Source organism: Bartonella sp. OT172YNZD, from assembly GCF_042193725.1.
In the GTDB taxonomy this organism is placed as follows: Bacteria; Pseudomonadota; Alphaproteobacteria; order Rhizobiales; family Rhizobiaceae; genus Bartonella; species Bartonella grahamii_A.
Genome location: NZ_JBHILZ010000011.1, coordinates 1 through 57,671, shown reverse-complemented (window position 1 = coordinate 57,671; position 57,671 = coordinate 1). Strand labels below are relative to the sequence as shown.

Here is a 57,671-nt window from a genome sequence, read left to right as displayed (position 1 = left end):
AAAGGGTTGGACACCAGATATGCTGGAAAAAGCAGAGTATGAGACGAAGTCTCGCTATTTGGATATGCTAAGAGAGCAAAAACTTTCCTATGATGAAAATTATAATCAAGCAGCCATGATTGCTTTTTCTCAACGTAATGGATGGAAAGATGTGCCCCCTGAAATTTGGGCGCAACTTATGCCGCAAGACAGAACAAAACTCCAACTTGGTTCTGCAACAATAGACGATCCAGAGACGGTGTCACGGTTGGTGAGCAATCCTGATTTGATGAAAAATAATGGTATCTACCTCTTTGGAGATAAATTAACACGCGCCACCATGAATAAGCTTATGGAACGCTATGGGGGTGGAAATGGTATAGGAAGTGTAAAAATTGATCAGAAAGCGCTTACCGTTGCTCTGGTAGACAATGGGTTTAAGAACCTTGTCAAGCTGGAGAATGAAAAAGATAAGAGAGATAGGGCGAATCTTGAATTAATCTTGCAAGACGCACTTTATAAGAAACAGGCTTCGCAAAATATGCCACTCAGCCCTGAAGCCATTAAGTCTGTCACACAGCAAGTTCTCAACGATACCATAAAAGTGGACGACGGATATTTTGGAGCTACACAATATCATAGATATCAATTGAAGGATAATGATGAGAAGTTAAGAGAGGCATATGTAGAAATAGACCCTGCACAGGAGAAGCGCAATCAGGCTTCAAAACAGTATGCACAAGATTTGAGAGCCTCTTTGGATAATGCGGCACTCTTTGGGGGTGATGTGATTTTGTATCCTTCAAAACTCTTACCCGAGTGGACCTCTTCAGTCCATGAGACACCCCCATTCGTATCATCTAAAACGAAGTTTTATTTTAGAGATATTCCCTTAGAAAAACGCCTTGAATATGCAAAAACTTTAGAAGATTTAGGGCTTGTGGCTTCAGAGAAGGCAATCGTTATCATGTCAATATTGGGGAATAAGAAGAAAATAAAAGATTACGGTCGGCAGGAATTATATGATCAATTGACCGAATATTTAGTGGAAGCGAGGCTTATTCATAATGGAAAATGAGAATGAAGCTCAAAGCATTTTGACTGTTCCCCAACAAGATGAGACACTACAGGCTAGCACTTACAGTTCAAAACCACAGACTTTATCTCTTTCTCTTTCACATGAGACTTCATTAGACGATGATTGGTTAAGTGGGAAAGAGATTCTTGCAAACTATGAGCAATATAGAAGTGAGCAAGAAAAGATTGTTGCGGCACAAGCTTGCAAGATTGAGCCCAATAAAGCGGGAAGAATATGCGATTTGAGCGCAAAGACGGGGCTAGAAACAAGAGCGATTGCCAACAATCTTGATTATTATTTAGAACATTTTAAGCAGCGTGAATATTTTTTAGAGAATTTTTCATCCTATAGTGCTTTTACACGACGAATGATAAAGGACCCGTGGTTTGCCGCGACAATCCAGGATGATCTTCGCAATCTTCATCATACAGAAAGCACTTTGGAGGGTTGGGCTCGGGCGTGGAATATCGGTTCTATTGTGTTTGACTTAAATGCAATCCATTACAAAGAGGGAATAGGAACGGCGACAGATGAAGATTTAAAACGCCGTGAAAGATTAGAAGCAGAATTGCAAAAGCTTGGTACACCATATGGCTTTTTGCAGAATGTCTCTTTGTTTGTTGCGCAATTATGGAAACCCGTTCCAGAAGCTTTTACTTTTGGGACAATAGCGATGGCAGCAGGTGCAGGAATAGGGAGTGCCCCTGGCGCGACAATGGGTTTTGGAGCAGGATTTGCTGCGTCATACATTGAACAAATGTACAGACAAATCTATGGAAGTTCTTACCATGAAATGACACAGGCAGGCGTTCCAAAAGAAAAGGCAATGTATTTTGCTGCGGGGATAGGCTTGCTTGGAACAGCGGTCGGTGCAGGAGGCTTAAAGGTTATTTCTAAGCCTCTTACGCCTTTGCTTTCAAAATTGGTAGCGCAAACAGTTAAGAACAACCTCACACAATTGACAACACGCCAAGCTGCAGTTAATTTTGTTAAGAATGCAGCGACAATGGTTGGCGTTGAAACCGGTGTTAATGTTGCCCAGGAAGCAACCCAAATTTTAGGTGTGGAGACTGCTAAGGCAAGCTCAAACATTGAAAGTTTGTTTGCAACAGCGGAAGGACGCTTAGAAATCGCGCAAAGACTGCTTGATACAGCAGGGCAGACAGCTTCTACTATGATTGTTCTTGCACCATTTCCAGCGGCTGCCCGATTTGTTTATGATGCGGGAAGAGCCAATATGGCTCAGCGTCAAAAGCGTTTTATAAATGATTTGTCAAAGCTAACCTTGCAAAGCAAGGTTAGGAATCGAAGTCTTTATGCCTATGAAACTGTTTTGGCTGATCAAGCGAAAGATATGGGTGCTGAAAATATTTATATTGACGCGGCTCACTTCAACACCGTTTTGAACCAAAAGGGCATAAGTCGTGAGGAACTGAAACGGACTTTGTCTGAAGTAGAAGAACAATTAGAATTAGCGCTTGATACAGGCGGCGATATTGTCATTCCCACAGAAAAATATGCTTCTCAAATAGCGACGACTGATTTGGGGGCAGGGCTTATTGATCATGTACGCCTTGATCCAGAAGCCATGAGTACTGCAGAGGCAAAAAGCTTTCTTGATGAGCAACAAGGGCATTTTGACAAGGCTGTAGAAGATCTTGCTCAAAACATGCTACAAGAGGAAAAATTTTCTCGTGATGCCCAAGAAGTGGAAAAGCGCTTCTTAAAGAAGATAAAGGACACCCGCATTTATTCCCATGAGGCTTCAAAGGCTTTTGCCAGCCTCGTGAAGAGCTTTATCACAACACAAGCCAAAGAACTCAATATGATGCCAAGCGCGTTTTATGAGCGTTATCTGTATGGCTTTCAATCCCCTTTTGGCAAAAAAGATTTGAAAGGTGCTGCAAGCCATGGGCTTTCTCAAGGGAATCGTGGGGGCTTTGACCCAAGCACCTTCACTACGCTTTTAACAAAAGACGCGGATTATTCTACATTTTTGCATGAGACGGGGCATTTTTTCCTGACGGTTTATTCTGATTTGGCAGCCATGAAAGATGTTCCACACCGCTTTAAAGAGGATATGCAGACGCTTCTTGAGTGGTTTGGTGTGAAAGATCTTAAAACATGGAAAGCTCTGTCGCTTGAACAGCAACGACCATACCATGAACAATTTGCCTATAATTTTGAGCTTTATTTGTCTGAAAACAAAGCGCCAAACGCGGGTCTTCAGAAATTGTTTCATAAATTTGCTACATGGTTGCGCACTGTTTACCGCTCTATCCGTGATGATTTAAACACCTCTTACCGCCAAGAAGTAGGTAAAGATTTACCTCTCCTGACCGGTGAAGTTGGTCGTGTTATGGATAGAATGCTTGCGGGTGAAGATCAAGTAACCCAGGCGAGTGCTTTTTTTGATATTCCCCTTTATGAAAGCCAAAAAATCTCAGGAATGAGCACAGAGCAGTGGCAAGATTATTTGGCATTACACAAGGAAACAAAGGAAGCCGCCGCAACAAAATTAGCCCAAAGAAGTGTCAATATTATGCGGTGGGAAAGCAAGGCTAAAAGTAAGCACCTCAAGAAAATTCAAGCCCATGTTGATAAAACCAGAAAGATGATAGAGGCAGAAGTCACACAAGAAATGATGAAACGCCCCGTTTACCGGGCAATCAATTTTTTGAGATATGGCAAGGAGCTTAATGAGAAGGGAAAGCTTGTTGAGGTTGCTTTCCCTGCTAAACTCTCCATTGACAGCGTTGAGGCGCTCTATCCAAACAAAGAAACCAGAACTTTTGTGAAGAAAGCTCTTGGCTATGGACACTATGGCATGCTTGCCCGTGAGGGCATATCAGCTGAAGTGATTGCTGAAATGTTTGGATATAAAACCGCTAAAGAGATGATTACCGATATCCAAAAGGCGCCGAGCTTTAAAGAAGCCGTTCACCTTGAAACTGACCGACAAATGATTGAAAAGCACAGCGACTTTTTTGACGAAAAAGCCCATGCTGATGCCATTAACAATGCTCTACACAATGATTTACGCGCGCAATTGATAGCCGCAGAGTTGCGTCATGCGGAGCAATCTACAGTGCCTCTTCGTGTCTTTACACAAGGAACAAAGCGGTTTGCCAGAAGAGTACTTAGCAATCATAAGATTAAAGATTTAAAACCCTATCACTTTGCCCTAGCAGAAAGAAGAGCGGCGAAGGAGGCTCTTGAGGCTATGCGTAAAGGAAATGCTGAAGTTGTTGTGACAGCTAAGCGCCAGCAGATTTTGCTTAATCAGTTAGCCCGTGAAGCAGAGGAAATAAAACAAGAAATTGATAAGGGGCTGAAGAACTTCGAAAAGATCTTTGCTCCGGATAAGAAGCTTGCTAAGACCCGTGATATGGGGTACGTCAATGCCGCACGCTCTGTTCTTAGCTTTTTTGGTTTGGCTCAAGGAAAACAGACGCTGGAAGATTTCCTTGCCCATATCAAGGAATATAATTCTGCTCTCTATGAAGAGATTTTGCCAAAAGTTCTCACTGCAACGCTTGAGAAAACAAAATATCCTTCCATGACGGTGGAAGATTTTAGAATCATGCGCGAGGCTGTTAATGCTCTGTGGCACCAATCACGGCGCGATAAGATTGTTCAAATTGAGGGCAAATCGGAATTTGTGAGTGATGTGGTTGATCATCTGGTTGAGCAGATGAATGATCTTGGGATTAAAGACGAAGAAATTGGCTCTACGCGTGCAGTTACGGAATTTGAGAAGAAGAAACGTCTTTTTGGTGGTTTACGTGCCGCCCTAGTCCGCGTTGAGCATTGGGCTGATTTGATGGATGGGGCCAATAAAGTGGGGCAACGGTTCTTTACAGAAAAGCTTGTACGCCCCGTTATACAAGCTGTTGATCGCTATACTTCTGTACGAAATGAAAAGGTTAAGCACTATATTGAAAGTTTAAAAAATCTTGATTTGCCGAAGGGAAAGATTGAAGCGTACGAGCTTGGTTATACTTTTAAGAATAAAGCAGAGCTTTTAGGGGCGCTTCTCCATACGGGGAATGAGAGCAATCTACGCAAGCTTTTACTTGGGCGTGAATGGGGGGAGATTAATTTAGATAAAGCACTCAATAGTGAGAGGTGGCAGACGTTTCAGTCCCGTATGATTCATGAGGGGTATCTCACCAAAGCAGACTTTGATTTTGCGCAAACAGTTTGGGATTTAAATGAAACCATGAAACATGATGCTCAAAAGGTGCATTATGATATTTTTGGCTATTATTTTAAAGAAGTAGAGGCGACACCCATTATCACTCCATGGGGTGAATATAAGGGGGGCTATGTACCGGCGAAGACTGATCCCTTTATGGTTCGAAAAGAGGCAAAGGGAACGTTGGAGAGCCTGCAAGATGATTTTAGATATGCACTTCCTTCAACAGGACTTGGTTTCACAAAAACCCGTGTAGAGTATAATAAGCCACTCTCCTTAGATTTACGTCTCATGGCACGGCATATTGATGATGTGGTGCGTTTTATTTATGTACAGCCAGCCATTCAAGATGCCTTGAAAATTATCAATAACAGAAAATTTAAGGATACAATGAACCGCTATGACCCTTCAGTGCTTGAGGGGGTGTTAATGCCATGGTTAGAGCGGGTTGCTACGCAACAAGCTGTCAAAAATGGCGCTCTTCCTTTGATAGATAGCGTGATGAAAGGCGTGAGATCAAGAACTGGGGCTGCTTTAATGTTTGGAAATTTTGTTAATGTTGCTCAGCAAGTTTTAGGGATTTTTCCAGCAGCCATTAAAGTCCGCCCCAAATATCTTGTTGAGGGTTTTAGGACCGTTTTTGCAAACCCAAGAGAGACAGCCCAAACGATTTGTCAACTGTCTCATTTTATGGATAATCGTCTAAAACAGCAAATTTACACGCTGTATGAAGCAGGCAATGATATTCTGCTCAATCCCAATATCTTCCAAAAGATGGATCATTTTTTAAAGCGAAACGCTTATTTTATGCAAACGGCCGTGCAGAATAAAATGGATTTAGTGGTTTGGCATGGTGTCTATACACAAGCGCTTGAAAGAATGGGCAAGGGGCTTGATGAGACAGCAGCACAGAAGGAGGCTATTGCCCAAGCAGATGCGGCTGTGCGCATGACACAAGACAGTTTTGCCCCGCAAGATATGGCAGCTTATCAAGTCTCAACACCGTTTGCAAACGCTTTTACCCAGTTCACAAGTTACTTCAATATGCTGTACAATTTACAAGGCAGTGAAATGAGGAAAGCCGTGAGAGAAGCAGGACTTGTTCACGCCACACCACAACTCTTTCATATTGCTTTAATGGGTTCAGTTATTCCTGCAATAGCTTCTGGTATTATTATGAGAACCTTCAATAATTCTTGGAAAGAGCGTGATGTGGATGAACAGCTCTTTACTTATTTCGCGGGCTACTTTTTTGCCGATATATTTGAGCAAGAATTAGCCAAACTTCCCTTTGCAGGTTCAATCATCAATACGACGTGGGATAGTTTAACGGGGGGAGGTTATCAGGGGCGTTTTGCTTCCAACCCTTCCTTTGGTGCCATGGAAAATTCAACGGTGGGTTTGGCACGTGGATTGCGCAACTTAATTGACGTTGAACGAGAAGTCACAGGCAAGAATGTGCGCGATTTCTTCACCGCGATACAGACATGGGGTGGTTTTCCACTAGCGCCTTTCGGCAAGCCCTTTGCCTATATGAGAGAAGTTGAACGTGGCAGAAAAGAATCTGAAAATATTTTTGATTTTGGACGTGGGCTTATTACAGGTCGATAATTAATCTTGAGGTGATCAAATGACTATTTCTTCCACGGGTCGTAAGGCCGGTTTGTTTATGGGTAATGGTTTAAGCAACAGCTTTCCTTTTTTGTTCAAGGTTTTTGATGAGAAAGAATTACAGGTGTTTCAGCTTGATGTCGCTAAAAATCAGCAGACAGTCTTAAAGCTTGGCGTTGATTATAAAGCAGAGCTCAACCCCAATCAGAATAGTACTGCAGGTGGACATATTACTTTGCTTAAGGGAGCTTTAGCTAATGGGCATACACTTGTTATTACATCGAATATTCCCAATTTGCAGCCGATTGAGCTCACAAACCAAGGCGGTTTTTATCCTGATGTTATCAATACCGGGCTTGATAGATTAACCATTCAAATTCAACAATTAGCAGAACAAATAAGCCGTGCACCCAAAGTGCCAATTACGAGTAATATAAATCCAGATGATATTGTAGCGGATGTGCACGTGATGGCAAATAATCTAGGAGCGCTCAATATCGTCGCCGAGGCAATAAAACAAGTCAAAACAGATGCTGATCATATTGAAGAAATTAAGACCGTTTCTGGACATATTGATCATGTGGATACCGTCTCTCAAAACATAGCGGGTGTAAATACCGTAGCCGCAGATATTGAAAAGGTTGTGATCACTGCCGAAAACATTGATCATGTGAAAACTATCTTAGAACATGCAGAAAAAGTGGACGATGTTCTTCATGTAGCAAGTGAGGCAAAGGATATTGCGCGGGTTGCATTAACCACAGCAAACGGTGCAAAATCTTATGCTATAGATGCGAAAATAATTGCTGAATCTGCGCAAAAAATAGGAAATGGAGCATACGCTGCGGCAAGTGTTGCACAAGAAACAGCCGATAACGCACAAGCTTCAGTTCAAGCTTGTATGAGTGTTTCTGATAAAGCAAAAGAGGTATCAGAGAGTGCATTAAGTGCTGCTCAAGTTGCACAAACGAATGCTACGGATGCGAAAACGATTGCGACCACAGCACAAACGACAGCTAATAAAGCGCAAGATACAGCACATAGTGTACAGAAAAAAGTTGATCTCATTCAATCTCTTGAAAAACAAGACTGGATTGATGGCACAAAAACAATAGATGCGCTTATTTCACCAGCCAATCTGATGGCTTCAATCAAAGCCAATAGCAGCAATAGCAGTGGCAACAATGGTGGTGGGGTTAGCAAACCTATTGAAATTCTCATGACAGAAAGTGGAGACATTCCTTGGCCAGAAGGAACGACTGATGAGACAGAACTTGAGATATGGGCTTGGGGTGGCGGCGATGCTGGGAGAGATAGTATTTATGGTGGCACTGGCGGTGACGGTGGTTTTGGTGGTTGTTGTACGTACGTAAGAACAAGGAAAAAATTTCTTGGAAAGAATTCGGTCAGTATTGGAAAAGGCGGAAAAAATCCTAATAATCCTAGAGGCGATCGCACAGTAGTTGGTCAATTTATTATAGCTTTTGGTGGAAATGGCTCAATTAAACCTTATCAAAAAGGCGTGTTTAAAGGTGAGGATGCTACAGGCAAAGATGGCGATTATAATGGTAAAGATGGCTTTCTTGGCGGTAGAGGTGGCGATGGTGGCTATGGTGATTATGGCAACGGTCTTGGCAATGGTGGCATTGGCGGTCGTGGTGGTGATAATTTTTTATCCGATGGTGGTTGGGGCGGTTATGGCGGCGGCGGCGCTGGTGGCACTGGCGGTAAAGGCGGTAGAGGCGGTGATGGTGGAAGTAGTGTTTATGGTTTAGGCGGTAAAGGCGGTAGAGGTGGCGATGGTGGCACTGGCGGTAAAGGCGGTAGAGGCGGCATTGACAAACCTGTCGGCATGAGCGGTAAAGGCGGTGATGGTGGAAGTAGTGTTTATGGCGGCGGTGGCGGTGGTGGCGGTAGTTATTCTAATGGTCAAGTCGGTCATGGTGGTCATAGCATGTGGGGCGGTCATGGTGGTAAAGGCGCTTTAAGCCCTAAAGAGAGTAAGGTACTTTATGGCGGCGGCGGCGGTGGTTATTTTCCTGGTAAAGATGCAACAGACTCATCAAGTGGGGATGGCGGTGACGGAGCAGTACTCATAAAGGTATATTTATAGGATGGAATAAAGCAATGACACGGAAAATAAATAAAGACTGTTTACACTGTTTAAAACAGTGGGAAGGTTTGCGATTACGGGCTTATCAAGATGTCTCTGGTGTTTGGACGATTGGCTATGGACATACGGGGAAAGCTGGTAAACCAATCGTTGTTGAGGGCATGGTAATTACAGAAAAAAAAGCTGAAACCATGCTTTTATCAGATTTGCGGCAATATGAACAAGCTGTAGAAAAAGCGGTTTGTGTGATTTTAAGTGACGAGCAGTTTGGTGCACTTGTTTCCTTTTGTTATAATGTAGGTATTCCAGCTTTTCAGAATTCTACGTTACTTAAAAAACTCAACAAAGGTGATTATGAAGCAATACCTGCGGAATTACAAAAATGGACCAAAGCAGGTGGAAAGCGTTTACAAGGTCTTGTCCACCGACGTGCAGCAGAAGCAGGATTATGGGCAAAGGGTGCTTTTGTTTCCTCGAACTATCAAACGGTAGAAACAAAGGATTCAACAGGTCTTTTTAAAGCAGAAGCATTGGCACCTATTATTGGGTCGTTCTCGGGTCTTGGTGGTTTTTTAGCTGGCAATGGTCCTATTCAATGGGCTTTCGCTTTCATTATGGTTTTAGCAGCATGTGCTGGCATTTTCTTTGTTTCTAAGCGCTTTAAGGAGCACTGTTTATGATCTTATGGATGAAAAAAAATCTGCTGTTAACAGGTGCGGCTCTAGCCGCTTTTTTTATGGCTTTAGCCAAAGCTTTTACTCTTGGAAAAAAAGCAGAACAGCAAAAGCAAACAGAAAAGGCTTTAAAGGCAGCAATAGCACGACTTGAGGTGGAAAATGAAGTTAATCAGAAAAGTGATACTGATGTGCGTGTTGCTCTTTCTCGTTGGTTGCGGGACAAATAAGTATGTCTCTTGTGTTGGTTGGTTGCCCATTTATTTAGACAGGCAAGATGTCAACGTCATCAGTTCCAATTTAGCAAGAGAGATCTTAAAGCATAACAAGCAGGGCGAACGCTTGTGTGGGTGGAAACATGGTAAGAAAAAAAGCTGAAAAACACACAGAGCTTACAGAAGCGGAGAAAGAGATGCTTCAAGAAATCATTATTACCTACCAAAGTGTGAAAGTAATGTCACGTCTCATGAAGTGGATAGCCTTTTTTCTTTTTTTGCTTATCCTCGATTTTGCCCGCTTCATAGACGCGATAGATAATGTCATTACACATTTAAAACAGTGGTTTTCAAAAAATTAGATGCATCAAATTTCTCCTTGAAAAAGTCACCAAAAACGCCTCGAAAAGAAGTTCTTATTCGCAATAATTGAAGCAAGTTTCGAAAAAATTTGTTAGAATCAGAAGAAATATTTCTTCTCTAATAGGATTTTTTAGATGATCACACCTTTTGGCAAAACCTTACGCAAACTTCGTATTGATCATTCAGAACGCCTTTTAGATATGGCTAAAAAATTAGATATATCTTTAGCGTTTTTGTCTGCTGTTGAAATTGGCAAAAAATCTGTTCCTGTAGGAATGGAGGAAAAGATCATTGAACTCTATGCTTTAGATCAAGAAGCAGCAGAACGTTTGAGAAGAGAATCGGATGCTTGTCGTACGAGTTTTACAATAAAGCCTTCTGATTCATTTGAGCGTGAAGCTGTTGGTATGTTTTCTAGAATAATCAACACTGTTTCACAAGCAGACTTAGAATTACTCAAACAATTTTTAGAGAAAGTTGGCAAAAAAAAACGCTCTTTGCAAAGGCAAGTTTGAAAATCCTATTCCCGAACCTTTATTTAATTATCCCGAACCTTGAAAAAAGCTATGTAGAATCAATAAGTTACACACTAGTAAAATTTGGATGGCAGAGCTGTCGGGATCGCCAAGTTTAAATAAAATCAATAGGTTATAAAAAGGTGTTATATGTACCGCCAAAATAAGATCCAGATAAGATATTGTTTTTTCAATGAGAGACATTTGCGGACAATTTGATTTAACGTGATTGTCACTGTTTCTCAGGTAGGGCTATAGATTTTCATCAATGTTTAGGTTTTCTTAGTCTTATACGTTTAAGAATGTATACTGTGTATTTATAGGCTATCTTGCACATATTCTGTTTGAATTATGAATGAAGATAGATTGTATCTCAGAGTTAAGTTTTTAGATTTCACATTTACATTTTCAAATGTTTTTTTATTTCTTTGTAGTTTGTACATCATATTAGAGGTATTTTATTATTGGATAACAATTACATTAAACTGTTATGCAAATGAAATCTGAAGATCTAAACTCATACGGTTCAAGATGATCATTATTTCAATAGGGATACAGTGTGAGGAGAATGCCATTTTACGCGCTTTTTTTAAGAGATATCTCTTAAAGCTCACAAAAACTCACTTCACGCTGGCACTTGTGAATGGTACAATGGCAAATCCATTGAGCTCCATCATCTTTACACTTATGAAGAAATAAACCAACACTATCATATACTTTGCCTATTTGCCAGTCCCTGATGTTGCGATAGATCTTAGCACTTGAGGCAGTTATCGGCATTTTAGTTCTTTTTTATATAATTTTTACCTAATACCAATTCCTTTTATGACATGTAAGAGAGATAGTTTTAATTGATTCAATATAAATAGGTTTAAAATGAGAAAACATTACGATATTCGGATTTCTCATTCAATATGAGAAACAATAAAACATGATTATAAATTAATGTATTGTCAGAATAAAAAAATTCTTTTATTGTGTTTTTTATTCTTTTAAAGATTTTATTATAATATGTAATTGGTAAACTTAAAATACAGCTCTAAGACTAAGTGTTTTATATTTATCGAAGTGGCTGTTGTTATATCTAACTGTTTGGATGACAAGTATATACCAACAGACATGAAGGAATTAAGAAAAACAGGGGATATATCAGGAAATAAACACTATTTTTCAGAACAGAAGCCTATGCTTATCGAAAGAATTTTAAAATCAAACTTCTAATCTGTGGCAAAATGAAACTGGTGTTACGTTTGTGATACTTTTAGATGGACTCCCCCCAAGAGGCGCCATCAGAACGCAAAAAAATATTAGAAACACTCCGTAAAGCATGCTCTGTGTAGAGGCATGTTGGGAAATCTTGTTCGCGAACCTTTATTTACATATTTCGTATCTTGGAAGAATAGGATAACGCAATAATTTATTTATACTATAAAGTTGAATGGTGGGCGTGACAGGGATTGAACCTGTGACCCCTACGATGTCAACGTAGTGCTCTCCCGCTGAGCTACACGCCCATTCATTGATGTTGCATACACCATATAGAATGACAAACGTCAATGCCTAATTTCGTTTTCTCTTTACAACAGATGCAAATAACTTAAAAAAATATTTTTTAAGCAGCGATAAGGATCTTTTCAACCTCATTGACGAGTTCACGTAAGTGAAATGGCTTAGAAAGAACCTTTGCATCAGGAGGAGTATCACTATTTGAATTGAGTGCTACCGCTGCAAAACCTGTAATGAACATTACTCGTAAATCAGGGTCAATCTCAGTAGCACGTCGCGCGAGTTCGATTCCGTCCATCTCTGGCATCACAATATCAGTTAGGAGAAGAGAAAATGGCTCTTCTTGTAAACGTTCATACGCGCTAATACCATTATCGAAATCGGCGACTTCGTAGCCTGCACGTTCTAAGGCTTTTACGAGAAAGCGACGCATATCGTTATCATCTTCTGCGAGCAGGATTCGTTTCATGATTATGTTCCAATGGCTCCATTTGTCAGAGTTTTGCCGCATCAATTATACAATATAGAGTATTTATAAAAAAGATGGTAAAATGCTCATAATTGAAATGAATGGCAAAATGGTTAATTCTTACATTCTTATTCAGAATACAGCATATTCGTTGTGAGTTGGTTAAATTCGAAATCTATGTGATTTTGCAAAAAGAAGGAGAGCTATAAAACTTTTAAGATGATTTATTGCTATCTTTTCTTTTAAATTTGCTGATTATTATCAGAATTCCATTAAAAAACTTGTGAAAAACGTTACTATAGGGACTTCCTATATCAAGAAATTAGAAGAATATCATGTTAATTTATTGTTTTTAAAAAGTTTTCCTAAGAAATAGAAATTTTATATTTATTTTTTATAGAGATTTGTAATAAATATTATAGATGCGCTTTATTTTCAGTTTTTTTAATAGATGAAAACTATTATTATTTCTAGATCTAATATTAAATTAGAAATTAATAATATGTTGAAAACAGTATTTTGATGTTTTATTTATAAATTATGTATCATGTAATATTAAGATAGATATATTATCTTTATTTTTATTAATTATACAAAATATTTTTATTTATATAAATAGTTTTTTATTAAGTTATTTTTTATGATATAAAATAATTTTGTTTAATGTAATGATATACTTTGTATATTAGTTTTTTATTAGAATGCGTGGTGAATATTTAGGTCATAGCTTGCCTGTAGAGGCTAGAAAACGAATCATATGAATAGTTGGAAAGTAAAATCTATTATATAAAAAGTGTTTGTAGATCCAACGCTTGTAGAAAATTTCTTTTTTGATAGGGCGGAGAGGAAATTAAGGTTTAATGTTATTTTACAGATACATTATCGGGAATAAATGCATCAAATGCTGCCAAAAATTGCTTTTTATAATCTTCGTTAACCATAATTGTATCCAGTTCAGCGCCTGTAATAGTAATACTTTCTGTCAGACGTGTGTATTGGCATAATTGCCGCACTTCAATGTTGTTTGCAATATTGTTTTGATTGGCAAGAATAAAGAGTGTTGGGATTCGTAAATCTCCGTGAAGTGCATTTCTCTTCACAGAATCAATCGCATTAAATACCGATGCCATCCATTGGGATGTGGGCTTAATTGAAGGGAACGGCATTTTATGCGTGTGTCCCAATTGTATATTTTTTTGTTTTGTTTTGTTTAATTTTTTCCCATCTTTCGCTGGTATAAAGCCAAGACCTACATCAGAAAGAAATTGTGTTAATTTATGTTGAAAACCATTCGTTTTATTGCCGAATGGAGCAAAAAGGGGAGAAACACAAAGCAATCTATTAAACTGATGATGAATGAGATCTAATCCGCTAAGTGCTATCAATCCCCCTATGCCATAGGCGAGCATAAAGTAAGGAGGCGGACAATTAGGATAAACAATATTTTTAAGAAATTTATATAAGTCATTAATATCATTATTTATATCAAAATAATTATGTCGGCTTTTTTTTCTTATCTTGAAGGATGTTTTTTCTTGATCAAACCAGTCAAATATTACTGTATGAAAATCGCGTTTAGAAATTTCATTTATTAATAAAAAATATTTTTCTAAAGTATTTTCGTAGCTTTTGAGAATAACAATTGTTCCCTTAGATTTTTCCACTTCAGGATATGTTATAGCAAAACGAATTTCGTGATCTATTGCTATTTTAAGAGTACCATGATGGATATTAGGAAGAGTGGAGCCCCAGTCTATGGGATAAAGAGGTGTTTCCAATTGAAATCCTTTACAGTGTATTTGCTGCTTAATGCTTTGACATTTATGTAATGAAGAAAAAAGATTTAAAAAGGGGTATATTATTTTTTAGATAGTTTTTATCAATTTAGGTCCCAAAGAGTTGAAATAAAGAAAAACGATTACCAGATAATATAGTACCGGTTGCCATGATGGGACCGCAGATTCACAAGTAAGTTTGCCATTTGGGAACTTTGTGAATTAATTATAAATTATAGTCGCTCTAGAGGAGGGCAATATTATGCGTCAAGTAGATTTTTCACCATTTTATCGTTCCACAGTAGGTTTTGATCATCTTTTTAACTGGTTTGATTCTAGAACACAACCAGATGAAGTTTCTTCTTATCCCCCTTATAATATCGAGCGTTTAACTGAAGATTCTTATAGAATTTCTATGGCTGTTGCTGGTTTTTCTCAAGATGAAATTGATATTGAAACGCATTGTAATCAGCTGATCGTTAAGGGAGATAGAAAGTCTGAAAATGATGATGAAGAGCGAGAATTCCTTTATCAAGGTATTGCTTCGCGTGCTTTTGAACGGCGTTTTCATTTGGCTGATCATGTTAAGGTTATTGGAGCAGAACTTGGAGATGGGCTTCTTCATATTCAGCTTAAAAGAGAAATGCCAGCTGAATTAAAACCCAAAAAGATACCCGTACAGATATCACCATCCATTACAAAAAATGATAACAGCGACGTTATCGTGTAAAGAAAATTTAGAAAATATGAGACCGAATAATTATAAATTTTTCTGAAGAATAAAAAACGCGAGGCAAAAGGTCTCGCGTTTCGTGCGTGTTCTCTTAAGAACCAAGCTTATTTTTTATTTTATAGTATTTTAAAAGTGGTCGGAGCGGCGGGATTTGAACCCACGACCCCTTGACCCCCAGTCAAGTGCGCTACCAAGCTGCGCTACGCTCCGAGTTCGTGTAGAACGATTAAATGACTGTTTCTTTAAAGGCAAGAGAAAAAATAAACAGAATAAAATCTAAAATGCTCTTGCACTGAGAGCTTTTAAAAGTAAAAATTTTGGACATCAATATTTTGTTGTTAATTCAAGATACGTAACGAATCTGTAAAATTCTTTGTGATCATTAAATTTTTAGCTCTATAGTTAATAGATGTATGCATTTAATTACTTTTGCAGATTGTGAAGGGGTATGAATTGAAGAAGGAGGGGAGCAAATGAGTGCGGGAGGTATATTTTTTCCTTATCTAATCGTTACTTTTCTAAAAAGATAAAGATTTTCAAAAGGAGAGGAGTGAATGTATGATATTGAAACGTTTTCCTTTGTCTAGAGTTTTTATAAACGAGGTATTTTGCATTTATGTGGACAAAAAATTGTAAGTTCTGGATTCTATAATCACAAATCTCATTTTATGGGTATGCGTTTTTATCCAGATAAACAAGGACAGAATGCTTTAATTTATGTTTTGTTGTTTTTTTCTAAAATACCAGACAGAATATTATAGAGGAAAAACTTTCAAAGTATCTATTGAACTAAGAAAAGAGTAAACGATGAGCCGTTTTTCGGTAATAAATTTGACGGAAGCAGCAGTGAATCGTGTTAAAGCGATTATGGATGCAAAAGATGCACAGGGTATTCTTGTTGGTATCAAAAAAGGTGGTTGTGCAGGGATGGAATATACAATTACTCTTGTCAAAGAAATGGGGATAGATGCGGATGTTGTTGAAGTGAATGGTGCCCGTGTTTTTGTAGCACATGATGCGGTATTATTTTTATTAGGGACGCAGATGGATTATGAAGTGACAACGCTTCGTGCTGGTTTTGTCTTTAAAAATCCTAATCAAGTTTTAGCATGTGGGTGTGGCGAATCGGTGGAACTTCGTCCTGCTACGCAGGATCAATATAAAACAAATTGAGCTGAGCTAAATTATAATTTAGTAATTTTAGGGGAGCTTGTTCTTTGAGGTAGGAGAAATCTAATATTTTTTATCGTTCATTTTTAGCTTGCTGTCAAAGTGCTTCCATTTCATTCAAGGATGCGTCAGTGAGTTTTTTAGATTGAGTGGATAGCTTTTCTTCAATATAGGCGAAACGATTTCGAAATTTTATATTCGTTTTTTTAATGCTTTTTGTGAATCAATCGTTAAATGGCGTGCGAGATTAAGGAGAACAAAGTAGAGATCTCCAAACTCTTCTTCGATCTCTAATTTTTTTTATTTTTGATGGCTTCTTTGAGCTCTTCGAGTTCTTCTTCTATTTTTTCAAAAACTTTATCACTTTTTTGCCAATCAAAACCTATTTTAGCTGCTGATTCTTGTAAAGAAAGTGCCTCTTGGTTTGTTGGCTGGATTTGTTTTACTTTTGCGAGTATGTTTGTGGAGGAATTGTTGTTTTTTTCTTTGCGCAATTTTTTTCTCAGCATTTCCAAAAACGTGAGGATGGCGTCGAATCATTTTTGCCGTGATCGCATAAACAATATCTTCAAAAGTAAAGCTGCCTTCTTCTTGTGCAATGGTAGCATGATAGATAACTTGTAAAAGAAGACCCCCAAGTTCTTCACAGAGATTCTTTCGGTTTTTTTGTTCAATGGCATCGATGACTTCGTAAACTTTTTCGAGCATATAGGGTATGAGGGATTCAAAAATTTGTTTTTTTATGCTAGATACAATCACTATCAGAATTTCGTAATGCAGTGATAATTGCAGTGAGATTTTTTTATATCTTTGGAAGCTAATATTTGCACTTCCTTTTTATGTTAGATGTCCCAACGTCTATGTAACCACATCCATTGTCCAGGATATTCACGGACCCAAGATTCAACAATATCATTTAATTTTTGCGTAGAAGCAGCTATATCGATATCATTTTTTCCATCACGTGGAAGTTCTACATGTTCATATAACTCTAAACGATGACGTCCATTAGGCAAACGAATACAACGTGCTGGATAAATATCACAGTCATATTGTCGAGCAAGTTTTATAATTAAGGGATTTGTTTTAAGAGGTCTGTTAAAAAACGTTCCCATGATACCGCGGCGAAATTTTTGATCAACGAGCATACCAACATTTTCACCTTCTTCTAATTTGGCTGCTAATGCCCATGCTGCACCGGCCTTGGAGGGAACAAGATGTCCCATAGAAGTTTGTCGTGCTTTAAGGACTCGTTTGGCAACATAGGGATTATTGGGTGGTCTAAATAATACTGTAACATTAAGATCAAAACTTTGTGCGCAAATAGGCAGAAGTTCAAAATTTCCAGTATGCGCAGTGAAAAAAATATGTGGTTTTTTTTCATTTTTTAATCGCTCAAATATTTCAACGCCTTGAACCTCAATGAAACCTGGCTCGTCCGCATGAGGATCAAAATCAAAAATTTTATCAAGAAAAATATATTCGGCTAAGAAACGTCCTATATTTTCCCACATTTCTATTGCAATCGCATGGAGTTCTTGCTCTGTTTTTTCTGGATATGCACTCCTAAGATTTGCAAGTGTGATTTGATGACGATGTAAAAGAGGACCAATTTTTTTTGCCAACCAAGAAAAAAAAGAGATTCCCATTTTGGCAGGAAAGCATTTTAGAATAAATAAAGAACCAAAGAGCAGATAAGCCCATAACAAGTAGGATATTTTTTTAGCTATAATTTTAATAAGATATATGAGATTTTTAAGAGAAAGCTTCATCATGATTTAATCGATTGTAAGGATAATTTTACCAAAAATATCACGGCTCTCCATTCGTTTTAAAGCTGTATCAATTTCATCAAGCCCAACAATTGTATCAATGACAGGGTGTACAGTTTTTTGTGCCATTTTTTGCATGGCATTTTTCATATTTTCCATACGGCAGCCAAATGAACCGAATATCTTAAGTTGTTGTTGGAATAATTGCATGAGATTTATTGGTGCTGAAACACCAGAGGTTGAACCGCAAGTCACTAAGCGTGCTCCTTTTTTCATACATAACAGAGAACCGTTCCATGTATCTACACCAACATGCTCAAAAACAACGTCAACACCTTTTTTTTGGGTTAATTTACGCACTACACCTTCAAAACGATCTTTACGATAATTAATCACATGATCTGCTCCAAGAGAGTGTGCTTTTGCAATTTTTTCATCTGAACCTACAGTTGTGATAACTGTACAGCCCATGTGTTTTGCAAGTTGAATGGCTGCAGAGCCAATACCTGAACCACCAGCCTGTATCAGGATTGTTTCTCCTGCTTGTAGTTTTGCGTTATCGAAAAGCATATGTTCTACGGTACCAAAAGTAATTGGAGCAACCGCTGCCTGCAATTCATCACATTGGGGAGGTGATGGAACTAATAAACGTGCTGGCAAATTGACAAGCTCACACGCAAATCCATCAAGGTGAAAACCATAGACTCCCTTTACATGACTGCAAAGATTATCCCGTCCTTCATGACAAGCTTGGCATACTCCGCAGGTTTGTGCACCATAAATTGAGACAATTTGTCCAAGTTGGAGATGTTCAACGCCATCTCCTATTTGTATAACCTCACCAGAGGCTTCTGCACCAATGATGAGTGGCATTTTTCTTTTCGCAAAAGCCATGCCACGCCATCCCCATACATCAATATGATTAAGAGCAACGGCTTTTATTCGCACAGTTACTTCACCTAGACTAGGTGAAGATGGCGGGGAAATATTGGTGATTTCAAGCCGACGATCATCGAAGAGTTTCAGTGCACGCATTACCATCCCCTTAAATATGTTATTAGGTTAGCGTTATAAAATTTTATTATTAAAGGATTATCCTTTATATGCAGTGATGACAAGACTCATATTTTGACCACCAAATCCAAATGAGTTGGATAAAACCGCATTGACACAGGCTTTACGGCTATGATGAGGAACAACATCTAAAGGGATAGCAGGGTCAGGATTATCATAATTTATTGTAGGTGGAAGTATCCCCGATTGAATGGTTAAAAGCGAAAAAACCGCTTCTATTGCACCAGCAGCAGTTAATGTATGCCCAATCATTGATTTATTAGAAGAGACTGGAATATGCTCTAAAAGATCACCAAATACTGTTGATAATGCAAGATATTCCATTTTCTCATTTTCAGGTGTTGAAGTTCCATGTGCATTAATATAATCAATTTCATTGATGGTTATTTGTGCATCGTTTAAAGCTTTGCGAACGGATTCAATTGCTGGTGATGCATCGGGTTTTGAACGTGTGCGGTGAAAATCATCGGCTGTTTCTCCACAGCCAGCTAAAATTCCTAAAACTGTAGCATTACGGTTTAATGCGCTTTGAAGAGATTCAAGAACAAAAGCACCTGAGCCTTCTGCCATAACAAATCCATCCCGATCACGGCTAAAGGGTTTTGCTGCTTTTTCAGCAGGATCATTTTGGGTTGAAAGAGCAGATAGTAACGAAAAACGGATGAGAGATTCTGCTGAAACTGATCCATCTGTCGCAATTATGAGAGCTCGATTTGTCTCTCCCCGTCTAATAGACTCAACTCCTAATTGAATTGCTGTTGCACCAGATGCACAAGCAGTGGAAAGTGTAACAGGAAGTCCTTTTGTGCCAAATGTTTTTTGAAGTTTTTCTGCAATTGCACCAAATTGTGTGGATTCAAAAAGCGTTTCATGGAGTTTATCCTTACAGACTTTAAGAAGATGTGTATAAGAAGGTTCATTATTGAATTCTTCCTCTTGATCAAGACTAAAACGTGCGGTCCATTCAAGTTCAACAGGAGGAGCAGCTAGAAAGAGTGGTCCATTAAAATTTTTTTTATCAACAGCAGCTTGTTCCAAAGCTTCTTCAGCAGAAAGATGTGCAAGCTTCTCAGAGAGAGCTGAAGCACCAAGTGTACTTTCTTTGAGAAAATCAATTGTTCCAGCGATATATGTATTTAATCCCTCAATGGGAAAACGCGTTATTTTGTGGATACCGCTTACACCGCTTGTTAATTTTTGCCAATTTTCACGTTTCCCTTGTCCCAGGGATGTGACAATACCTGCCCCAGTTATTGCTACAAGCGGACGCCCAAAATGATCATGATATTTCACTATAGAAATTCCCCTTCAAACAGCTGTAAGACGTACGACACCTTCAGCTCTTTTTATACCAATAATTGTAACAAATATTTCACGTACTTCTTTAGAAAAAGGTTTTTCATGAGGACTTAATGCTGGAAAACAGTGTTTTTTTTCAATTGAAAGTGCTGCAAGAGCTAGAGCTAGAGGAAATTGTGCTTCCCGCATATACCCAAATAATGTTGTAATGCCACGGTAAGATAGATCAGCATTATCAAGAGCATTTTGTTCTGCTTTTGTTACTTCGTGAGCTCCTGAGGCCGCTGAAATGGCTAGGGCAGATTTAGCGCCTGCAGTTTTTAACATTGTTGCGATTGACTCTCTAAGTGGAACTTTGGTTCTATCTGTTTGGTCTGTAATAATTTGGCTAATTTCAGCGTAAACACGGGCATTGCGTTTTTTTGCATGTTCTTCACTTTCAAGAACTAGGAAGATACCACCAGAACCGGCTATGACACCGCCTCCAGGGTGGATTTCACGATCCCACACTGGGCTCCATCCACTATGGGTTAAAAGACCACCAAGCTCATGCGCCAATAACATATCATAACTTTGTGCATTATAGGAACTTCCTACAAGAGCATGGGTACTTTGACCTGATTTAATACGAGCTACAGCAATTTGAAGTGCAGAAAGCCCACTGCCTTCTTCTCCCATAAATGTACGAGATGATCCAGTGACTTTGTGAACAATTGAAATGTTTCCTGCCAAAAGGTTTGAAAGTTGTGCCAAAAATAATGTTGGACGAAGTTCGGTTGAAAGAGCAACATTTAACATAGAGGCATGATCGGCAACTGTGCGCGCTTTAGAAAGAATCTGTGTATCAACAGTAATATCACGCTCTCCTCCACTTGCTGCTACGATCATATCCATTGTTGAAGTGAATTGTTCATTATTTTTCATGCCGGCATCATCAAGAGCAAGACCAGCTGCATAGGTACCAAGACGCTGCCATGTTCCCATTTGCCGTTGATCACTTTTTTTAGGAATTTGTAAACTCCAATCAATTTCAGGCAATTTATGAACCGTGTAGGGTGAAAAAGTTGTACAATCTAGGTTTGGTGTATGGATTGGATCATTTAAGAGATTCCAATGCTGATCAGTTCCTTCCCCCAGAGAGCTTATGAGTCCTATACCAGTGATGAATACAGATTGATTATGCATGATGAAAATTAATCTGCCTGTTTTAAGGCAACGAGATCATCAATTTTTGCACAAAGGTTTTTAAGAACAAAGTATTCTTCTGTTGCAACGGCACCTTCGTTGACTTCTTGTGTCCATTGTTCTAGAGGGACTTTTATTCCGAAAGCTTTATCAATAGCGAAAACAATATCAAGAAAATCAAGACTGTCGATTCCTAGATCGTCAATTGTATGACTTTCAGGTGTAATTGTATTGCGATCAATTTCACTGATTTCTGCAATGATATCAGCAACTTTATCAAACGTGGAAGGCAATGTACGGGTTCCTTATTATAGAGTTAGTAAATTCAAAATACATTTAATATTATTCTTCTAGCCTTTTTTTTCTTAAAAAAAAAGGCTTAATCCAGAATATAGCTGTCTTTTCTATAGAGAAAAGAGGTTTACAGTACATGAAATACTATATCTCAATATTTAAAAAACTTCGAAATTTTATTGCGCATTTATTTTACGAGTATATTTTTTCTATTGGCCGCAAGGACAGCAAGGGCTGTTATATTAACAACTCCCCGCGAAGTTACTGAAGGTGTTAAGATATGGGCGGGACGTGCTGCCCCGATTAAAATAGGACCCACATGGAGTGCATTTGTGAGGCTTTTAACAGTGTTGAGTGTGATATTGGCTGAATCAAGTGTTGGAAAGACAAGCAAATTAGCTTCACTTTTAAGACGAGAATCAGGAAAAACACGATCACGAAAAATTTTGGAAAGGGCAGCATCACCATGCATTTCACCATCCGCTTCTAAATTAGGGTGTAATTTGGCAAGAATTTCTGTTGCACGTCGCATTTTACGTGCACTTTCTGTGTTTTTAGAACCAAAGTTTGAGTGTGATAATAAGGCTGCTTTTGGTGTTATTCCAAATGCTTCAACTTCTTGAGCTGCCAATACAGTCATTTCAGCGATTTCTTCTGCAGAAGGATTTTCATTGACGTAAGTATCTGTGAGGAAAAGAGTACGTTGTTGAGAGATAAGCAAACTCATAGCAGAAAAACGGTGAACATTAGGATCAAGACCGATAATTTGTTCAATCAATTCAAGTTGACGTTCAAAACGTCCTTCTAAGCCGCAAATCATTGCATCTGCTTCTTCACGCATGACGGCAAGGGCAGCAATAGCCGTTGTTGAGGTTCTCACGACTGTTTTTGCCATTTCAGGCGTAACACCACGCCTTCCTGTATAATGAAAAAATAAATTAACATAATCACGAAAACGTGGATCATTTTCAGGGTTTATTAATTCAAAATCTATACCAGGACGAATTCTTAAACCAAAGCGTTTTAATCGTGCTTCTATGACATGTGGACGGCCGATAAGGATGGGTGTTGCTGTTTGTTCTTCAATGACAACTTGTGCTGCACGAAGGACGCGTTCATCTTCACCATTGGCGTAGATGACACGTTTACGTTTTGCTGTTTTTGCTGCAGCAAAAACAGGTTTCATTGTTAAACCAGAAAGAAAGACAAATCGATTGAGGATATCATAGTAGGCTTCCATATCTTTAATGGGTCGAATGGCGACACCAGTTGCCATTGCGGCTTTAGCAACAGCGGGAGCAATTCGCAGTATTAAACGCGGATCAAAAGGAGAGGGGATCAGATAGTCTGGTCCAAAATTGGGTGGTTCTTTTGAGTATGCACGTGCTACAACATCTGAAGTTTCTTCACGTGCAAGGGCAGCAATCGCATGAACAGCGGCCATTTTCATTTCTTCATTAATTGCACTAGCACCTACATCTAATGCACCACGGAAGATATAGGGAAAACAAAGGACATTATTAACTTGATTAGGATAATCAGAGCGTCCTGTGCAGATCATTGCATCTGGTCGTATAGAGCGTGCTTCTTCAGGCATAATTTCTGGTACTGGATTAGCCAGCGCTAAAATGAGTGGATTTTGAGCCATTCTTTTAAGATATTCAGGCTTTAAAACACCACCTGCAGATAGGCCTAGAAAAATATCCGCATCATCAATGATATCAGATAAAGTTCGTGCATCCGTTTTTTGTGCGTAATTGATTTTCCAACGATCCATAAGGGTCTTGCGACCTTCATAAACAACCCCCTCTAAGTCACTAAGCCAAATATTTTCAACTTTCGCTCCAAGACGAACTAAAAGATTAAGACAAGCTAAGGCAGCAGCACCTGCACCTGAGGTAACTATTTTTGCATTTTCAATTTTTTTTCCTGAAAGATTTAAGGCATTTAATACAGCCGCAGAAACAATAATGGCAGTTCCATGTTGGTCATCATGAAAAACTGGAATATTCATTTTAGCACGAAGTTTTTCTTCGATGTCAAAACATTCAGGGGCCTTAATGTCTTCAAGATTAATACCACCAAATGTAGGTTCTAAGGTCGATATTGTTTGTACCATTTGTTCTATATCGGATGCATCAATTTCAATATCAAAAACATCAATATTCGCAAATTTTTTGAATAAAACTGCTTTGCCTTCCATAACTGGCTTTGAAGCGAGTGGACCAATGTTTCCTAAACCAAGAACAGCAGTTCCATTGGATATAACAGCGACTAAATTAGCACGGGAGGTATATTGAGCAGCAAGATTGGGATCTTCATGAATCGCAAGACATGGTGCTGCAACGCCTGGAGAATAAGCAAGAGCTAAATCACGTTGATTATCAAGAGGTTTTGTTGCTTGTATTTCCAATTTTCCAGGTTTTGGGTGTTGGTGATAAAAAAGTGCGGCACTGTCAAGTTCAGCTTTTGGTGAACTGAAATCACTATTTCGTTCTCTAGACATTTTTATGATATCCAAGTTAGCTTATGTGTATATGAGATGTTTCATCTACGATAAGGTTTTGTCCACTAATAGATCCTCATTTCTCTGAATATCAAAATGCATGAGTATGAGCAAATTCTTCTGGATCGTAAAACCAGTTTGATGATTCTTTTTTGTTTGTATGCATGAATAATTTCATTGATAGCAGCACATTTTTTTCTCTCCTTAATAAAACTCGTAAAAATTGATCAGTTTACAAAAAAATAAAATATTTTCTAACGATTACATTATCAAGCCACTATTTTTGCAATGTTTACAAAACAAGGAAAGAACAGAAGAGCGTTTTCGATTAATTTCATCCGTTTTTTATAAAGTATATATTTTATTTAAAGTTTTATACGGAGGTAGAGGAAATTTTAAATAACAATTTGTAATTTATAAATTGTTTATTCAGCTCTTTTAAAGGAGACTGGAACGTTGAGACTGGAAGTTGTGTTGTTTATCATTCTTAGAATGATATGTTGTTTGATAAGTCATTACGCTTCTTTAGGTTATTGCTTAGGATATCAAAGAAAACCGGATGCCAATTATCCTAGCCTTTGAAGTACAAAGCTACAGTTTAAAGAAAAGTACTCTATGATGAGCCATTAAAACAACTGGAGAGAGAAAAAGTGGAAAAAATATCTTTTTCCACTTTTCTTATTTTTTTATTGGATTCGACTACTTGCATGAGCAAGCATAGTATAAACTTTTCCGGTATCTGATATCAGATATTTGCGAACTGAGTTGGAAGAACCAGAATTGCGCGATATATCACGTAAGAGCTTTTCGAAATCTGTAACATATTGATTCACTGAACGTTTAAACTCAAAATCGCTCATATATTTTCTCTTAATCATTTCAAATATTTTTTTCCCATTTAAGGTATAAAGGCGTTCTGTTACAATGTTTTTCTGTCCACGTTGATAATGATCCCATAGCTCAACAATGGCATTGTGATTAATAGCTTGCACTATACCAGAAGCTAATGAGTTAAGAGAGCTGTCTGCAGGAGATGGTTTTGTTTGCACTGATATTAAAACATCATCACTAGGGGGAGCATCATAAAATGTTTCTTCACGTGAAGCTCTTTCTAAGAGATTTGATACCCATTTATTTGGTCTTTTTTTGCTTTGATCTTGTTGCAAAATAGGCTTAGGTGGTACGATCTTTTTAACGGACTCAGTGGAATTGTCACCTCTTTGATTAAACATTGATGATGTAGGAAATGCCGATATCAGCTGTTCTTTTGCTCCCTTTTGCTCATTTTGTATAACACTGACTAGATCTTGTAACGCTGTAATCTGTTCATTCAAAGCTGTGCGAATTGTTTGTGTTGTTTCTTTTGTCTTTTCTGGAAGTTTCTTAACATTTTCATTGATATCATTATTAATCTTTGAAAGCTCTAAACGAACTTCATCAGCGGAGCGACGTATGTCTTCCGCTGCTTCTGAAAAACGCGTTGATGCTTCACTAACAAGCCTATTAAGTGATTGTTGGAATGAATTTGTGGAGTTACGCGCATTTTTATCAGAGCGTTCAAGTGCTAAGTTGAAGATTTTTTCATAATGCCCAATCATTTGATTAATTTCATGAGACTTTGAGACAAGAGCATCGCTTAATACAGAAAGCGTGTTATGTTTTTCTTCAAGTGTTGTACTAAGTGAATTTTCAGACTGTTCAAGAACATGAATAGTTTGGGAAAGTGTTTTTGCATGTTCACCAAAATTGCTCGTTATATGATTAATTTGTTCAAAGGTACTCTTTGAAAGTCCTTGCAGAATTTCAACATTATTATTGAGCGCTTGATTTGAGGCTGACAAATGCTCTACTACTTGGTCCGTGTTGCGGAAAAAATTATTCGTACTCTCATTAAACTGACCATCAATATTTTGAACAGCCGATAATAAAACATTACTATTTTCATGAAAATTGTAAATTGATTGATTCAACTGTGTTAAGATGGATGAGACATTATTAACAAGGTCTTCTTTCATAACCGTTATTGTTTGAAGTGTTTCAGAGTTAGCTTTGGTTAAGCTATTCACTAAAAATTCATTATGTGTATAAATTCTTTGTTCAGCTTCTTGTGTGGAGAGAGAGAGTTGTTTACCGATATGCTGTGTTAAAGAATCTATTGATTCCGTCGTATTTTGCGCTGCTTGATTTAAGTGATTTGTCAGCTCTGTTATTTTTCCAACATGTTTTGAAATTTGTGTTGCTGTTTGATTTTCTGCATCTTCCAGACGGCTCGTTACATCAGAGAGCTGATATCCTAAATTATTTTTTAAATTTTGCATAGAATGATGAAGAACATTACAGCGTTCATTAAGAACTTGCTCTATTGCTGTTGTTGATGTGTGAATAGTTTCATTCAATAATGCTTGTGCATTATGACTGGCTGTTGCGAAAGCTTCGACAGTATGCGCTGTTTGTTCAGACAGAACAGACAGAACTTTTTCACTGGTATCATAAACAGTTTTTTTGACATTTGATACAATACGATTGCCTGATTCTGAGAGAATATTTTCTGCTTGTGCAGTAACATTTGTAACAGATGAAAGAATTTGTTCACTCGTAGAAGAAAGAATATCAGAAGCTTTTATAATCTTATTATGCAGGTTATCTGTAACTGTATTAACAGAGTCTTCTAAGGTGACACGCATATTGTCAACACTGCTTTCCAGTGCTTGTTGAATTATCTGACTTTGCTCATTATTAATCATGAGAGACGTTTTTAACGTGTCAGAACGTTCTTCAATAACAGATGTTTGCATATCAATGGCTTCACAGATTTGGCTAAACTTTTCAGATAATGTTTCCTCTAGTGCTGTTGTCCGTTCAAAAATTTTGTGTGCACGATCGTCTAGATCTGTATCGAATGATTCCATACGCGTTTCAAGGGTTTCAAAGAAAACACCACTCGATTGAGAGAGAGTATTCTTTAAAATTTCGGCATGGCTTTCAAGGTTTTTGATATGATCTTGAACCGTTTCAGTAATGTTCTTATTATTGGCGACAATTGCACTCTCAACTAAATCTATTTGTTGTTTCAATGCAACATCGACACGTATATCACTTTTTGCAATGAGGTTATGGATTGTTTCCATCCGTTGCTCAAGTGTGCGTGCTTGATCGGCAAGAACTTCATTGAGGGAAAAACTATTAATCGCTAAAGAGTCACGCAGAGCATCGGCACGGATATCAATATTTCTCGCTTGTGCTTCTAAAGCATCTTGGGTTGTATTGCAGCTTTGTACAATGACATTTTGTAGTTTTTCAGTGCATTGAATGATGTTTGTAATATGATTCTCAGCTTGTTTATCAACGACTTGAACATTGTCAGCCAAAACTTTTTCAATGTGAGAAGTATTTTGGAACAAGACATCAATTTGATTTTTTAATGTATCCGCAATTTTATTCTTCTCGTTATCGAGCATATCTGCCATAAGAGCTCGTTGATCAGAAAGTTGTACTTTAAAATCTTGTGAACGTTCTTGTATGATATTAACAATGGCATTGTCGACATATTGAATTTCTTCTTTCAAACTTTCTTTACTTTTATCAATTGCAGAAAGAATAGCTTCACGTCCATTTGTAAATGCATGGGTAATGTCTGCTGTTTTTTCTTGGAGGTTTTCATTTATTTTCAAGACATGAGATTCCAAGAAGTTACCAAGTTTTTCAGCATTATCCTCTAAAGCCTGACTGCGTTCTATAAAGGAATCAATGATGGAATCACTATGTTCTTTAAGAGAAAGATCAACAGTTGCTAAACGTTGTTCAAAGGCTCCAATTGCTTGCGAGGTTACGTTATCAAATTTAGAAGAGAGTTTATGTGCTTGGTCGTCGAGCTTTAAGATTTTCTCATCAAAATTCTGTAGAGATTGATTATTACGATCAATAAGAGCTTTATCCAAAGCTTTAAACTTTTCATCGACAGCGTGCAAAGTTTGATCTGTTACTGCTTGTATATGTGTTGCAATTTTAGCAACATGTACTTCCGCTTTTTCAGCTGTTTCATTAAAGGTTTTTTCTATTTGTTTTTCATTATGATCAAATCGTTTTGCAAAACCATCGAAGTTTTTTCCTAACTCATGAAAAAATTCTGTGTTTTTTTGCTGAATTTGTGTTGTTGTTTCATTAAATTTTTCAACAAGCTGATTTGTTACGCCATCACCGGCATAGGAAAGTTTTTCAACAAGGTCTTCACCTTGTTTTTGTAAAGTTTGAGAAAGGGTTTGTGCAAGCTTTTCAACATTGGTTACAATTTTAGAGGTAACCAAACCAAATTCATCACTCAGTTGTTCTTGGGTTCCTTTAATTGTTGATTGTACGCGATCTGCGTGATTCAAAATGGCTATGCGTTCATTACTCAATTCTTTGATTAATGTGTGAATGCGTAATTCATTTTCAGCATAGGCTTGTTCTAGGTTGTGAACTTCACCTTGTATGATTGCTTCAAGTTCGACAGCACGTCCGAGGGTACGTTCAATACCTTCATTCATTGCCGCTACTTCTTCACGAATGGTTTGCCCTATAGCAATAGCTTGTTTTTCAGATAAATGTTGTGGTTCACTAAGGCGTTGTGCAGCATTTGTCATAAGAAGAGCAATATTATGCAAGTCGTTTGAACGCTTTGCTAATTGAGCAACGCCCCAAGATATAAGGATAGGAATTGCTGTTCCGGCTGCTACAGCGAGTCCTGTTGGGGATGTAACAAAAGTGCTGATATTGGATAAGGAGCTGAGTCCGGTAGGTGCGAGCTTATGCGCAATAAAAGCTCCTCCCGTTGCCCATAAAGCACTAAGCGCTGTTGTATACCAGTAGACTCGAGAGGAAGAACGCTGCTTTAATAGTTCAAAATTTACAGGGGTTGTTATATCATCATTTGCAGGAAGAAGTTTTGTAGACAACAGTGTATTATGAACGGTTCCACCTGAAATATCAGGTGAAGGTTTTGGAGCAAAAAGCTGTTCAACAACGGATTTATCAATAACAGCTTCATCATGAATATTAGAAACAAAAGTTGAAGTACCGTTTTCAGCAAAAAATTCTTCTTCTGCCTTTGCAATTTTTTGAATCAGATCATCGACATTAACAATATTTTCAGAATTATTGGATGATATCGTTTCAAATCCTGTGTCATTGAAATCAAAGTTCATAGCTTTTGTGAGGGCTTCTTCAACTTCAACTTCAAATGTTTGCAATTTGGTTCTGCGTGCCATACTCGCCTCGTACTCTTACAGACGGAAAAGGGATGCGTCCTTTTCCACATAACTTCTACATACTAGCTGTTAATTATTTAGAAAGGAATATGCTTAGGGAAAAATTTTAAAAACTTATCAAGATAAAGTTAATGCAGTTTCTTATGCCCTGTTTAAAAATGTTATAAAATATAGTAAAAACAATTTATTATTTGAATCTAACAAAAACAAAAATACTGTTTACAACTTGTGTTTATAAAAAACTTTATAAGCTGGTAGTCTTTGAAATAAGGCTAATTTAATAGCGGTTATATATACAGTAAGGTATGAATGCCTCTCTTTAATACCGATGATCGTGAATAAATATTGTTGTCCGCTTACTTTTATTGATTCTAAACGAAGCAGATTCATCATCACGTATAGTCTGTAGTAGCTTAGAATGTATAAAAGTATGCCTGTGATATTGTAAGCTCATAAAAAAGTAAACGTGGAAAAATTTTTAATTTAATATCGCTTTTCGTAAATTGCGCTTTATTCTTGCCTTAAAGAGCCGTTTTTTCTCTAATTTCAGTTGTTTGTTGCTAAATTTTGAAGCTTCTACGTTGACAATTGGATATTTTTCAGTCGATATGCATGCACGAATATTTTATGCAATTGAGATGAAGGTGTAAGAATAATGGTAGAGCGATCACAACACCTACAAGATGTGTTTTTAAATACGGTGCGTAAGCAAAAAATTTCCCTTACAATTTTTCTTGTCAATGGCGTTAAACTCACGGGTATTGTAACTTCATTTGATAACTTTTGTGTTCTTTTGCGCCGAGATGGACATGCGCAATTGGTTTATAAGCATGCTATTTCTACGATTATGCCTGGGCAGCCTGTACAGATGTTTGAGGGTGAAAGTCCTGAGTAAACATATCATTTAAGATAGACCTCTTATCCCATTTTAAAAGTACTTAAATTGCTATGATAAATGAAAATGAGAGATTAGGAGGGGTATTTTCGCAGAATAAAGGACAGGTGCGCGCACTTGTTTTGATACCGATTTTTCAAGAAAATAGAAGTGAAAGCTCTTTGAGAGAGTGTTCTATATCTTCTCGTGTTAAAGAGTCATTGGGGTTAGCGCGTGCTATAAGGTTAGAAGTTGTTAATTATGAAACGATTAATATTGCAACGCCTCGCTCTGCGACCCTCTTTGGAAAAGGTAAAGTAGATGCGTTAACCTGTTATATAGATGAATATTCTATTGAGCTTGCGATTGTAGATCACTTTTTAACACCAGTACAGCAGCGTAATTTAGAAAAATTATGGAATTGCAAAGTTATCGATAAAACGGCTTTGATTCTTGAAATTTTTGGGGATCGTGCACGAACAAAAGAAGGAGTTTTACAAGTAGAGTTAGCGCATTTGTCCTATCAAAAAGGACGACTTGTGCGTAGTTGGACGCACTTGGAAAGACAACGGGGGGGGCGTGGCTTCCTAGGTGGACCTGGTGAAACGCAAATTGAAGCAGACAGGCGTCTTTTACAAGAGAAAATTATTCGTATTCGTCGCGAATTGGAAACGGTTATTAAAACACGTACACTTCATAGAGCAAAAAGGAAAAAAGCATCTTATCCTGTTGTTGCTTTGGTAGGATATACGAATACAGGAAAATCAACTCTCTTTAACCGTTTAAGCGGTGCAGATGTTTTAGCAAAGAATATGTTATTTGCAACGCTTGATCCGACTTTGCGTAAAGTTGTTCTTCCCCATGGAAAAACTATTCTTTTGTCTGATACTGTAGGGTTTATTTCTAACTTGCCAACAAATTTGATTGCAGCTTTTAGAGCAACCCTTGAAGAAGTGGTTGAAGCGGATCTCATTCTTCATGTAAGAGATATGTCAGATCTTGATCATCGTGCACATGCCCAAGATGTTTTAGAAGTGCTTTCAAGTCTTGATATCGATATTGATGATATGGAGCATATCATGGAAGTTTGGAATAAGATTGATATGTTCGATGAGCAGGCATTGAATGTTTTACAAACAAGCGCAAAAACACGATTAAATCCTGCTCTCATGGTATCAGCACTTAAGGGGGATGGACTTGATCAATTATTAAGAGCCATTGAAAAGCGAATTTTTGGAGAGGTGCAAAGCATTGAATATCTTTTACAACCTCATGAAATGTCGCTTATCGATTGGTTTTATGAAAACTCTGCGGAAATAGTGCAAGAAGGACATGATGATGGGTCTGTTACCATTAGAGCCGTTATTACTTCTGAAGCAAAAAAACAATTAGAGAACATCAAAAAAATATGAATCAAATTTTTTAAAGCTACTGCTGAACATTTGTGCTTAAATTTTATGTTTTTCTTATCTCAAAATAATATGACAGTAAGTTAAGAGGATAGTTACTACTTTCTCTTAATAAAACAATATGAAAAAGTATTTTGCTGGTTAAGATAAAGATGAGTCTTAAGTGTAATAAAAGACTATTCATACGTACCGTAAGGCGAAGCATTTTGATTGTTTTGCTATTACAAATGCTATGTGTATCTTTGATTTGGTTGTATTATTATGTCCAGCCCCGTGGTTACCAAGCAACTTTAATATTTTCATTATCTGATTCTGTAGGAAAACCGTTACCAATTAAAAAGCAAGACAATGTTATCGCCTTTTTGTTTTCACAGCCTATGTTCTTCAATGATTCGCATTTTTCTTTAAGTGCTTTTTATAAGAAAAAAAATCATGAAAATATCCGTTTATCGCGTCATGGTGATTTTATCGATCTTACTTTTGAAGCTGAGACACTTGAAGCAGCTCAACGTGGATTAGAAACTTGGTTTTCCGCATTTTCACAAGCGATCATAAAACAGAAACAATTCTTGTTAAATGATAAATTAGAAGACAAACAATATGATAATACTGCAATCGTTAATATCGTACAGGGATTTCGGACATCTGTTGATTCTTTTATTCAACATGGTGTAAAACAAACAGAGCTTCATGATCTCTCTATGCAATTAACGGAAGCAACTTTAAAGCGTCTTCATTTAACAAGTTTAAATTCAACGATTAACATGATGCGTGAAAAGGGACAGTCTTTATTGTCTTTATCGTTTATTGCAGGTAATTCAGCAATTATTGCTCTGGAATCTAAACGTGATCTTTTGGAAACGCAAAGAGCACATATGGCGGCGCAATTGGGGTGGACACATCCTCAAATTAAAGCAATGACTGCAGAATTAGAGACAGTTTCTGATCAATTAAAAAATAAAATTTTACAAATTGTTTATCAAATTCATTCAGATGAGGCTATTGCAACGGAATTAGAAAAACAACTCAAAAAAAGAATAAACTTTTTTGTAAAAGATCAATCCCAATCTTTGAATAAAATATTTAATGAGTTTGAAAATAAAATAAAAGCAGCAGTCGATGCACAAAATAAAGCGATGAGCAAGTCTGCTCAACGAAGAGAAAAAATTATTGGTTCATATCCGAGATTGAGTGATGATTCTCTTCTCTTACAAGATACAAATATCCACGTGGTTATGCCAACAACGTTAGCACCAATTTCTTTTATAGCTCTTTATGGAAAAAATATTTTTGTGAGTGCATTGGCCAGCTTCCTTACTCTTTTGCTAGGAATATTGTTATTTTATCCGTGCTTTAAAAGCAAAAAAGACCAACTCTCAGAAGAGGATTTGAGATCAAAAGAAAATGCTCTTAAGAAGAACGAGAGTATTTTAGTCTCTCAAGAAATGAAAAATCTTGAAGCTTTTATTACGATAGAGGGATTATCTGATATTTTGAAATGGCGTGCTTCAACCATTATTTCAATCATTGGACCAGAGGCTGCACGGACAGCGGCAAAGCTTTCACTTCATCTCACAAAAGAGAACAAAACAATTTTGTTAGTCGATATTTCTGGTCAACAAATAGAGAAAGTCATTGGTCCACATCGCGGACTGAGTGATATTTTAACGGGCAATGCCCAGTTGCATGATGTTATTTACCGTGATTATGATACGGGGGTCGATATTCTCCCTCAGGGGTTAACAAGTACTATTTCTGCACAAGATTTTTCAAATGACATTTCTTATATATTACAAGAATTTAAAAAAGAATATGACTTTATCATCCTAGAGATGACAAGCGAACCAAAATATGGATTTGAGCAATTTGCAGAGCTAACAGACTATTATATTTGTAATACTGTTCTTAATGAACAAGAATGGATGATGCGGATGGTAAGCACCTTTCCAAAGACTGTTTATCGCGTTGTTGCATCATAAACTTCGTAAAAAAGAAATATGTATCGCATGTTATAGTGGTACGTTTGTTTTTTGTTAAAGTTATAGTACATACTAAAATACACAAAGATTTAATGTTTAAATTTTAAAATACATTGTAGTTGGAGAGAAGCGTGGGGCAATCAGAGATGGCAGTAAAGAGATTAAACAATAGTATTTTAACGCCCGTGCAAAAGAAAAATAGAAAACAAATACAGATGTGGCTTTATTCTATTTTATTGCTTTGTTTAGCAATTGTCTTAGTGGGTGGCGCTACTCGTTTGACGGGATCAGGATTATCTATAACCGAATGGAAGCCAATACACGGCGTTATTCCACCGATTGGTGTGGATCAATGGCAAGAGGAATTTTTAAAATATCAACAGATAGCACAATATAAGCTGTTTAATTCTGATATGACCTTAAGTGCTTTTAAGGTCATTTTTTGGTGGGAATGGGCGCATCGTGTTCTTGGGCGTCTTGTTGGTCTTGTCGCTTTATTGGGGCTCATTTGGTTTTGGGCGACTAAGCGTGTTGAAAAAAATATCTTACTCCCGCTTATTGTCGTGCCTATTCTTATCGCCTTTCAAGGTTTTATTGGTTGGTGGATGGTTTCTTCAGGGATTGGGGAAAGTGATTTAACAAGTGTGAGCCAATATCGTTTGGCATTTCATCTTATAACGGCATGTTTTGTTATTGTTTTTGTTACTTATTTATCTCGAGGACTTGCAGAATACTCAGAAAAACCAGCAAATCAAAAGGTGCAATATTTTGCGGCTTGGCTTGTTATTCTCGTCTTGATAGAGATTTATTTTGGAGCTTTGGTTGCAGGGCTTCATGCTGGAAAAGTTTATAATACATGGCCTCTTATGGATGGGCAGATTATTCCTGATGGATTGTTGCAGCATCGTCCTGTTTGGCTCAATTTATTCGAAAATTCCTTAATGGTTCAATTTATTCATCGGTTTTTTGCTTATTTTTTATTTATTGTCGCAGTTATTCATGCTTTCTATGTACAAAAAAATGTTCCACATTCAACCCATTCTCGTCGTGCATTTTTTATCTGTGTTATGATTATTATTCAAGCACTCTTGGGTATCTTAACACTGTTACACGAGGTTCCGATAAGTTTAGCGCTTATTCATCAAAGTATGGCACTAGCAGTGTTATGTTTTGCGGTTGCGCACTGGCGAGCAACGAAAGGGGCATATCGCGTTGTTGAATAAAAGTATGTGTTTAGGGAGGTTTAGTTGCTTGAAAGCATTAAATCGAGGTTTTGGATAGCCGCAGCTGATGCGCCTTTTCCTAAATTATCGAATATGGCGCTAAGATTAAAAATACCTTCACGATCATTTCCAAATACGAACAGTTTCATATCATCTTTATTGCCTAAACACTCTGGATTAAGTCTTTGAAGTGAAACAGTTTCTTCTTGTGATGCAACTAAAATGGTATTTTGTCCATCATAATGGTTTGCGAGAATTTCGCGCAAATCAGAACAGTTTGCTGATTTTGTGAATAAATGGCGATGCAGAGGAAGATTCACAATCATTCCCTGGGGAAAACGACCAACACTTGGTATAAAAAGTGGGGTTTGATTGATTTGTCCATAGATTTTGATTTCTGGCACATGTTTGTGTTCAAGATTAAGACCATAGATAAAATAATTTTCCTGAATATTTTGTTGAGATTGATTTTCCATTTGTAAAATCAACTGTTTTCCACCACCGGTATAGCCGGAGATTGCATTAATCGAGATGGGATAATAGGCGTCTAGCAGTCCTGCTTCACGGAGTGGGCGAATCAAACTAATAGCACCGGTAGGGTAGCATCCGGGATTGGTTACATAATGTGCTGCTTGGATGCGCTTTCTTTGTCCTGCTGTCATTTCAGGAAAACCGTAAACCCAGTTTGGTGCAACACGGTGGGCTGTCGAGCTATCAATAATCCTAATGTTTTTATTTTTTTTAAGCCAATGAACTGTTTCGCGTGCAGCATCATCTGGAAGACACAAAATAGCAATATCGGCTTGATTAAGATAGTCTTGTCGCAGATGAACATTATGGCGATCTTTATGAGCAAGAGAGAGTAGTTTTAAATCTGTACGCCTCTCTAAGCGTTTTTGTATTTGTAGTCCGGTTGTGCCATGTTCACCATCAATAAAAACTTTGGTTAGCATTCTTATTTGCCTTGTATTAACTTTGCCTATTATATTCAGCTTTTCACATTATAAATTATTTTTAATCATTAAATTATAGATACCTTTTGTAAAAGGTGTAAACAAATAAGAGTGTAAAAGAAGAAATGTAATCTCATTTTTACCATTCTTGAGAAGGAGGTTTTTAGCTGTTTTTATAACAAAGAATAAGATAAATATTTGCATCATTATTTTTGAGTGTAAGTGGTTTAAAATGTTTGGTTTGCATGGTTTGCTGTGTTATCGTTCAGTGACTTTATTTTTTTATGTTAGGAACGTGTTTTATGACTCAGCAAGAAAATGACGCACAAAAGCGCTTTTTTAATGATAATTTGCAAACTGTTGATGGTGCAATCTTTGATGCAATTAGAGGGGAGTTTGAGCGTCAACAACATGAAATTGAGCTGATTGCTTCAGAGAATATTGTTTCAAGAGCGGTTCTTGAAGCGCAGGGTTCTGTTTTAACTAATAAGTATGCAGAAGGTTATCCAAGAAAGCGCTACTATGGCGGGTGTCAATTTGTTGATGTCGTTGAAGATTTAGCCATTGAAAGGGCAAAACAGCTTTTTGGTGCTGCTTTTGCAAATGTACAGCCTAATTCTGGTAGCCAAATGAATCAAGCTGTCTTTTTAGCTTTGCTTCAGCCTGGTGACACATTTATGGGATTAGATTTAAATGCTGGTGGTCACCTTACGCATGGTTCATCTGTTAATATGTCAGGAAAATGGTTTGATGTTGTTTCCTATGGTGTGCGTCAAGAAGATCAGATTATTGATATGGATGAGGTGGAGCAGCTTGCAAAAGAACGTAAGCCCAAACTTATTATAGCGGGTGGCTCATCTTATCCACGGCTATGGGATTGGAAACGATTTCGTGAAATTGCAAATGAGATTGGTGCTCATCTACTCGTGGATATGTCTCATATTGCCGGTCTTGTTGCTGGTGGCGTGCATCCTTCACCTGTTCCGCATGCGCATATTGTAACAACAACAACGCATAAGTCGCTTCGAGGTCCTCGTGGTGGTTTAATATTGACAAATGATGAGGCTTTATCTAGAAAAATTAATTCTGCAATTTTCCCTGGTCTTCAAGGTGGTCCTTTAATGCATGTGATTGCCGCAAAGGCTGTTGCGTTTGAGGAGGCTTTGCGTCCTTCTTTTAAGAGTTACAGTGCCAATGTTGTCGCTAATGCGAAAACTTTAGCAAAAATATTACAGAGTAATGGTTTTAATATTGTTTCTGGTGGTACAGATAATCATTTGTTGTTGGTTGATTTACGTTCCAAAAATCTAACAGGTAAACGTGCTGAATTGGCTTTGGGACGCGCTCATATTACCTGCAATAAAAATGGTATTCCTTTTGATTCTGAAACGCCATCTATAACATCGGGAATTCGCTTGGGATCACCTGCTGCCACAACGCGTGGTTTTTTAGAAAAAGAGTTTATTCAAGTTGGTCATCTGATTTCAGAAGTTCTTGATGGTCTTCGGAGCGCAAAAAGTGATGAAGATAATTATGCCGTTGAAATGGCTGTTGAGAAAAAGGTAAAAGATATAACGAATCAATTCCCTCTTTACTCTTATCTTAGCACTCGTTAAGGACACAAAAGATGCGCTGTCCTTACTGCCAATATGAGGATACACAGGTTAAAGACTCACGTCCAGCAGAAGAGGGGGCAGTGATTCGCCGCCGCCGTGTGTGTTCCGTTTGTGGTGGTCGTTTTACAACTTTTGAACGTGTTCAGTTGCGTGAGCTCTTAGTTGCTAAAAAAAGTGGACGATGTGAACCATTCGATCGTGATAAGTTAATGCGATCAGTTGATGTGGCTGTACGTAAGCGCAATATTGATCCTGATCATATTGAACGAGCAGTTTCTGGTATTGTGCGCCAGCTTGAAAGTTTGGGAGAACCAGAGATTGCTTCAGAAAAAATTGGACATCTTGTGATGGAAGCATTGAAAAGAATTGATGATATTGCTTATATTCGTTTTGCTTCTGTGTATCGAGATTTTCGTAATGCAAGCGATTTTCACGATGTTATAGATGAATTGTCAAAGGGTATCGCGGATACAGAATCTCGTTTTGATGAATGAAAAAGTGCAAGATGAACGGTTTATGGCTGCTGCTATTCGTTTAGCGGAACGTCATGTCGGTCTTACAGGTGAGAATCCTTCCGTTGGTACGTTAATTGTGCGAAACGATAATAGTGCGGGGGCATTTATTGTTGGCTATGGTGTAACAGCTATTCATGGGAGTCCTCATGCGGAAGTGCAAGCTTTACACATGGCTGGTTCTTTGGCTCAAGGAGCGACTGCTTATGTTACTTTAGAACCTTGTGCGCATTATGGAAAAACTTCGCCGTGTGTGAATGCACTTATTGATTCAGGTATTTCTCGAGTTGTTGTTGCACTGACTGATTGTGACAAGCGTGTTGATGGTCATGGTATTGCTCTTTTGCGAGCGGCGGGTATTGAAGTGGTTGAGGGCATTTTAGCTGAAGAGGCATTTGAATCCTTATGGACGCATTGGTGCATAAGGAAGATACAACGCTGTGCGGTCACTTTTAAAATGGCAATTTCCGCCGATAATGGTGTTGGAAAAAGAGAGAAGGGCAGCGTAAAAATTAGTGGAAAACTTTCTCATGCCCATACGCATATTCTACGTGCTCAAAATAATGCTATCCTTGTTGGTATTGGTACTATATTAGCAGATGATCCACAACTTAATTGCCGCTTGCCAGGGATGGAGATGCGCTCACCAATTCGTATTATTTTGGATGCAGATTTATCTATCCCCCTTGATGCAAAAGTTGTCCAAACAGCCATGAAAATTCCTACATGGGTTATTTGTGGTGTGGATCTTTCAAAGAAAAGCAAAAAAAATGCATTGAAGCAATATGGTGTGTCTGTTTATTCGGTAGAGATGAACAATGGTTATGTAGAACCCTTTGCTCTTTTACAGATGCTTTATAAACATGGGATTAATAGTGTTTTATTGGAAGGGGGCGTAAAGACAGGGGAAAAGTTTTTGAATGCTGGTTGTGTTGATCATTTGATATGTTTTTATACCCCCATTGTTTTAGGAAAAAATCGTATTGAAGCCCCTCATTTTGGAAATTATCTCTCGCAGTTTCATGAGATTGAGACAAGAATGTTTGGAAATGACCGTTTTTATAAATGGAGACGTAAGACATTATGTTCACAGGAATTATAACGGATATTGGTTGTGTTGAAGATGTTCAACCTTTAAAGCAGGGGATGCGTTTAAAGATTTCTACACGCTATGCTATAGAAAGCTTAGCAATTGGCGCATCAATTGCTTGTTCAGGAATTTGTTTGACGATTGTAGAGCGAGGATTAAAACAAGAAGATTCCAATTGGTTTGTTGTCGAGGCGTGGGAAGAAACATTACGTTTAACGAATCTTGCACAATGGATAAAAGGAACTTTTGTTAATTTGGAACGTTCGCTTCGATTGGGTGATGAAATGGGAGGACATTTGGTTTCTGGTCATATTGATGGTTTGGCTGAAATCATTGAGCAAAAAAATGAAGGGGATGCAATTCGTTTTTATTTAAAAGTTTCAAGACAATTTATGCCTTTCATTGTCAATAAGGGATCTATTGCACTTAATGGGACGTCTTTGACTGTTAATGGTGTTGAGGATTGTGTTTTTGATGTTCTTATTATTCGCCATACACTTGAAATAACAACGTGGAGACAAGCTAAAATTGGAGATCGGGTTAATTTGGAAATTGATCAACTTGCTCGTTATGCTACAAAACTTCTTACGCTAAAAAAAGAAGATGAATAAGTTAAAACTTTATTGATCATTTTCAGAATTTTATGCTTTATAACCTTGATTTTTTTGATTCGTTTTTTGTGGAATTCTATTATGATGAAAGAGATACGTAAAAAGCCTCACGTATTGATTGTTGAAGCACGTTTTTATGAGGAGATTTCTGATGCGCTTTTGAGAGGTGCAGTGGATACTTTGCAAAAAGCTGAAGCCAGTTATGATGTTGTAACGGTTCCTGGAGCATTAGAAATACCAAGTGCAATAGCTTTTGCTGAACAAAATAAGATATCTTATGATGGTTATGTTGCTCTTGGTTGTGTTATTCGGGGTGAAACATATCACTTTGAAATTGTTGCTAATGATTCTTGTCGTGCATTGATGGATTTAACGGTTCATCAGCACTTGGCTATCGGAAATGGTATTTTGACTGTTGAAAACGAAGAACAAGCATGGGTGCGTGCAAAACTAGATGATAAAAATAAAGGTAGTTTTGCAGCTGAAGCTGCTTTATGTATGATCGCTCTAAAAAAGAGATTTGGAGATAGTCGTTAAATATGGCTGATATAAACAGCAGACATTTTCCGCGTTCAGCCAATAAACGTGGAGCAGCAAGACTCGCTGCAGTTCAAGCGCTCTATCAAATGGATATCGTGGGTTCGGGGGTGATGGAAACGGCCGCTGAGTATGAGGCTTATCGTTTGGGAAAAGATATTGATGGAGACCAGTATCTTGAAGCTGATTTTCAATGGTTTTTGGCTATTATAACGGGTGTTGTAAAAGATCAAAAGAAGCTTGATCCTCTGCTTCATCAACAGCTTTCTGCAGAGTGGTCTCTTTCACGTCTTGATTCTATATTGCGAGCAATTTTACGAGCAGGTTTATGGGAGTTGATCAACCGTAAAGATGTTCCTGTTGCGGTTGTTATGAATGAATATGTTGACATAGCAAAGGCGTTTTTTGAAAGCGATGAGCCAAAACTTGTTAATGCAGTTCTCGACAGTATGGCAAAAAAAGTCCGCCTCTAAAAACTACCCCCCATTATTAGGTATGATAATATCAGACCTAATAATATTGAGAAGGTATGCAGACTATATGATTTAATTATGGGGTGGTAAAGTCGCAGGGCCTTTTATAATTTGAATTAAGAAAGGATGTTCTTTTGTTACAGTTGGCGTTGTTTGTGTAATAAAATCAAATACCTGACCGTCTTGTAATCCGTAATTAGCAACTTTTGCAACCTGATTATTTTTATTGAAGTAAATGGCTAACACTTTGCGATCAATAATCTTTGTTTTCATAAACTGCATCCCACGATAGCGTGTCTGTGAGATGTAATAAAAAACTTCATTATCATATTTTGTTTTTAATGAAGGGGTCCCTAAAGTTAAAAGAACTTGCTCTTGACTTGAGCCAAGAGAAATAGAACTTAGAGCATTTTTATCAAGAACATAGCCCTCTCTATAAATTTGGCTTGAACCTGAAGAATCAAGAAGACTACACCCAGCGAGCATTCCTATGCTTGCTGTTGATAGACCAATCAATAATTTACGTTTGATTAAGGCTATTATGTGAGGCATTTGAAACAATGATATCTCCTTTTATACTAAGATGTAGGACAAGAAGGCAACCTCAAGTTTTTTCTAATTTTAGCTTAATCTACCGTAGCTTACACTGAGTTTCCCTGTTATAAAGCAAATTATGCCATATAGAATTTCTTTAGAAAAGAAAAAAATGCATGAATACTTGAGATAAATAAAAACACAGTGCTTTATGCTTTTTTATGTTTAGGAGTTGTCAATGAATGTTCCTCAAATGACATTTGCTTTGGCTTATCCAATATCTGTACGTTCTCTACCTGTTAAAGGTATAAGGGTTCATCTTTGTGCAAACAAAAAAGAATGTACACATTTAGCTCAGAACCATGATTTAATTGAAGTAAAATCTTGTGAGGGAAAATTCCATATTTTCCCGTGGCAAAAAGGCGGAGTGCGTATAAAAGGTCTGTTGCAAGCGCGTATACTACAGTTATGTGTTGTTACATTAGAACCATTAGAAAATATCCTTTGTGAAAATATTGAGGTTGTTTTTGTTCCTAAAGATTCAAATTTGATGAAGCCCAAAATATCAGAGGATACAGGAGAATTGTTTTTAGATGTGGAGGGGCTTGATACTCCTGAAGTGTTTTATGATGATAAAATTGATATTGGTGCAATCATGGAAGAGTTTTTTGAGTTGTCTATTAATCATTATCCACGTAAAGAAGGGATAAAGATGAATATGGTTGAAAATTTAGAAGAAGCAGAGCAAAAATTCTCGCCATTTTCTGTTTTGAAAAATTGGAAGTGATTGTAAAAACATAAAAAAATATCTATTGTATGCTAAACGGTATTTTCTGCGGAGCGATTTTCGCAAGATGTGCTTTGTGAGTGTTCAAGAGCCAAAAATCATAATATGTGTTTAAAGATGTAAATGAAAAGATGTGGGATATGCAAGCGTGATTAGAATTTCTGTGGATGTCATGGGCGGTGATTACGGTCCAGAAGCAGCTATTGCAGGAGCAGCAATTGTACAAAAATATTTATCAAATATTTATTTTCTGTTTTATGGAATAGAGGAGGCTGTTCGTCCGGTTTTAAAAAAATATCCTTGTTTGGATTCTGTATCGCGCTTTTGCCCTACAGAAAGCTATACACGCATGGATGAAAAGCCAAGCCAAGCACTTCGTAATGGACGTGGTAAATCATCAATGTGGTACGCCATTGAAGCGGTAAAAAATGGTGAAGCTGATGCTTGCATTTCTGCTGGTAATACGGGTGCACTCATGGCCATGTCTTATTTTTGTTTGAAAATGTTAGCAGAGGCTGAGCGTCCTGGTATTGCGGGTATCTGGCCAACACTTCGCAGTGAGAGTATCGTTTTAGATATTGGAGCAACAATTGGTGCTTCTGCTAGTCAGTTGGTTGATTTAGCGGTTATGGGAGCGGGTATGTTTCGCGCTTTATATCACACTGAAAGACCAAGTGTTGGGCTTTTAAATGTAGGGGTGGAAGAGGTTAAAGGACTTTATGAAATAAAAAAAGCAGGAATGATATTGCGTGAAGTGCAATTAGAAGGATTGGAATATAAAGGATTTGTTGAGGGCAATGACATTGGAAAAGGAACAGTCGATGTTGTTGTAACAGAGGGGTTTTCTGGTAATATTGCTTTAAAAACCGCAGAAGGAACTGCACGACAGATAGGAGAGATTTTAAACTCTGCACTGCGCAGTTCTTTTTTAACATCTCTTGGTTATTTTTTATCGCGGGGTGCTTTTCGTACGCTGAAACACAAAATGGATCCAGAGAGGGTGAATGGAGGAGTGCTTTTGGGGTTGAATGGTGTTGTGATCAAAAGCCATGGGAGTGCTAATGCTAACGGTTTTGCTTCTGCTATCCGCGTTGGTTATGAGATGGTTAATAATGGACTTTTGAAAAAAATAACTGCTGATTTGCGACGGTTTCATGAGAATAAAGAAACACTTTTTGACCAAGAAGATGAAGCGACGGTGAATGAGGAGTCCTTATGACAAGCTCTTATAATAGAAATGAAAAATTTGGAGAAAAGGTAAGAGCTGAATGATTCGGTCAATTATACGTGGTGTAGGAAGTGTTTTGCCTAAAAGAAGTTTATCAAATGATGAGATTGCAAAGTTTATTGAAACGTCAGATTCGTGGATTGTTCAGCGTACAGGAATACGCCAACGTTATATTGCTAGTGAAAATGAAACAACTGTTTCTTTAGGAGTTGAGGCTGCGCAAGCAGCACTTACAAATGCTGGTTTAACAATAAAAGACATTGATTGTATTATTTTAGCAACGTCCACCCCGAATCGAACTTTTCCTGCTTCTGCTGTTGAAATTCAGTGTGCTTTGGGAATGAGCCATGGATTTGCTTTTGATATTCAAGCTGTTTGTTCTGGTTTTATTTTTGCTTTAACAACAGGAGATTCTTATTTACGGTGTGGAGCAGCTAAAAGAATTTTAGTTATTGGATCCGATACATTTTCTCGAATTTTAGATTGGGAAGATCGTACGACATGTGTTTTGTTTGGTGATGGTGCAGGTGCTGCTATTTTGGAAGCACAAGAAATTGAGGGGAGGCTTGCTTTTGAGCGTGGTATATTGTCTGCGAAACTGCGCTCTAATGGTGCTTATATAGATAAGCTATATGTTGATGGTGGACCTTCAACAACACAAACGACAGGCTATTTGCGTATGGAAGGACGAGAAGTTTTTAAATATGCTGTTGGTATGATAACGGATGTGGTTGATGATTGTTTTGCAGCTGTAGGTATGGATTCTTCACAACTGGATTGGTTTGTCCCTCATCAGGCTAATAAGCGCATTATTGAAGCATCTGCTAAAAAACTGGGAATTTCACTAGATAAAGTTGTGATTACCGTTGATCAACATGGTAATACGTCTGCGGCATCAGTTCCGTTGGCTTTAACAACAGCTGTTTGCGGTGGAAAAATAAAAGAAGGAGATCTTATCATGTTAGAAGCCATGGGAGGTGGATTTACATGGGGAGCAATTCTTATTCGTTGGTAAATTATGGCTACTTGACCATATTTCAAGAAAACGTATAAGTCATTTTGTAATTTTTAATATTTTAATAGGTGGTTATAATGACAAGTAAGACAGTAACGCGTGCAGATTTAGCGAGCGTAGTTTGTAAAAGAGTGGGCTTGTCACATACTGAATCAGCAGCTTTAGTCGAATTGGTTTTGGATGAGATTTGCAACTCACTTGTAAGAGGTGAAGCGGTTAAATTATCTTCTTTTGCAACTTTTCAGGTTCGTAGTAAAAATGAACGTGTTGGACGCAATCCAAAAACAGGTGTTGAAGCACCTATTCCACCGCGACGTGTTGTGACGTTTAAGGCTGCCAATGTCCTTAAACAGAGAATTTTAGATTCGCATCGTGCAAGACAGAAAAAATGATATCTCATAAATAAATGCCATGGTATGTTTGGTATTTGTAAAAAAGGTGATAAAATGAAGGTCTTTGTTTTTTAGAAAAAGACTATTGAGTAAGTCGTCAATGATGGTCTTATTTTTGACTAATCTTGTTGAGAAATTGAGACAGAATGAGTCATTGTAAAGTAATTTATTTTGTTATAAGTAAGGTGTTGCAAAATGGATAAAAGCTCTGATGCTTTTCGCACAATTAGCGAAGTAGCCGAGTTATTGGAGCTTCCGCAGCATGTCTTAAGATTCTGGGAAACACGTTTTAGGCAGATTAAACCAATGAAACGTGGAGGGGGAAGGCGCTATTATCGTCCGGTCGATGTTGATTTGCTCAATGGTATTAAGCAGTTATTATATGATCAGGGTTATACGATAAAAGGTGTGCAACGCTTTTTGAAAGAAAATGGTGTTGCTTTTGTGACTGCATTGGGTAATGGTGATCTTGATGCTATGAATGTAGTCATAGAGAAGAAACATGCAGGACAAACTTCTGAAAATGCTAGCAATAAGTCTAAGAAATCTTCTTTTGGACTTTTGAGTTTCATGAGAAATGAGGAAGAAATATCTGTCGGTTCTGTGAATCTTTACAAAGATAAAACTGATAAAGCATTGTTGCAAGAAATCCTGTTTGAACTCATTGAATGTAAGCGTGTTCTTGATAGAGCACGATAACAATAATATTTTTTATTTTATATGTGTTTCTTTTTTAGCAAAACATGTGTTTTGAAATTATTTTATAAATCAATATCTAGCGTCTAGCGTGGCAATATGTTTCATAGATATTTAGACGTTTTATGGGTGTGCCTAGATTTTATATGTTCAATGAGTAGTAGTGTATCGTATGTGTATATTTAACGCATTTTTTATTTGGTAAAATATGAAGAAGAGAAAGAATAAACGCTGAGTTTTGCCATTTTTCTTTTATTTGGTTGTATAAAAGTTAAGGTAATATCTCATCAGTGTAGATTGAGGGATGTAGAATGCCGTTGGTTTATCAATTCATGCAGTTGTTTTAAAGAGATGTTTCTTAAGGTTCCTTAAGCTTATTTTACCATGATGCCTCGTGAATGATATAAAGGTAAATTCATTGAGTACCAGTATTTTTACACTTATGAAGGAGCAAGTCAGCATCATCATTATAGTTTAGTCTGCCCTCAATGATTGCAACAATTCTTAGCACTTGAGTCGGTTCATTGTGGGCATTTTTAAAGTCCTTTCTCCATAATTTTTATCCAGACACTCATTCCGCTTGTTTAGTGCAAGCAAATGATTTTGATAGATTCAACATAAACATATTTAAAATGAGAGAATCCTATGATATTTGAGACCTTATTTAATATGAATAACAATATATTATCATTATAAATCAATATCTTGTTTTTTATAAGGGCTTATCTCATAAATTAAGACATATCATTGTTCAGCTAATTTTACATATTTTTTATTAATAAATATAATCTTGTTTTCACTCTTCTTTCTTGATGTTGCTATAATTATCGTAATAATCTATCCATGATAATAGCACCACCTTTTCCTTATAAAGGTAAAAGATTAATGTTGTTATTAATTTTCAATTGTCTATGATTTTCGCATTTAAACAGCTCATAGCTTTACATTTAACTTTTTACCAATCCACCTTGTAGAGAGTGATCACGTGATTCTTTCTGGTGATAGGTAATCGTGCATGAAACAAAAACACACTACAATATCAAATCGGTTCATTTTGTACAAAAATTGAAGATTTTATAGTAAAAAATTAACGTCTCGCCATCTTCTGTGATGTTATGCATTTATTACGCGTTGCAAATCCGGAGGTGTTGCCTCATTTGAGAGTTGTTTAATCACATCTTCTACAGATAAAAGGGTTTTATTTGTACTTCCTAAGCGGCGCATATTTACGCTGTTTGTTTCAGCTTCACGTTTGCCACATACCAAAATTACGGGGACTTTTTGTAAAGAATGTTCTCGTATTTTATAGTTAATTTTTTCATTGCGTAGATCTATTTTTGCGGAAAGCCCAATAGCTTTAAGTTTTGCCGTTATTTTTTGGGCATATTCATTTGCTTCGGACGTAATTGTTGCAACAACCACTTGTTCAGGAGCAAGCCAAAGTGGCATATGTCCAGCAAAATTTTCGATTAATATACCTAGAAAACGCTCCATTGATCCAAAAATAGCACGGTGGATCATAACAGGTTGACGTTTTTCTGAATCTTTATCAATATAGAATGCACCAAAACGTTCAGGGAGATTAAAGTCTATTTGTGTTGTTCCACATTGCCATTCACGACCGATAGCATCCTTTAATGTATATTCAAATTTTGGACCATAAAATGCTCCTTCCCCGGGAAGGATGCTTGTTTTGATTTGTCCTGCAAATTTTGTTTCAATCGTTTTAAGGACAGATTCCATGATACTTTCTGCATGATCCCATAATGCATCAGATCCAACTCGTTTTTCTGGACGTGTTGAAAGCTTAAGACTAATTTCTTTAAAACCAAAATCAGCATAAGTTGATAAAATGAGATCATTAATACTGAGACATTCATCGGCTAATTGTTCATCAGTACAAAAAATATGCGCATCATCTTGCGTAAAACCACGTACACGCATAAGACCATGTAAAGAGCCTGAAGGTTCATAACGATGAACAAGTCCAAATTCAGCAAGTCTAATAGGCAAATCACGATAAGATTTTAAACCATGTTTAAAAATTTGCACATGACCAGGGCAATTCATTGGTTTAAGGGCATAAATATTTCCATGATCTGAATCTTCTGCTGCTGGAATTACTTTGAACATATTCTCCTTATACCAGCCCCAATGGCCAGATGTTTCCCAGAGTGACCTATCGAGAACTTGTGGTGCATTAACTTCAGCATATTGATGATCATCAAGGCGTCTACGCATATAGTTGATCAAATTTTGGAACATTTTCCAACCTTTTTTGTGCCAAAAAATCATTCCTGGCCCTTCTTCTTGAAAATGAAATAAGTCCATTTCACGTCCCAAGCGGCGATGATCACGTTTTTTAGCTTCTTCTAGCATATGGAGGTAGGCTTTTAAGTCATTTTCATTTGCAAATGCTGTTCCATAAATTCTCGTGAGCATTGGATTATTAGCATCGCCACGCCAATAAGCTCCTGCGACTTTCATTAATCTGAAAGCATTCCCAATTTGCCCTGTAGATTGCATGTGCGGTCCGCGGCAAAGATCAAACCATTTTCCTTGATAATAAATTTTTAAATCTTGATTTTCAGGAATGCTATCAATAAGTTCAACTTTATAAAATTCCTTTTTCTCAGAAAAAATTTTTCTTGCTTTTTCACGAGACCAAATTTCTTTTCTAAAAGGTTTATTGCGTTGGATAATTTCACGCATTTTCTTTTCAATGACGGTGAGATCATCTAATGTAAAAGGTTGTTGGCGTGCAAAATCATAATAGAATCCATTTTCAATGACAGGACCTATTGTTACTTGCGTTTCAGGAAAGAGTTCTTGTACTGCTTCAGCAAGGACATGGGCGCAATCATGTCTTATGAGCTCAAGAGCGCGTGAATCTTCTCGGGTAATAATTTCTACTTGGCCAGATTGTCTCAATGGATCCGATAAGTCTCGCGTGATACCATCAAGATTATAGGCGACTGCTTTTTTTGCGAGTGATTTAGAAATGGATTCTGCTAATTCCAAGCCTGTCATTTCGGCAGGGTAATTACGTTTTGAACCATCGGGAAAAAAAAGAGAAATAGAGCAAGACATAAAAAGACCCTTTTAATCCAATTCCGCTAACGATTGCGGATGGTTTCGTGAAAATTGAGTAAAAAGCTTATAGACTGGCTTTTTTATCAATACATACAAAAAAAGAAAAGAATTATTTGTTGTGTTTGTCAGAAATTTTCCAGTAATGCCAAGGTTTATAAAAACAGCAAGAATCTGCAAGAGAAATAGGTACTGGATCAAAGCCATTTGTTCCAAAGGGACCACAACGCATGATACGAAAGAGTCCCATCCATGCACCAGCCCAAAGCCCATGGCGTGCAATCGCTTCATATGTATATTCTGAACAAGTCGGGGCATGGCGACATTGATTGCCTATAAGACTTGAAAGTGTTATTTGATAGAAACGTATTAAGAAAATACCTAATAATCGTCCGGGTGTTTTTTGCCAAGTGCCTGTGTAATTTCGAGTCAATTTTTTTTGTCGAGATTGTGATTTGAACATTTATTTTTCTTCAATTTTTTGAATGCAGTCTATCGTTGCATCGAAAGGTAGTAGTGTTGCTGCATGGCGTACTTTATAGTCTTTAATGGGCTGTAAGCAAGAAAAATCCTCAAATGGAGCTTGAGGAGAAGGACCATTTTGCGTTAGCATTTGATAGATAACTTCACGCAATATTTTAAGATCTTGTGTTGTTTGTCCGATGATATGAGATGCTAAAAGTGAAGCCGAAGCTTGCCCTAGCACACATGCGTGTATTTCATGGGCAAAACCCATAATAATACCATTTTCCACTTTTAAATCTACAGTGACTGTCGAACCACAAAGGTGTGCATGTTTTCTTGATGTTGCATCAGGATTATTAAGACGCCCAATTTTGCTTATATGTGCAGCATATTTAAGTATTTTATCATTATAAATATTATCAATCATGCGCTATTGTCTGAAATTTTAAGAGTCGTGATTGTTTAAACTTTTAATTCGTTTATATAGAGATTATACAAAATGAAATAGGTATGGAGCAAATGCTTTGTATAGAGTAAGCTTGGAGTTTTTGAATGCGTAATGTTGTTAAAGAAGACGCAAAGGATTCTTTTTTATCTGAAGAAAAGCGTCCGAGTATTGAAGAGGTGGAAGAAGCGATTCGTACATTACTCTTATGGATAGGGGAAAATCCAAATAGAGAAGGGCTTTTAGATACTCCAAGACGTATAGCCAAGGCATATCGCGAGCTTTTTAATGGTTATAGTCAATCGGTTAAAGAAACCTTAGGCGCAGTTTTTGAAGAGGTTTCAGGATACAATGAAGCCGTGATCGTAAAAAATATACCTTTCTATTCACACTGTGAGCATCATATGATCCCGATTATTGGGAAAGCACATATAGCATATCTTCCTAATAAAAAAATTGTTGGCCTTTCAAAAATTGTACGTGTTGTAGATATTTTTTCTCGCCGTTTACAAACACAAGAATCTATGACAGCGCAAGTGGCTCATGCGTTAAAAACGTATCTGAAGCCTCATGGTGTAGCAGTATTGATTGAGGCTGAGCACATGTGTATGGCTATGAGAGGAATCCAAAAACAGGGTTCTACAACAATTACAAAAAACTTTCATGGTTATTATGAAAAAGATCAAGCTGCACAAGCACATTTTATGATGATGATTCAAAGATCATAGTAAAGTCCATATTTTTAGTAATCTCTGTTAATTTATAAAGCATCCGGATAAAAATAAATTATGAGAAGAAGAGAATTGGCTTGTACCTTTCTTTATGATTTGTTAAAGGCTAAAAACCAAAATGTTTTTCTTTCCACGTGCGGTCGTGGCGGAATTGGTAGACGCGCAGCGTTGAGGTCGCTGTGGGGCAACCCGTGGAAGTTCGAGTCTTCTCGACCGCACCAATTAGCAGTGAGTCTCTCTGTAATGAGATGAAGTTATGTAGAGAGAGGGGGAGATGCGCATTATAGAGAAATCTTTTTTGTATGTTATTTGTTGATGTGTTATTAATAATGTTTCATTTTTTATTACTTTATCTGTGCATTTGAAATGTTATATTTTTATAGGGTGGGGCGAAGTTGCAGTGAGAAGTATAATGATTCTTAGATATTTAACACTTCTTATTTGTATTTCTTTATTGTCAGCATGTAGTGATTCACGTGCTGTACTTTGGCATGGAGTGCATGCAACTCCTTCTATGACTGCAGTAGAAAGGGAAGTTGAAGGAAAACGGTTTTTTCCAAAAGCTATCGTTCCAGTGTATGTTGCAACAAGTCGTATGATGCAAAATAATTACGCTCAACCTTATGGTGCAGAGCGATCAAATAAAGTACATTATAATCGTGTTGACGTAGGAATTCCTCAGCAACATATAAAGGGAGTTGTTGAAATAAATGCGTATAAACCTACGCATGATAAGTATTTTTCAGCAGTAGCATTGCAAAAATACGATAATAAAGAACAGTTTAAACAGCAATTAAATGCTGCTTTAGAAAAAAAGCCAAAAGGAAAAAGAGAAATTTTTCTTTTTATCCATGGGTATAATAATAATTTTGCAGATGGTACATTTCGTACAGCACAGTTTACACACGATTATTCTTTAAATGTTGTCGCTGTGCATTATTCGTGGCCTTCCGCCGGATCTGTTCCTCTTTATATTTATGATCGTGACAGTGCTAATTTTGCCCGTGACGGATTGATAGAGCTTTTAACACTTATTAGTGAAACCAATGCTGATCAGATTTCGGTTATTGCACATTCTATGGGCAATTTTGTTATAATGGAAGCATTTAGAACTTTAGCTCTACAGAAAAAATATAAGCCTATTCGTCGTATTACAAGTTTATTAATGGCTGCACCAGACATTGATGTTGATGTATTTGAGCGCCAACTTAATGATATAAAAAAACTCCCGCAGCCAACAGCTATTTTAGTATCCAGAGCGGATAAAGCTCTCGCGGTTTCAGGACGTCTTACGGGTGGACATCATCGTGTGGGCGATGGCTCAGATATTGAAATGTTGCGTAAAAATGGAATAGCTGTTCTTGATTTTTCTCATGTGGATGGGGGAGCACACAATGTCTTTGCATCTTCGCCAACGTTGATGGCTCTTTCTCGAGAAGGTTCTTTGGCTTCCACAATTATGCAAGGTACAGAATTGTCACCTAGTCAAGCCCTTCTTGCTGATGGTAGTAGTGTGTTGGAGAAAACAACACATCTTATCCTGTATACACCTGTACATTTTCTCTCTACACGGATTCCACGTTGATAGTGAAAAAGGGAGAAGGGGTTCCATCGAATAATGTATTGGAGGTAATATTTTTTAGCACTTTCTTTAGAATGGCTTTGTAAAATGAAAAATAAATGGCGGGATGAATGTAAAAAACAGTCATTAGGTGGGTTTGTGATGATTGCACGGAAATGCTATGTTAATACGCCTACAGTTGTTGACTATTTATCTCATTCCGCAATTAAGTTGTTAGACATTCATGCTATGCTTGTGAAGGTGAGAAAAGGTGATATGGGGGAAAAACCAAATTTATTGCGTCAAATTGATTCTACAAAAAAACAGTTAGATGAGATAAGCCATGCTCTTATTTTAGAATATCGTAAACGCCAAGAAAATGAGCGTTTTTTAAAACAAATTTTGCTATCCATTTCCGATCAACTTTTTGCACTTAATAATGGTTTTAGGGAAACAGGACGTCTTTTTTTTCAAGAAGTTAGAATACTTCAATCTCAGATGCAATGTTTATATGAAGGAAAGGAGAGGCTGCATTTGTTAAATAGCCAAGAATCTTTTTGTTCTCCATCAAAGATTGATGAAGTCATTAAACAGTTACAAAAAGCACGAGAAAAGCTTATTCTTGAAAGCCCACATCTCTTTGAAAAAAGCAGCAAAGCTAAACAATAAAAGTTCTTTTAGTTGAGCGGATAGATAATTTGAATTTTATAGCAAAAAACGCTGTTAGATAAAAGGCTATAATCTTTTTAAAGGAAAGAATTTGCTTTAATAAAAATAAATGAAACACATGTATTTTATAATAACACTCTTTATCGCATTAAAGCTTTAAAAGACTTTGGTTATATTTTTGCTAAAGTTAAGTTAAGGCTAACGCATTAGGTGGCTTTATTAAAGAAGATGTTTGTGGAAAGAATTTTACAAAAAACTTTCTGATTCTTTTAATAATAGCTCGCCGGATAAGTTTGCCAATGTTATGAAGTGGTTAGTCTATTCATTAGAAACTTAAATTTTAATATTTTTCTTGGTAGGAATTGGCTGGATTTAAAGAATTAAAAAAGAAGTTTGATAAAAATAATATATTTTGTAAATTCACGTCCACCTCTACCTTCTCTTGAATTTAAAAACGCTCGGAAAATGAATAAGCTACACGTAATTTAAAAAGCATATGGTGCCCCCAGAGAGCGAATCAGGCTTTAGCAACAAGAATCAAGTTATGTAAATATGTGCAAGAGCATATTGATGTCTATAATTTTTTATGTTCCAATAAAAAAATTAAGAATTAAAGAAAAAATCTCAAATCAAAAAATTAAGGTGGTCTAAAAGGTGGACCCAAAAAGGTGGACGAGCAATGTGTGAAAAGGTGGACGAGAAGGGAAATTAAGTGAGGGGGATTCATAGATTATCAGCATTGCTTGTCAAGTCTGCTTCTCAAGGTAAATACTGTGATGGAGCAGGGCTATGGTTGAATGTTCGAAAAGACAATACGCGCTCTTGGTTCTTTCGTTATACATACCATAACAAACGCCGTGAAATGGGGCTTGGTCCAGTCGCACAACTTTCTCTGAAAAAAGCGCGCGAACTTGCCAAGCATTATAGTGCTATTCTCAGAGAAGGCAATGACCCTATTGTCTTTCGAGAACAAACCGTTTTAAAACAGCAAAGCAACATATTCAGTGAGATTGCAATTGCGGCTTTTGAAAGTAAAAAAGCAGAGTTAAAAAATGAAGGCAAAAATGGGCGTTGGTTTTCTCCGCTGGAATTGCACGTTATTCCACACATAGGCAGCCTCTCTATAGAAAAATTAACGGCTAATATCATTCGCAATGTTCTTGCGCCCCTTTGGCATGAAAAAGCAGATACAGCACGAAAAGCGTTAAACCGTATTAACATTTGCTTGAAATATGCGGCGGCTCTTGGTTTGGAAGTTGATCTACAAGCTTGTATGAAAGCACGCGCCCTTTTGGGAAAGCCCCGTACTACACCAACAAATATTCCTGCTATGCCATGGCAAGAAGTTCCGGCATTTTATCAGAATTTAGATGATAAGATTCTTTCAAATTTAGCACTGAAGTTGCTTATTTTGACGGGGGTACGGTCATATCCATTGCGCTATTTGCGTCTTGAACAAATAGATAAAGATATATGGACGATACCCAAAGAAAATATGAAGGGTATTGTAGGGAAAGTTTCAGATTTTCGCGTGCCATTGAGTAATGAAGCTTTAAAAGTGATTGAAAAATCTCTTCCCTTTGAAAAAAATGGTTTTCTCTTTTCTGGTCTTACCGGCAAACCAATTTCTGATGCAAGCATGGCAAAATATATGACAATTTGTGGTTTGACTTATCGTCCCCATGGTTTTCGTTCCAGCTTACGGGATTGGATAGCAGAGACAACGTCAACACCCTTTGAGATTGCCGAAACTGTTCTTGCCCATTCAGTTGGGAGTTCAGTGACAAAAGCTTATATGCGGACAGATTTTTTAGAACAACGCCATGCTCTCTTGGAACAGTGGGCTGCATTTATAACAGGAGATACTTGACAGGATTATAACAATGTGTCTATTGTCGAAGCAGGTGCCTAGAAAACACCTTAGACACATAGCGGATAGATTGCCGATACAATCTTTTCTCCGCACATTAAAGGCTTTGACTCATTGTATGTTACACACATATAATGGCTTTGCCGGGTGTGGTTATGCTATACAATACCCTTTTGGGGAAGGCATAACGACGGGCTATGTGCCGTGTTTTCTAGCACCCGGCGCTCTTCTAGAGTGTCAATAGAAGACATTTAAACACATAGGAGTTCATTATGAACACGCTTATAGAAATTAAAGAAAAAATCGTTGATCAGGAAACTGTTCAAACGGTAAACGCTCGTGATTTGCATGCGTTTTTGGAAATAGGGAAAGATTTTTCTACCTGGATTAAAGATCGCATTCATCAGTATAAATTTGAAGAGGGTAGTGATTTTATAAAAACACAAGATTTGCGGTCCCCAAAATTGGGGAGCGCAAAATCTAGAGCTATTACAGCAATAGATTATCACCTTACCTTAGACATGGCTAAAGAACTTTCAATGGTTGAACGCAATGAGAAAGGTAGACAGGCCCGTCGTTACTTTATCGAGTGTGAAAAAAAGTTAAAAAGCCAATCTGTTGATTATGATAATGATACACGCTTTGATTTGCCAAGTTACTGGGAGGGTATGAGTGCTGGTGAAAAAGCTTTGTATCTTTTAGGTCCAATCCATGTTCGTCTTATTGACGCTTTTAGAGTGGATGAAGAGAATAGAAAATATAAAGCTCTCATTAAAGAAGCTAAGCGGGTTTTAGCAAGATCTGTTACGAAAGCTGCTTAAGTAAACGACATGACTCATCTCCCCGTTTCAAAAGCGGGGAGAGGATAAGGCTTTCAGCTTTTGAAAACCACTGTTTGAGATGTGTAAAACGATATTATCTCTCGCATCTGTGAGGCGCGCGAAATTGACAATTCATTTGCTAAACAGTTTCGCGCATCTCAGAGTATGTTTAGAGTCGGATATTTGGTTTTTGTGTAAAAATACTTATCAATGCGTCCATAATACGTGAAAAATCAAGTGCTAATAAGAGTATAATGAGTACAATCCATTTCGTATAACGTGACATCACTTTTATACTTTTGTAGGTCATGATAATTTCTTGAAGTATTTCTTTTTCTCCTTCTGTAAGTTCTATATCGTCTTGTGTTCTTTTCCTAGCCATGTTTCCACCCACACACACGTTCACCCTGCTTGTTATGCTTTAAGATTTCTCTTGCTAAATTGGAACTGATGACGTTGACATCTTGCCTCTCTAAATAAATTGGCAACCAGCCAACACAAGAAGAAGCATATTTATTTGTCGCGCAACCAGTCAGAGAGAGCAGCACGCACATCAGCATCACTTTTTTGATTAATTTCATTTTCTACCTCAAGACGGGTTGTGGCTGCTTTTAAAGCTTTTTCTGTTTGCTTTTGTTGCTCTGCTTTTTTCCCAAGATTAAAAGCTCTTGCTAAAATCATAAAAAAAGCGGCTAAAGCCGCGCCTGTCACCATCAGATTTCTTTTCATCCATAAGATCATAGACGATGCTCCTGAAAGCGTTTAGCAACAAAAAAAATACCAGCACATGCGGCTAAAACCATAATGGTGGCCAAAGCCCATTGGATTGGTCCATTTCCTGCTAATAAGCCTCCAAGCCCAGAAAAAGAACCAATAATCGGTGCAAGAGCTTCGGCTTTGAAAACCCCCGTTGGTGCTTGTGTTTCTACGGTTTGGTAGTTAGAGGAAACAAAAGCACCTTTCGCCCACAAGCCTGCTTCTGCTGCACGCCGGTGTGCGAGACCTTCAAGACGCTTTCCGCCTGCTTTGGTCCATTTCTGTAGCTCTGCAGGGACAGCTTCATATTCACCTTGATTGAGCTTTTTTAACAGTGTCGAGTTACAAAAGGCTGTTGTTCCTACATTATAGCAAAAGGAGACTAAAGCCGCGAATTGTTCATCGGTTAAAGAAACTTGAACGGCTTGTTCAACGGCATTTTCAAATTGTCTTAAGTCTTGGCAAAGAAGTTCTTCTGCGTGTTTTTCAGTGATTGCCATACCTTTATGAACAAAAGGTTTTCCAGCATTGTTTGTATGTCCATAACCGATTGTCCACACCCCAATGGCATCTTTATAGGCATTCAAACGCAAGCCTTCCCATTGTTTAATCAGTGCTAGCCCTTCTGGTGATATTGTTCTCATATGCTTCTCCATAAAAAAGCCCCACACAAGGCGGGGCTGAGTGAAAATCTAAAAATAAATTTCTTTCGCTCTTGACAAATATTCGTTTATAAACGAATATACATTATGTTTGAAATACGTCACTACCTTACCTCTGATGGCAAAGACTTGATAGCTGATTGGCTGCGAAAGCTCCGTGATGTGCAGGCTAAAACTGCAATTATTCGCCGTCTTAATCGTTTAGAGCAAGGAAATTTTGGCGATTTCAAGCCGCTTCGTGATGGTGTCTATGAACTGCGTATGAATATTGGTCCTGGTTACCGAATTTATTATGCTCAGTCTGGAAAGACTGTATTATTGTTATTATGCGGTGGTACCAAAAAAACACAAGACACCGATATCACTCGTGCATGTGCTTGTTGGTACGATTGGCAAAACCGTGAAGATTAAAGGAGTGTAAAAATGAAAGACCGTAACCATGATGATGCAATGGCAGAAATATTCCATGATGACCCTGAGTTGGCAGCAGCGACCCTTGATGCAATCCTAGCAGATGGTGACCAGGGGGAACTGCTTGTAACACTTCGTCAAATGGCAAAAGCCTATGGTGGTGTTCAAGCTGTAGCTAAAGCAGCCAAACTGAATCCTACACAACTTTATCGTACACTTTCAGAAAAAGGTAATCCAGAGTTCCGTAGCATAAATGCTTTACTACGTACCATGGGGCTTCGCTTAGCTGTACAACCTCTTGAACGACCCGTTCCACACATTTGATCTGTATTAACCACCTCCCCACCTTTGAAGTGGGAAAGGGGCATATATTTTACTTAAGCAACTTTTCTAATAGGGTTCTCTAAATTTGGTTCATAAGCTTTCAACAAAGAATCCGTGCTATGTGGTAGCTCTGAAGCTCCAAAATCTGTAAGAATTGCCAAA

50 protein-coding genes, 3 tRNA genes and 1 pseudogene (1 of these 54 running past the window's edge) are annotated in these 57,671 nt (G+C 37.5%); 33 read left to right on the top strand and 21 right to left on the bottom strand.

The features are described 5' to 3' along the window. The 8 genes from ACFIJS_RS06290 to ACFIJS_RS06255 all read left to right on the top strand — a co-directional run. On the top strand, positions 1–1,057 hold the 3' portion of the coding sequence (locus ACFIJS_RS06290; RefSeq protein ID WP_375650689.1) for a glycosyl hydrolase 108 family protein. The gene continues 1,373 nt to the left of window position 1, outside the view; 1,057 of the gene's 2,430 nt are visible here — the last part of the coding sequence; the start codon falls outside the window, past its left edge; its stop codon occupies positions 1,055–1,057. Continuing rightward, positions 1,047–6,866, top strand: coding sequence for a hypothetical protein (locus ACFIJS_RS06285; RefSeq protein WP_375650688.1), 5,820 nt, complete (start codon positions 1,047–1,049; stop codon positions 6,864–6,866). The genes ACFIJS_RS06290 and ACFIJS_RS06285 overlap by 11 nt, the downstream gene beginning before the upstream one ends. A 19-nt stretch (positions 6,867–6,885) precedes the next feature. Next, positions 6,886–8,979 carry a hypothetical protein gene (locus ACFIJS_RS06280; protein ID WP_375650686.1) on the top strand — a complete coding sequence of 698 codons (2,094 nt, stop codon included), beginning with the start codon at positions 6,886–6,888 and terminating at the stop codon, positions 8,977–8,979. A gap of 14 nt (positions 8,980–8,993) precedes the next feature. After that, positions 8,994–9,659 carry a lysozyme gene (locus tag ACFIJS_RS06275; protein ID WP_375650685.1) on the top strand — a complete coding sequence of 222 codons (666 nt, stop codon included), beginning with the start codon at positions 8,994–8,996 and terminating at the stop codon, positions 9,657–9,659. Beyond that, positions 9,656–9,883, top strand: coding sequence for a hypothetical protein (locus ACFIJS_RS06270; RefSeq protein ID WP_375650684.1), 228 nt, complete (start codon positions 9,656–9,658; stop codon positions 9,881–9,883). Before ACFIJS_RS06275 ends, ACFIJS_RS06270 begins: the two co-directional genes overlap by 4 nt. Next, positions 9,816–10,031 (top strand): hypothetical protein, encoded by a 216-nt coding sequence (locus ACFIJS_RS06265; protein ID WP_375650682.1) that lies wholly within the window; start codon positions 9,816–9,818, stop codon positions 10,029–10,031. Before ACFIJS_RS06270 ends, ACFIJS_RS06265 begins: the two co-directional genes overlap by 68 nt. After that, positions 10,012–10,230: a hypothetical protein gene (locus tag ACFIJS_RS06260; protein WP_375650681.1), complete on the top strand. Its 219-nt coding sequence runs from the start codon at positions 10,012–10,014 to the stop codon at positions 10,228–10,230. The genes ACFIJS_RS06265 and ACFIJS_RS06260 overlap by 20 nt, the downstream gene beginning before the upstream one ends. A 135-nt stretch (positions 10,231–10,365) precedes the next feature. Beyond that, a complete protein-coding gene (locus ACFIJS_RS06255; protein WP_007346739.1) occupies positions 10,366–10,746 on the top strand; it encodes a helix-turn-helix domain-containing protein in 381 nt (126 codons plus the stop codon). Positions 10,747–12,185: 1,439 nt separating this feature from the next. Here ACFIJS_RS06255 and ACFIJS_RS06250 read toward each other — a convergent pair. The 3 genes from ACFIJS_RS06250 to ACFIJS_RS06240 form a co-directional block, all read right to left on the bottom strand. Further along, positions 12,186–12,260: transfer RNA gene (locus ACFIJS_RS06250), tRNA-Val, on the bottom strand. Between the two features lie 98 nt (positions 12,261–12,358). After that, complete coding sequence (gene cpdR, locus ACFIJS_RS06245; RefSeq protein WP_375613077.1) at positions 12,359–12,721, bottom strand: cell cycle two-component system response regulator CpdR; 363 nt, start codon at positions 12,719–12,721, stop codon at positions 12,359–12,361. Positions 12,722–13,584: 863 nt separating this feature from the next. Beyond that, entirely contained in the window at positions 13,585–14,499 is a 915-nt protein-coding gene (locus ACFIJS_RS06240; protein ID WP_375650679.1) for a serine aminopeptidase domain-containing protein, read from the bottom strand. A gap of 259 nt (positions 14,500–14,758) precedes the next feature. Here ACFIJS_RS06240 and ACFIJS_RS06235 point away from each other — a divergent pair, with 259 nt between their 5' ends. Then, positions 14,759–15,226, top strand: a complete 468-nt coding sequence (locus tag ACFIJS_RS06235) for an Hsp20 family protein (protein ID WP_375650678.1) — start codon at positions 14,759–14,761, stop codon at positions 15,224–15,226. A 136-nt stretch (positions 15,227–15,362) separates the two neighbouring features. Here the strand turns inward: ACFIJS_RS06235 and ACFIJS_RS06230 are convergent. Then, a tRNA-Pro gene (locus ACFIJS_RS06230) sits at positions 15,363–15,439 on the bottom strand. 597 nt (positions 15,440–16,036) lie between these two features. On the opposite strand from ACFIJS_RS06230, the gene ACFIJS_RS06225 reads away from it, so the two are divergent. Beyond that, positions 16,037–16,402: an iron-sulfur cluster assembly accessory protein gene (locus ACFIJS_RS06225; RefSeq protein ID WP_375650677.1), complete on the top strand. Its 366-nt coding sequence runs from the start codon at positions 16,037–16,039 to the stop codon at positions 16,400–16,402. Positions 16,403–16,496: 94 nt separating this feature from the next. Here ACFIJS_RS06225 and mazG read toward each other — a convergent pair. The 8 genes and pseudogenes from mazG to ACFIJS_RS06185 all read right to left on the bottom strand — a co-directional run bounded on the left by mazG (position 16,497) and on the right by ACFIJS_RS06185 (position 29,775). Then, positions 16,497–17,223, bottom strand: a pseudogene (gene mazG, locus ACFIJS_RS06220) (nucleoside triphosphate pyrophosphohydrolase). Between the two features lie 18 nt (positions 17,224–17,241). Beyond that, on the bottom strand, positions 17,242–18,171 hold the full coding sequence (locus ACFIJS_RS06215; RefSeq protein WP_375650733.1) for a lipid A biosynthesis lauroyl acyltransferase: 930 nt from the start codon (positions 18,169–18,171) through the stop codon (positions 17,242–17,244). A gap of 6 nt (positions 18,172–18,177) precedes the next feature. Beyond that, positions 18,178–19,206, bottom strand: a complete 1,029-nt coding sequence (locus ACFIJS_RS06210) for a zinc-binding dehydrogenase (RefSeq protein ID WP_375650675.1) — start codon at positions 19,204–19,206, stop codon at positions 18,178–18,180. Positions 19,207–19,263: 57 nt separating this feature from the next. After that, on the bottom strand, positions 19,264–20,538 hold the full coding sequence (locus ACFIJS_RS06205) for a beta-ketoacyl-ACP synthase (RefSeq protein ID WP_375650674.1): 1,275 nt from the start codon (positions 20,536–20,538) through the stop codon (positions 19,264–19,266). Between the two features lie 15 nt (positions 20,539–20,553). Continuing rightward, complete coding sequence (locus ACFIJS_RS06200) at positions 20,554–21,729, bottom strand: beta-ketoacyl-ACP synthase (protein WP_375650672.1); 1,176 nt, start codon at positions 21,727–21,729, stop codon at positions 20,554–20,556. Positions 21,730–21,737: 8 nt separating this feature from the next. Beyond that, positions 21,738–22,022, bottom strand: a complete 285-nt coding sequence (locus ACFIJS_RS06195) for an acyl carrier protein (protein WP_375622632.1) — start codon at positions 22,020–22,022, stop codon at positions 21,738–21,740. Between the two features lie 188 nt (positions 22,023–22,210). Continuing rightward, positions 22,211–24,529, bottom strand: coding sequence for an NADP-dependent malic enzyme (locus ACFIJS_RS06190; RefSeq protein WP_375650671.1), 2,319 nt, complete (start codon positions 24,527–24,529; stop codon positions 22,211–22,213). Positions 24,530–25,215: 686 nt separating this feature from the next. Further along, the gene (locus ACFIJS_RS06185; protein WP_375650670.1) at positions 25,216–29,775 is read right to left on the bottom strand and encodes a hypothetical protein; all 4,560 of its coding nucleotides are present in this window, start codon (positions 29,773–29,775) and stop codon (positions 25,216–25,218) included. A 655-nt stretch (positions 29,776–30,430) separates the two neighbouring features. On the opposite strand from ACFIJS_RS06185, the gene hfq reads away from it, so the two are divergent. The 4 genes from hfq to ACFIJS_RS06165 all read left to right on the top strand — a co-directional run bounded on the left by hfq (position 30,431) and on the right by ACFIJS_RS06165 (position 35,260). Then, positions 30,431–30,670 (top strand): RNA chaperone Hfq, encoded by a 240-nt coding sequence (hfq, locus tag ACFIJS_RS06180; RefSeq protein WP_375622626.1) that lies wholly within the window; start codon positions 30,431–30,433, stop codon positions 30,668–30,670. A 53-nt stretch (positions 30,671–30,723) separates the two neighbouring features. Further along, positions 30,724–32,061: a GTPase HflX gene (gene hflX / locus ACFIJS_RS06175; RefSeq protein WP_375650668.1), complete on the top strand. Its 1,338-nt coding sequence runs from the start codon at positions 30,724–30,726 to the stop codon at positions 32,059–32,061. 149 nt (positions 32,062–32,210) lie between these two features. Continuing rightward, on the top strand, positions 32,211–34,037 hold the full coding sequence (locus tag ACFIJS_RS06170; protein WP_375650667.1) for a hypothetical protein: 1,827 nt from the start codon (positions 32,211–32,213) through the stop codon (positions 34,035–34,037). Positions 34,038–34,183: 146 nt separating this feature from the next. Then, the gene (locus ACFIJS_RS06165; RefSeq protein WP_375650731.1) at positions 34,184–35,260 is read left to right on the top strand and encodes a COX15/CtaA family protein; all 1,077 of its coding nucleotides are present in this window, start codon (positions 34,184–34,186) and stop codon (positions 35,258–35,260) included. Positions 35,261–35,280: 20 nt separating this feature from the next. Here ACFIJS_RS06165 and argC read toward each other — a convergent pair whose 3' ends face one another. Then, on the bottom strand, positions 35,281–36,213 hold the full coding sequence (argC, locus tag ACFIJS_RS06160) for an N-acetyl-gamma-glutamyl-phosphate reductase (RefSeq protein WP_375650665.1): 933 nt from the start codon (positions 36,211–36,213) through the stop codon (positions 35,281–35,283). 302 nt (positions 36,214–36,515) lie between these two features. Here argC and glyA point away from each other — a divergent pair, with 302 nt between their 5' ends. The 6 genes from glyA to nusB all read left to right on the top strand — a co-directional run bounded on the left by glyA (position 36,516) and on the right by nusB (position 41,052). Beyond that, the gene (glyA, locus tag ACFIJS_RS06155) at positions 36,516–37,829 is read left to right on the top strand and encodes a serine hydroxymethyltransferase (protein WP_375650664.1); all 1,314 of its coding nucleotides are present in this window, start codon (positions 36,516–36,518) and stop codon (positions 37,827–37,829) included. An 11-nt stretch (positions 37,830–37,840) separates the two neighbouring features. Beyond that, on the top strand, positions 37,841–38,323 hold the full coding sequence (gene nrdR / locus ACFIJS_RS06150; RefSeq protein ID WP_375650663.1) for a transcriptional regulator NrdR: 483 nt from the start codon (positions 37,841–37,843) through the stop codon (positions 38,321–38,323). Further along, positions 38,316–39,443 carry a bifunctional diaminohydroxyphosphoribosylaminopyrimidine deaminase/5-amino-6-(5-phosphoribosylamino)uracil reductase RibD gene (ribD, locus tag ACFIJS_RS06145; protein WP_375650730.1) on the top strand — a complete coding sequence of 376 codons (1,128 nt, stop codon included), beginning with the start codon at positions 38,316–38,318 and terminating at the stop codon, positions 39,441–39,443. Before nrdR ends, ribD begins: the two co-directional genes overlap by 8 nt. Then, on the top strand, positions 39,425–40,042 hold the full coding sequence (locus tag ACFIJS_RS06140; RefSeq protein WP_375650661.1) for a riboflavin synthase: 618 nt from the start codon (positions 39,425–39,427) through the stop codon (positions 40,040–40,042). The genes ribD and ACFIJS_RS06140 overlap by 19 nt, the downstream gene beginning before the upstream one ends. An 81-nt stretch (positions 40,043–40,123) precedes the next feature. Further along, positions 40,124–40,579 carry a 6,7-dimethyl-8-ribityllumazine synthase gene (locus ACFIJS_RS06135; protein ID WP_375622608.1) on the top strand — a complete coding sequence of 152 codons (456 nt, stop codon included), beginning with the start codon at positions 40,124–40,126 and terminating at the stop codon, positions 40,577–40,579. A gap of 2 nt (positions 40,580–40,581) precedes the next feature. Then, a complete protein-coding gene (gene nusB, locus ACFIJS_RS06130) occupies positions 40,582–41,052 on the top strand; it encodes a transcription antitermination factor NusB (protein ID WP_375650660.1) in 471 nt (156 codons plus the stop codon). A gap of 72 nt (positions 41,053–41,124) precedes the next feature. Here nusB and ACFIJS_RS06125 read toward each other — a convergent pair whose 3' ends face one another. Continuing rightward, on the bottom strand, positions 41,125–41,604 hold the full coding sequence (locus ACFIJS_RS06125) for an outer membrane protein assembly factor BamE (RefSeq protein ID WP_375650728.1): 480 nt from the start codon (positions 41,602–41,604) through the stop codon (positions 41,125–41,127). Positions 41,605–41,824: 220 nt separating this feature from the next. Here ACFIJS_RS06125 and ACFIJS_RS06120 point away from each other — a divergent pair, with 220 nt between their 5' ends. The 5 genes from ACFIJS_RS06120 (at position 41,825) to ACFIJS_RS06100 (ending at position 45,707) form a co-directional block, all read left to right on the top strand. Further along, the gene (locus ACFIJS_RS06120) at positions 41,825–42,373 is read left to right on the top strand and encodes a DUF177 domain-containing protein (RefSeq protein ID WP_375650659.1); all 549 of its coding nucleotides are present in this window, start codon (positions 41,825–41,827) and stop codon (positions 42,371–42,373) included. Positions 42,374–42,521: 148 nt separating this feature from the next. Continuing rightward, the gene (gene plsX, locus ACFIJS_RS06115; RefSeq protein WP_375650657.1) at positions 42,522–43,592 is read left to right on the top strand and encodes a phosphate acyltransferase PlsX; all 1,071 of its coding nucleotides are present in this window, start codon (positions 42,522–42,524) and stop codon (positions 43,590–43,592) included. Between the two features lie 49 nt (positions 43,593–43,641). Further along, the gene (locus ACFIJS_RS06110; RefSeq protein ID WP_375650656.1) at positions 43,642–44,616 is read left to right on the top strand and encodes a beta-ketoacyl-ACP synthase III; all 975 of its coding nucleotides are present in this window, start codon (positions 43,642–43,644) and stop codon (positions 44,614–44,616) included. 77 nt (positions 44,617–44,693) lie between these two features. Next, positions 44,694–45,008, top strand: coding sequence for an integration host factor subunit alpha (locus ACFIJS_RS06105; RefSeq protein WP_015856447.1), 315 nt, complete (start codon positions 44,694–44,696; stop codon positions 45,006–45,008). Positions 45,009–45,203: 195 nt separating this feature from the next. After that, complete coding sequence (locus ACFIJS_RS06100) at positions 45,204–45,707, top strand: MerR family transcriptional regulator (protein ID WP_375650655.1); 504 nt, start codon at positions 45,204–45,206, stop codon at positions 45,705–45,707. Between the two features lie 1,110 nt (positions 45,708–46,817). Here the strand turns inward: ACFIJS_RS06100 and thrS are convergent. From thrS to ACFIJS_RS06085, 3 genes are all read right to left on the bottom strand, one after another. Continuing rightward, entirely contained in the window at positions 46,818–48,794 is a 1,977-nt protein-coding gene (thrS, locus tag ACFIJS_RS06095) for a threonine--tRNA ligase (RefSeq protein WP_375650653.1), read from the bottom strand. Positions 48,795–48,906: 112 nt separating this feature from the next. Continuing rightward, positions 48,907–49,257 carry a membrane protein insertion efficiency factor YidD gene (gene yidD / locus ACFIJS_RS06090; RefSeq protein ID WP_375650652.1) on the bottom strand — a complete coding sequence of 117 codons (351 nt, stop codon included), beginning with the start codon at positions 49,255–49,257 and terminating at the stop codon, positions 48,907–48,909. After that, positions 49,258–49,686: an iron-sulfur cluster assembly scaffold protein gene (locus ACFIJS_RS06085; protein WP_375650651.1), complete on the bottom strand. Its 429-nt coding sequence runs from the start codon at positions 49,684–49,686 to the stop codon at positions 49,258–49,260. A 125-nt stretch (positions 49,687–49,811) separates the two neighbouring features. Between ACFIJS_RS06085 and folE the strand changes: the two genes are divergently transcribed. The 6 genes from folE (at position 49,812) to ACFIJS_RS06055 (ending at position 55,356) form a co-directional block, all read left to right on the top strand. Further along, entirely contained in the window at positions 49,812–50,432 is a 621-nt protein-coding gene (folE, locus tag ACFIJS_RS06080) for a GTP cyclohydrolase I FolE (protein WP_375650650.1), read from the top strand. Between the two features lie 139 nt (positions 50,433–50,571). Beyond that, positions 50,572–50,656: transfer RNA gene (locus ACFIJS_RS06075), tRNA-Leu, on the top strand. A 191-nt stretch (positions 50,657–50,847) separates the two neighbouring features. Further along, complete coding sequence (locus tag ACFIJS_RS06070; protein WP_375650648.1) at positions 50,848–52,020, top strand: alpha/beta hydrolase; 1,173 nt, start codon at positions 50,848–50,850, stop codon at positions 52,018–52,020. Positions 52,021–52,158: 138 nt separating this feature from the next. Further along, entirely contained in the window at positions 52,159–52,665 is a 507-nt protein-coding gene (locus tag ACFIJS_RS06065) for a hypothetical protein (protein WP_375650727.1), read from the top strand. Between the two features lie 712 nt (positions 52,666–53,377). Then, the gene (locus ACFIJS_RS06060) at positions 53,378–54,535 is read left to right on the top strand and encodes a tyrosine-type recombinase/integrase (protein ID WP_375650647.1); all 1,158 of its coding nucleotides are present in this window, start codon (positions 53,378–53,380) and stop codon (positions 54,533–54,535) included. Positions 54,536–54,807: 272 nt separating this feature from the next. Further along, positions 54,808–55,356, top strand: coding sequence for an antA/AntB antirepressor family protein (locus ACFIJS_RS06055; RefSeq protein WP_375614654.1), 549 nt, complete (start codon positions 54,808–54,810; stop codon positions 55,354–55,356). A 169-nt stretch (positions 55,357–55,525) separates the two neighbouring features. Here ACFIJS_RS06055 and ACFIJS_RS06050 read toward each other — a convergent pair whose 3' ends face one another. From ACFIJS_RS06050 to ACFIJS_RS06035, 4 genes are read right to left on the bottom strand one after another with little or no spacing between them, the layout of a single operon-like run. After that, positions 55,526–55,738: a hypothetical protein gene (locus tag ACFIJS_RS06050; RefSeq protein ID WP_375650646.1), complete on the bottom strand. Its 213-nt coding sequence runs from the start codon at positions 55,736–55,738 to the stop codon at positions 55,526–55,528. After that, positions 55,731–55,937, bottom strand: coding sequence for a hypothetical protein (locus tag ACFIJS_RS06045; protein ID WP_375650644.1), 207 nt, complete (start codon positions 55,935–55,937; stop codon positions 55,731–55,733). Before ACFIJS_RS06045 ends, ACFIJS_RS06050 begins: the two co-directional genes overlap by 8 nt. Continuing rightward, positions 55,870–56,097 carry a hypothetical protein gene (locus ACFIJS_RS06040; protein ID WP_375650643.1) on the bottom strand — a complete coding sequence of 76 codons (228 nt, stop codon included), beginning with the start codon at positions 56,095–56,097 and terminating at the stop codon, positions 55,870–55,872. The genes ACFIJS_RS06045 and ACFIJS_RS06040 overlap by 68 nt, the downstream gene beginning before the upstream one ends. After that, on the bottom strand, positions 56,094–56,756 hold the full coding sequence (locus tag ACFIJS_RS06035) for a lysozyme (protein ID WP_375650642.1): 663 nt from the start codon (positions 56,754–56,756) through the stop codon (positions 56,094–56,096). The genes ACFIJS_RS06040 and ACFIJS_RS06035 overlap by 4 nt, the downstream gene beginning before the upstream one ends. A gap of 105 nt (positions 56,757–56,861) precedes the next feature. On the opposite strand from ACFIJS_RS06035, the gene ACFIJS_RS06030 reads away from it, so the two are divergent. Both ACFIJS_RS06030 and ACFIJS_RS06025 read left to right on the top strand, forming a co-directional pair. Next, the gene (locus ACFIJS_RS06030) at positions 56,862–57,185 is read left to right on the top strand and encodes a type II toxin-antitoxin system RelE/ParE family toxin (protein WP_012230755.1); all 324 of its coding nucleotides are present in this window, start codon (positions 56,862–56,864) and stop codon (positions 57,183–57,185) included. A gap of 12 nt (positions 57,186–57,197) precedes the next feature. Beyond that, positions 57,198–57,509 (top strand): DNA-binding protein, encoded by a 312-nt coding sequence (locus tag ACFIJS_RS06025; RefSeq protein ID WP_375650641.1) that lies wholly within the window; start codon positions 57,198–57,200, stop codon positions 57,507–57,509. The last annotated feature ends 162 nt before the right edge of the window (positions 57,510–57,671 follow it).

Coding starts and splice junctions, on each gene's coding strand:
- ACFIJS_RS06110 (WP_375650656.1), top strand. CDS start 43,642: ATGATTCGGTCAATTATACGTGGTGTAGGAAGTGTTTTGCCTAAAAGA.
- ACFIJS_RS06170 (WP_375650667.1), top strand. CDS start 32,211: ATGAGTCTTAAGTGTAATAAAAGACTATTCATACGTACCGTAAGGCGA.
- ACFIJS_RS06200 (WP_375650672.1), bottom strand. CDS start 21,729: ATGCATAATCAATCTGTATTCATCACTGGTATAGGACTCATAAGCTCT.
- yidD (WP_375650652.1), bottom strand. CDS start 49,257: ATGTTCAAATCACAATCTCGACAAAAAAAATTGACTCGAAATTACACA.
- nusB (WP_375650660.1), top strand. CDS start 40,582: ATGGCTGATATAAACAGCAGACATTTTCCGCGTTCAGCCAATAAACGT.
- ACFIJS_RS06065 (WP_375650727.1), top strand. CDS start 52,159: ATGATTGCACGGAAATGCTATGTTAATACGCCTACAGTTGTTGACTAT.
- ACFIJS_RS06030 (WP_012230755.1), top strand. CDS start 56,862: ATGTTTGAAATACGTCACTACCTTACCTCTGATGGCAAAGACTTGATA.
- ACFIJS_RS06265 (WP_375650682.1), top strand. CDS start 9,816: ATGAAGTTAATCAGAAAAGTGATACTGATGTGCGTGTTGCTCTTTCTC.
- ACFIJS_RS06185 (WP_375650670.1), bottom strand. CDS start 29,775: ATGGCACGCAGAACCAAATTGCAAACATTTGAAGTTGAAGTTGAAGAA.
- ACFIJS_RS06260 (WP_375650681.1), top strand. CDS start 10,012: ATGGTAAGAAAAAAAGCTGAAAAACACACAGAGCTTACAGAAGCGGAG.
- ACFIJS_RS06285 (WP_375650688.1), top strand. CDS start 1,047: ATGGAAAATGAGAATGAAGCTCAAAGCATTTTGACTGTTCCCCAACAA.
- ACFIJS_RS06280 (WP_375650686.1), top strand. CDS start 6,886: ATGACTATTTCTTCCACGGGTCGTAAGGCCGGTTTGTTTATGGGTAAT.
- ACFIJS_RS06215 (WP_375650733.1), bottom strand. CDS start 18,171: ATGAAGCTTTCTCTTAAAAATCTCATATATCTTATTAAAATTATAGCT.
- nrdR (WP_375650663.1), top strand. CDS start 37,841: ATGCGCTGTCCTTACTGCCAATATGAGGATACACAGGTTAAAGACTCA.
- ACFIJS_RS06165 (WP_375650731.1), top strand. CDS start 34,184: ATGGCAGTAAAGAGATTAAACAATAGTATTTTAACGCCCGTGCAAAAG.
- folE (WP_375650650.1), top strand. CDS start 49,812: ATGCGTAATGTTGTTAAAGAAGACGCAAAGGATTCTTTTTTATCTGAA.
- ACFIJS_RS06040 (WP_375650643.1), bottom strand. CDS start 56,097: ATGATCTTATGGATGAAAAGAAATCTGATGGTGACAGGCGCGGCTTTA.
- ACFIJS_RS06035 (WP_375650642.1), bottom strand. CDS start 56,756: ATGAGAACAATATCACCAGAAGGGCTAGCACTGATTAAACAATGGGAA.
- ACFIJS_RS06120 (WP_375650659.1), top strand. CDS start 41,825: ATGAATGTTCCTCAAATGACATTTGCTTTGGCTTATCCAATATCTGTA.
- ACFIJS_RS06045 (WP_375650644.1), bottom strand. CDS start 55,937: ATGAAATTAATCAAAAAAGTGATGCTGATGTGCGTGCTGCTCTCTCTG.
- cpdR (WP_375613077.1), bottom strand. CDS start 12,721: ATGAAACGAATCCTGCTCGCAGAAGATGATAACGATATGCGTCGCTTT.
- ACFIJS_RS06100 (WP_375650655.1), top strand. CDS start 45,204: ATGGATAAAAGCTCTGATGCTTTTCGCACAATTAGCGAAGTAGCCGAG.
- ACFIJS_RS06025 (WP_375650641.1), top strand. CDS start 57,198: ATGAAAGACCGTAACCATGATGATGCAATGGCAGAAATATTCCATGAT.
- ACFIJS_RS06275 (WP_375650685.1), top strand. CDS start 8,994: ATGACACGGAAAATAAATAAAGACTGTTTACACTGTTTAAAACAGTGG.
- ACFIJS_RS06125 (WP_375650728.1), bottom strand. CDS start 41,604: ATGCCTCACATAATAGCCTTAATCAAACGTAAATTATTGATTGGTCTA.
- ACFIJS_RS06255 (WP_007346739.1), top strand. CDS start 10,366: ATGATCACACCTTTTGGCAAAACCTTACGCAAACTTCGTATTGATCAT.
- ACFIJS_RS06055 (WP_375614654.1), top strand. CDS start 54,808: ATGAACACGCTTATAGAAATTAAAGAAAAAATCGTTGATCAGGAAACT.
- ACFIJS_RS06270 (WP_375650684.1), top strand. CDS start 9,656: ATGATCTTATGGATGAAAAAAAATCTGCTGTTAACAGGTGCGGCTCTA.
- hfq (WP_375622626.1), top strand. CDS start 30,431: ATGGTAGAGCGATCACAACACCTACAAGATGTGTTTTTAAATACGGTG.
- thrS (WP_375650653.1), bottom strand. CDS start 48,794: ATGTCTTGCTCTATTTCTCTTTTTTTTCCCGATGGTTCAAAACGTAAT.
- ACFIJS_RS06085 (WP_375650651.1), bottom strand. CDS start 49,686: ATGATTGATAATATTTATAATGATAAAATACTTAAATATGCTGCACAT.
- ACFIJS_RS06050 (WP_375650646.1), bottom strand. CDS start 55,738: ATGGCTAGGAAAAGAACACAAGACGATATAGAACTTACAGAAGGAGAA.
- argC (WP_375650665.1), bottom strand. CDS start 36,213: ATGCTAACCAAAGTTTTTATTGATGGTGAACATGGCACAACCGGACTA.
- ACFIJS_RS06140 (WP_375650661.1), top strand. CDS start 39,425: ATGTTCACAGGAATTATAACGGATATTGGTTGTGTTGAAGATGTTCAA.
- ACFIJS_RS06225 (WP_375650677.1), top strand. CDS start 16,037: ATGAGCCGTTTTTCGGTAATAAATTTGACGGAAGCAGCAGTGAATCGT.
- ACFIJS_RS06070 (WP_375650648.1), top strand. CDS start 50,848: ATGATTCTTAGATATTTAACACTTCTTATTTGTATTTCTTTATTGTCA.
- ACFIJS_RS06210 (WP_375650675.1), bottom strand. CDS start 19,206: ATGCGTGCACTGAAACTCTTCGATGATCGTCGGCTTGAAATCACCAAT.
- ACFIJS_RS06190 (WP_375650671.1), bottom strand. CDS start 24,529: ATGTCTAGAGAACGAAATAGTGATTTCAGTTCACCAAAAGCTGAACTT.
- ACFIJS_RS06105 (WP_015856447.1), top strand. CDS start 44,694: ATGACAAGTAAGACAGTAACGCGTGCAGATTTAGCGAGCGTAGTTTGT.
- ACFIJS_RS06135 (WP_375622608.1), top strand. CDS start 40,124: ATGATGAAAGAGATACGTAAAAAGCCTCACGTATTGATTGTTGAAGCA.
- ACFIJS_RS06235 (WP_375650678.1), top strand. CDS start 14,759: ATGCGTCAAGTAGATTTTTCACCATTTTATCGTTCCACAGTAGGTTTT.
- glyA (WP_375650664.1), top strand. CDS start 36,516: ATGACTCAGCAAGAAAATGACGCACAAAAGCGCTTTTTTAATGATAAT.
- hflX (WP_375650668.1), top strand. CDS start 30,724: ATGATAAATGAAAATGAGAGATTAGGAGGGGTATTTTCGCAGAATAAA.
- ribD (WP_375650730.1), top strand. CDS start 38,316: ATGAATGAAAAAGTGCAAGATGAACGGTTTATGGCTGCTGCTATTCGT.